The sequence below is a fragment of the Anaplasma phagocytophilum str. Webster genome (assembly GCF_000964685.1).
Classification (GTDB): domain Bacteria; phylum Pseudomonadota; class Alphaproteobacteria; order Rickettsiales; family Anaplasmataceae; genus Anaplasma; species Anaplasma phagocytophilum.
Map to the genome: position 1 here is coordinate 922,745 of NZ_LANS01000001.1, position 57,671 is coordinate 980,415.

Sequence of the window (57,671 nt, forward strand, 5' to 3'; positions counted from 1 at the left end):
ATCCAGCTATGCCGCGTGAGTGAGGAAGGCCTTAGGGTTGTAAAACTCTTTCAGTAGGGAAGATAATGACGGTACCTACAGAAGAAGTCCCGGCAAACTCCGTGCCAGCAGCCGCGGTAATACGGAGGGGGCAAGCGTTGTTCGGAATTATTGGGCGTAAAGGGCATGTAGGCGGTTCGGTAAGTTAAAGGTGAAATGCCAGGGCTTAACCCTGGAGCTGCTTTTAATACTGCCAGACTAGAGTCCGGGAGAGGATAGCGGAATTCCTAGTGTAGAGGTGAAATTCGTAGATATTAGGAGGAACACCAGTGGCGAAGGCGGCTATCTGGTCCGGTACTGACGCTGAGGTGCGAAAGCGTGGGGAGCAAACAGGATTAGATACCCTGGTAGTCCACGCTGTAAACGATGAGTGCTGAATGTGGGGATTTTTTATCTCTGTGTTGTAGCTAACGCGTTAAGCACTCCGCCTGGGGACTACGGTCGCAAGACTAAAACTCAAAGGAATTGACGGGGACCCGCACAAGCGGTGGAGCATGTGGTTTAATTCGATGCAACGCGAAAAACCTTACCACTCCTTGACATGGAGATTAGATCCTTCTTAACGGAAGGGCGCAGTTCGGCTGGATCTCGCACAGGTGCTGCATGGCTGTCGTCAGCTCGTGTCGTGAGATGTTGGGTTAAGTCCCGCAACGAGCGTAACCCTCATCCTTAGTTGCCAGCGGGTTAAGCCGGGCACTTTAAGGAAACTGCCAGTGGTAAACTGGAGGAAGGTGGGGATGATGTCAAGTCAGCACGGCCCTTATGGGGTGGGCTACACACGTGCTACAATGGTGACTACAATAGGTTGCAATGTCGCAAGGCTGAGCTAATCCGTAAAAGTCATCTCAGTTCGGATTGTCCTCTGCAACTCGAGGGCATGAAGTCGGAATCGCTAGTAATCGTGGATCAGCATGCCACGGTGAATACGTTCTCGGGTCTTGTACACACTGCCCGTCACGCCATGGGAATTGGCTTAACTCGAAGCTGGTGCGCCAACCGAAAGGAGGCAGCCATTTAAGGTTGGGTCAGTGACTAGGGTGAAGTCGTAACAAGGTAGCTGTAGGTGAACCTGCGGCTGGATTACCTCCTTTAGGCTTTTTACTGAGTATTCTATCTTATGGTAGTTTGTCGGTAAATGTGCCGCCGTCTTTATTTCTATTGTGAATTAACCGGAGGCTACTATAGTGTCGAGGTCTAGGCCTCTGTCTCCGCATCTTAGTGTCTATAAGCTGCCGATAACGGCGTGGCTATCGATTACGCACAGAATCACTGGTGTCCTGCTATTGATGGGGCTGACTCTCTTTACATGGTTATTGATTTCTTTACATTGGACATCTGGTCAGCTGTGGGGTTTGTTAGACTCCTGGATAGGTGTACTGTTGGTAAAGGTGATAATAGGGGGCTGTATTGCTGCGCTGTGTTACCACTATTATAACGGGATTCGGCATTTATTCTGGGATTGCGGAATTGGCTTTGGTAAATCTGAGGCTACTTTCAGTGGTTGGTTGATGTTAGGTTTTGCGGTGACCTCGTTGATCGGGCTGGGTTTTATAGGTTTCTTCAGTTAATATATGTCAGGAAAGAGTATTTTACACTGGTGGATGCAGCGGATGACTGCGGTGGTAATGCTGCCGGTTCCAATATTCCTTGTGAAGGCGTTATTAGTTTCTGATTTTGCTACGGGGCTTCTAGATTTAACGCATGGGTACAAGGGGGCATTGACTGCTTTATTTTTGATGCCGGCTTTTTATCATGGTGTTTTGGGTGTGCAGGTTGTCTTGGAGGATTATGTGCGCTCTGATGCGCTACGAGCTTTTCTGATTACTTTCATAAAATTATTTGCTGTACTAACAGTTTGTGTATTTTCTTTGGTGGTGTTGCTGCGTACGCTAGGTATGTAGGTCAAGCTGCCTTTATTATGGCGTAAGGCGCCTTTGGTATGTTATATCAAAAAAGATAGTTGGATCTTTCCTTCGCCATAGTGGCTCTTGGGGTGTTATGAGCTTGTGTTGCGCTATAGCTGCATGTATTATTTTCTCTCTAGCAAGGAATTAATATTTTTCCTATAGCATATCAAAATTATAAATGGTGAGAATCAATGTACGGGGATGAGAGTAAAAGAGGTAGATTAGCTGGTTTTTTTTCTGGGATCGGAGATCGCATAAGGGGCAGGAATTATAGTAGGTTGGTGGATGGTGCTAAGAGCACGTTTGGTTTTATAGCGAATCCGTTGAAGAAGTTTGCGCAATTGGATCCTGAAGGCTTTGGGCGCCCTAGGTTAATAAAGGTACCGATGGTTGTTTCGCAGGTTGTTGACAGGCAACAGCCTTGTGTGTTTTTGCCTACTAGCTCTATCAAGCAGGAAGGTATGTGGGTTAACAAGGGTTTGCTTGTTGTAGACGGGCATACTTTTCCGATAATGCCAATTGCTGACACGGGCGTGGAGCGTGTCACTACTCATGATAACAAGCAGCTCTATGCGATCAATACGAATCAAACAGAAGACGCATTCAAGATCTTGGGTTTAAATCCTAGTCGTTATAAGAACAAAAGATTAGTAATCGCATGCGAGGGTTATAGAGTTGTTCCTATAGGCAGCAGTGATAAGGACCCTAGATTGATGCGCGTGGTATGTAATCCTGAAGTAAATCCAGAGACAAGGCGTATTAAGAATGAGGTCACTGGTGATACCATGTGGTTACCTACATTGCTTATTGCGCTTCCTTTTAACCTCTGTGCTGGGCTGTTAGAAGTGGCTGCTATGATTGTTCACAGCTCGCTAAATGTTGTTGTGAAGGGTTTAAATAAGGGAGCGTCGTATTTTGAAGAGAAGGCTAGGCATTTATCTATTGCAAGGGATAGGGGGACTGTAACGGGTGCTTCAAGAGTATCTGCGCTATTTTGTGTATTTTTAGGAAGTGTGTTACGGGGATTTGAGAGATTAGCATCAGCATTATCGTGTTTCTTAGGTTGTGTAAGAACGGTTGTAAGAACATCGTTGAAGGCCGTGCCGCTGGCGGTAAACGCAATGTTAAACCCAAGTAGCGGTCAAAGTACGATTTTAAAGCACTACGTAATGAGCGCTTTTTCCGAGTGTTCAGAGAAGGCTTCGAAGTTTCGTGCAGAAACTGCGGCATCAGCGAGGCTTTATGGAAGCTTAATCAAGGGGAAAGCTTCAGATATATCAGAATCTCATGCAGAACACACTGTTGATACAGGGGCAGACAAGGAGGATATCCATGCTAATGCCAAGAGTCGGGAAGTGCAGCGTGGTCCTCAGAACTTGGATAATAAGAGAGATTCTGTATCTGCTGCTATGGGAGAAGATGATTTGAAAAAGATACGAGCTGTAGGGAAAGATCTTACTGAATTAGGTGTGGTTGTGGGATATGGACCTGCTGATAGTGTGCTATTTAATTTCATGAATGGCGGTAGGCTGGAAAAAGAAGCTGGAGTGCGTAAATAACGACAATTTAGAGAAAATTGCCAATCCCGCTAAGCTATAAGCTAACCTTACATCACATCAAAGAGGACTGTTTTTTGAGATATGACAATCCTTCCGGGTATAGGTGACTTATTTTCTTTTATATCGCTTTCACAGGTTACTATGAGCGATATTTGTTGGGTAAGGGTCATAGCTGGTGATATCATTGGTTTCTTGTATGCTTCTTTCTATACGGGTTCTGTCAGCAATCGTCAAAATTCTGGGGAGGGGATTGGCAAGTTTCTTGCATGTGTGTTACGCACACATGCATTTTCGTCAACGGCCTTATTAGCTCCGTATATCCAATATGCTAGATAGCGTAGTGCATTTTGCAATGCTTTGGGCCATGAACTGAAGATTATTCGAGTTGTTTAAGGCAATTGCATGCTTGATTCTTTGACCTCAAAGTTATATCTCCCGTTGTGTGGCCGTGAAGCTTTATAAGCTGATAAATTATTCTTATGGTTGGCTCAAGAATTCTGCAAAGAAAGCTGATAACACGGCATGTGTAGTATCCAGATCTCAAGTACTATGCTGTTAGTGTAAAGAGAAGAATTTTATTCTTTCTGCCGTTTCAGTATCTTTCATTACGGATATACGCTCGGTATGGACTTCGCTATCAACTGTAAGCTTGTATAATGTTTCTCGATAGTACCATAGATTTAGCATTATGCTGCATGTTGCATGAGACATGACGTAGCCTAACTGATTGTGCGCGAGGAATGTTTTTTATTAAAGTACAGAATAAATAATTCTGCTGCTGAGGTGTGGGTATTCAATACTTATGGTCACCGATTATTGATCATCTCAGGACTCACTATATTTGCTAAGGTCTCGTTCTTCATTTCCCCGTCATCTAGAAGTACAAATACTTTTTCTTCTGCAGTATCCTTAACAACTCTTCAATGGAAGAAAAGGCAGCTGCAATTGGCTAGACTCAACACCTAAATGAACTCATGAAAAAGGCTATATTTCTACATGGTTTTAATATTTTTAGCCTTTGTAGTATTAACAAGAATATTACTTAGTTCGCAAATTTTATGAGTAAAACCTTATCTTCACTACTCTAGCAGCGGTTATTCCTTTCAAAATTATTGAATTCTTGACTCAAGGTGCATACCATCTCCACCATTACGTGTTATACGCTACGTAGGAAGGGACTTAGCTGAGATAGTGGGTGGAGTGAAGTACATAAATCTTCTTTTAGTCGCGCTAGCTGTTGTGGGTATTGGGTTATTCTTACGGCCGGTGCTATACGCTTGTATTTATGCCTTGTTTATAGCGTACCTTTTGAATCCTATCGTGACAAAATTAGTGTTGATAGGCATGTCACGCGCTGTAGCATCATTTGTGATAATATGTGCCTCTGCGGGCGTAATAGGAACTCTCATTGTTATGTTGATGCCTGTACTATACTCTCAGGCATTGGGTGTAATAAAGCTTTTAATAGATAGAGTGCCATTCTTAAATCTTGAAGACATTAAGGATATACTTAGTTCAAGTGGGTTACCTTCCTACCAAGAAATAAAAAGTGCAACCGAGAATCCATTGAACTTATTAACAAGTGACTTATTTCGTGGAGATGGTGCAGAATTTCTAAAGCTATTTAAAGATGCTCCAAGTTACTTCGTGAAGGCTGTAGCTGGTATTGCGCATTCTAGCTTAGGCATAGGTTCTTCTATTGTAACTATACTAACTTCGCTATTGTTATCATTTTACATTTTGGCTAATTGGCCGAGCATTACTAAAATTGCTTTAGAATTAATCCCTCGGTCTTATGTGCGTGATTTCGCTCTGTGTTTTCATAAAATTGATGAAGTAATATCTTCGTACCTCAGGGGGCAGACTTTGGTTTGCCTCGTGCTAGCATGCTACTATAGCTTTTGCTTTGTTGTGATAAGGCTTGAGTATTCCCTTGTTATGGGTTTTGTTTCTGGGTTGCTGACATTTTTACCTTACATAGGACCATCGCTGTGTTGCATTTTAAGTGTTTGCATTGCAATTTCACAGGGATTTGGGATAACTAAAGTTGTACTAGTGGCTTTGATGTTTTTAGTGGGGCAAATGATTGAATCCTATGTGGTAACTCCTGGGATCGTGGGGAAAAGGTTAGCATTGAATCAAGCCTGGTTAGTTATAGGTGTTGTGGTTTTCAGCTCGCATGCTGGTTTTTGGGGTGCACTTTTGTCGGTTCCGTTTACTGCGATACTCAGTGTTTTGATACAGTTTGCTGTTAAAAAGTATAAGACAAGCAATTTCTATTTGAGCGAGTAATACTATGTACACACAACTGAAGTTGTTTGACGTTAAAGAGATGCACTCTTACCAATGTTCAGATTATGTTGTCTTAGATAGTAATAGGCACACATATAATCTTTTGATGAACAGTGATTTGTGGAGCAGTTTTGTGCTTTACGGCGTAAAAGGTTCAGGTAAAACGCATCTGGCGCATCTATGGGGGAAGCTAAAGCAGGCGAGCTTTTTGACTTACGGAAAAATTAGCGATGCGATTCAAGTGATCAAGGAAAGCAATGCTGTAATAGCTGAGGATATCGATAGCATTCCGGATGAGGAATGGCTACTACACTGCTATAACTACTCTAAGGAAAATCGCAAGCCTTTTCTCATGACCGCTTCTGTTCCACCGAATTTATTGAATCACAGTCTAAAAGACTTGAGATCTAGGATAATCTCAACAATGTCTGCTAAGCTTGTAGAGCCTAATGAGGAACTTTTACGGATAATGTTGGTGAAACTTTTTACCGAGAGGCAACTGCATATAGATATAAAAACCATAAATTACATACTCAACAATGTGGAAAGGTCTTTCAAGAAGTTGAGTGATATTGTGCGTCTCATAGACATTGAATTGACAAGCTCGGCAGGCGGAGTTACAGTCCCGTTTGTGCGTTCGATAATACGTAGAGTAGAGCTTGTATAAAGGTAATGTGCTTAGCATAGCTGGGTCTGATTCCGGTGGAGGAGCTGGTATTCAAGCTGACATAAAAACCATTACGATGTTGGGGTGCTACGCAGCTACATGCATTACCGCTATAACGGCGCAGAATACTCAAGAAGTTAGGGGAGTGTGGGAGCTAGCTCCTGAAGTAGTAAAGGGGCAATTGGAAGCGGTACTGGATGACCTCAAGGTAGATGCTATAAAAATAGGTATGCTGCCGGTTGGTTTGATAGGGGTGGTTGCTGAAAGTCTACCCTGCGAGATACCTGTGATACTGGATCCTGTGATGGTATCGACGTCAGGTTTTGAATTAACAGACCCTATGGGATATACTGAAAGTATAAGACCGCTTGCACAGAATGCTGCTTTGGTTACACCCAATATTAAGGAGACCGAAGCGCTCTCAGGCATGAAAAATATCCGCACGCGGGAGGAAATGGTTACTGCAGGTAACAAGATAATTCAATTTCTAGGCATAAAGGCGGTTCTGGTTAAGGGTTGTATCTGGGAAGAGGAAGAGTTTGTAGAAAGCGTATTGATATACGATGGCAAGACTGTTTTCTTTAGAAATGAAAGAGCTCCTGGCGAGCTCCATGGCACAGGATGCACTTTAACATCAGCCATAGCGTGTTTCATAGCACGAGGGCTTTCACTGGAGGAGAGTACAAGGCTTGCATTTGACTATGTCTCGTGTACCATAAGAAACGCACCCATAGTAGGGCAGGGTTTAAGGCCTCTTTTTCACAACTATTTTATAGTAGGCGATTGTTAAAGTTTGAATCCTTGTTATAGGCTTGGTTCCCTTGCTGGCCAGGATAGGTGTTTAATAACACACGTCATGTTGTTACCTGTACGCCCATCTATAACACAGAAAAGTTGAATCGCTCTGTATTTTCACGACGGAAAATATGTGCTTTCTCTCATGGCTTTAGAGAACGTAACATGGAGAAGCTTATGATTGCTCTAGAGTTGAAAGGGCTTGATGTGTGACGTGGTTTCTTAAACCAGTGGGGTGTCGTTGTGATAGCCTGCGCGTAGCGTTGCTACCTTTAAATATCTCTCTATAGTACAGAAATGTCGTGCTGCCCTGTCTTTTTTACCATTGAAACTGGGAGCGTTCTCTCATGGTTTTAGGGAACGTCACATGGAGAATCTTATGATTGCTTTAGAGTTGAATAGGCTTGATGTGTGACGGGGTTTCTCAAAGCCGGAGGGTGGCTGTGTTGATCCATGCGTAGCGTCGCTACCTTTAAACATCTCTCTATAGTGCAGAAATGTCGTGCTGCCCTGTCTTTTTTACCATTGAAACTAGGAGCTTTCTCCCTTAGCTTTAGGGAACGCAACATGAAGAAGCCAATGATTTCAAGTACGTTTCTTATCTCATAACGTAAATCATAAAAAGTCACTTTCAGGTTTACGGGAAGCCTTCTTCTATTTCTGATAACACGCCGACTTATGAGCAAGGTCTAGGTGGAATTTTAAGCAGTCGGCAAAAAAGATGTTAGCACTTCTTTTTTCAATCGCTGTCTAAAGTATAAAGAATTACTGTGTCTTCAGGTGTTGTTCAAGAGTATCATGGTGTTGCAGGAGATACGAAAGATACATGTAGAGAAAACTCTGAAGATGAGCATCTGGCACAAGCAGCATCAACCAGGCATAGCGCTGATGAAGAAGAGTAAAGAGGGAGTTTTATACAGGGGATTATGGTGCATCAGTAGAAACTCATTCCACTGAATGATAGGTAGATCTAGGGCAATAGCTTCAGGGGAAGAGTATTAGAAACAGCGGATATCCATGTAGAGCAGGAAAAAGGGTAGTAGTGATACCGATGCTCAAGGGCTCTCCGAAGAGGATGGTGTAGGCTAGGAAGCCTTTGATTCTGAGATTAAACGTGATGATATGGATAGCCGTAGCGTGATTCATGACCTTAGCATTCAGGTTCTGATCTGGAAGATCATGGTGTTGCAGGAGATATAAAAGAGGAAGTTGGTGACGCATCTCACGAAGAGAAGTATCTCGACTGATAGTATATCAGGTATAGACCTAACAGCTTCGAGAGGAGTAGTCAAGAGGAGAAGCTAGAGTTGTTGTACGGATGATGGAGTCCCAGAGAAACGACATCATATAGGGATAATACTAATGCAAAGGTAGCATCTGCCAGGAAAATAATAAAAACCCCACTGGGACAAGAACCCAATGCCATAAATCAGGCCATAACATGAATACGGGACACCTAAAAAGTTATCCTCCGCTTAGAAGACTCTATAATAAAGGAATAGAAGAGGGCGTAGTATACGAAGCTAGTGATAAAGGTTGTTGGTAGGTGTGTTCATCAGAGCAATCTCCTGCATGATCGTGTGGGTTTTGCTCTGAATTAAACACGGAAACTATTTATCAGCATTACCATGGTCAGCATAATAGCTCCAGTGGTTACAGCAGCATAAAACACCCTCGGTAAGCAGCTATCCACAGTAGCAACCGCTTTTTTTAGAAGCTTCTAATTGCCTGTCAGCACAACCATAGCTGCGTTAGCATAATTAACCACCGTAAATCATATTGCTGCGAATTTACGCGCTCTACCAACGGGTCAGTTAACTCAACAGCTGACATTTCAGGCTTCAAGTCATATGTACTAACGTCAGGAGATGGCATTATGCTATCTCCAATAATGCATACGAAAAGTGTTTTCGGGACGGACGTAATGCTATAGAACCAGAGAATTATGATTCTGAGATTAAACGTTGCGATCCGAATAACTATCGGAGTGCATCATAATCTGAGCATGTAGATCCTCATTCAGGTAATCAAGATGCATGTAGAAGAACCCCCCCGAAGATGAGTACCTGAGCACAAACAGCGTTAACCGAAGATAAGATAGATGTAACCAACAACTAGGATAACACCTACAAGAAAAAGGTACATGACCCCGAAATCTTGCAAAGAGAACTCAAAACGACAAACCAAGCCGTAACGCTAGCTTAAGCAACACCATTATACCTCAAGGGTACAAAGCCCATGCACAGAACACGCGATGGAAAAATACAAAATCGCAAAAGTCCATGGTGCCCATGGGGAGACTTGAACTCCCACGACCCAAAGGTCAACGGATTTTAAGTCCGCAGCGTCTACCATTCCGCCACATGGACAGAGCTTAACGTTATCCAGAATAGAATTCTACAACCAGATTCACTTCCATGTTAGCAGGGTAAGGAACATCTGAATACTTAGGAACAGCAAGATACTTCACGGAGAGCTTCTCGGTGTTAACATCTAAGTGATCAGGAACACGCCTTTCTTGAGACTGTATCGCAGCCAACACCATAGGAAGCTGTGATGCCCTCTTTCTAACCTCTACAATATCACCGGGTTTTACAGAGAAACTAGGTATATTTACCACCCTACCATTCACAGTCACATGCTTGTGTGAAACAAGTTGACGTGCAGAGAACATAGTAGGGACAAGACCAGCACTATAAACCACAGAAGCAAGCCTAGATTCTAGAGCTCCCACCAAATTGTCACCGGTATCTCCTTTTTTACGGTACGCTTTTAAGAACACATTCCTCAGCTGTCTACTAGAAACAACATAGTAGCACTTGAACTTTTGATGGGCGACAAACTGCCTACCAAAGCTTGAAAGCTTTTTGTAACCCATAGCACCGTGCTGACCAGGAGGGTAATTCCTAGTGTTGAACGGGTCCTTAGACCTACCCCACAAGTTAACCCCTAGCCTACGGCTAGCCCTGTATTTTCTATTAACAACCGCTACCATACTACCTACACAAAAACAAAAAACAAACCCCTCAGCACAGCCACACGGACAGCTGCCATAACAGCGTAATATCTACGTCCCGGTGGGAAAGTATGATCATTTAAAGGAAGCGTGTCAACCAATTTTGTTAGGAGGAACGGGAACATTTAGTGTGTTCAAACCAGCGATATATACTCCATTTTGTATTATGCATATCATATAAATTTGTTAATTAGAAGGCCAATACACGCAGGAAAATGTGTGTAATTATTACGGTAAAAGTATCTACAGACTCTATAGATAAAATAAAAATTTTCACCTAGGTTAAAAAAACAACGCTGTCACACCCCATAGGCAAACTGCAGGGTTACGTAATGCAAATTCATGCCACAGCCAGCTACCGTACACTGACCTTACATATCTATGTATTGCTGACTGGATCGGTTTTGACGTAAGAAAAACGCAGTTGCAAAACTAAAACATGCGCTAGCGTATCTCTATCAGGTCGGCTTGTTGCATAATCATAATAGGTGAGATAATAACGTCTATTGCGGAGTTTACACCATGCACTAAACACAGCACGTTCTTTCCTTAGGGCACACAAATGAAGCAGGCCATCCATCCTATTGATAAATCTTGCTCACTATTGCAAAGCGAGAAAAGTGCCATGCGTGTTTTGCTTAAACTCCCTAAGTTGACAGTGCACCATGTGAGGTAGGAGACTCTACCAAGGAATTCCATATCTCATGCTCCTAAAATGTTTTTATACCCGGAGTAAAAGCATTTCTATTGGTCGTATTTTTGCTCCACTGTGAGGTGTTTCGTCTTGCAGATTTTGACAATCTTGTGGCTTTATTCCTGCAGCGAGATTGCATTTTGGTATTACAAATTATTGCGATGTGCAAATATAGCAATACCAAACCCTCTTCTTAGCCTTTGGATATTAGCTCTGGTGCATACCTGACAGTAACCTCATGCATTCTGTTGAACATCAGGCGTTTTATCACTAATGCGGAGATTTAAAAGTCAGAGGCTTGCAGAGTGCGAGAGTGGCCATAAGTGGTATACGGCAGAGTGACGTGCTCCAAATAGTGTTGCGGATTTAAATCTTTAGATCCATGTAACTGAGTGCACTTTTGTAAAGTGTCCTTATTATAGAAAGCAGTACTGTGTATTTCTATGCTAGTTTAACAATTTATCACTATATGATATAGCGTGAAGATAACGCTGCACGAAGCGTTCCCTCATCTAGATAGTCTATCTCACCACCTAGAGGAATACCGCATGCGAGCCTCGTAACCTTAACTCCTGTACTCTTTATTGATTGCGCAATGTAGTGACACGTTACCTGACCATCCATATCACTGCCGGTAGCAACTATCACTTCTTTTACACCGTGTAACCTGACTCTCTCGGGTATGCTGCTCATATTTAAGTCTTCAGGGCCCACACCAGACAACGCTGATAGAACACCACCGAGCACGTGGTACATACCTTGATATATTCTTCCTTTTTCAAAAGCCCACAAATCACCCAATTCCTCGACGATGCAAAGCAAACTCTTGTCACGTCTGCTATCGGTGCATATGCTACATGGAGAAGTCACATCCAAATTAAAACAGATTTCGCATTCTTTTGTACTTTCTTCCAATTCCCTGATGCCATTGGCTAGGGGTGTCATAACGTCATGTCTGTGTCGAAGAAGGTGTAGAACAATCCTGCGTGAAGAAGCAGGCCCTAAACCAGGAAGCTTAGAGAATAAACTAATTAATCTACTTATGTCCATCACACCTTCTTACAACACATACTCTCTCTTCAGCAAAACTATGAAAAGCTTTGACCAGTAAAAGGACTATCCCAGCTAATGATTTAACTCGTCCTTGGTAGGAACAAGTCTACCATCCTTTAATTCGCGTCTCAGGTTTTTCATACCCTTGCCCAAATCCCCCATAACTTGAGGAAGTTTACCAGCGCCAAACAGCACCAAAATTATCAGCAGTACCAAAAAAACCTGCCATGGACCCAAAGTCATATGCGTACCTCATAAACATCAGAGTCTAAAAAGCAAAGCCTTACTCGAGTCTAAAGATACACGTATTACATCACCTACCTCAGGCAAAACTGCACCCAAAAACAACATCCAGTAAGCACTATTGCCAACAGATATGTATATCATATTATTAAAAAATCTCACAAGCTTTACCACAGCAAGAGTATCGCTGGAGTCATGAAGGAGGATGGCGTCGGGCCTAATACATACAGCAACCCTAGAACCATCGAGGAAGCCGTCAGCATTTATGGAGCCTATAGTGAGGGATACCTTACCATCACGCACTAGAGACTCAAAATAATTAAGCCTGCCAAAGAACCGAGCAAGATGAGCATCTTTGGGTGCGTTGTATATTTGGTAAGGAGTACCACACTGGACTATTTTGCCTTCTCGCACCACATATATCTTGTCAGCTATCTCCAAAGCCTCTTCAGGATCATGAGTAACTAACAGCACGGTGATATTCTCAGCCTTAATTACAGATAACACAGCTGCGCGTATCGACTCCCTTAGGATGGTATCAAGGTTAGAAAAAGGCTCATCAAGTAGGACAATTTCAGGATCCTGAGCCATGGTTCTCGCAATGGTAGCAAGTTGTTGCTGACCACCCGAAAGCATATGAGGATAGGCGTCTTTGTGAGCAGAAATTCCCAGCTTTTTCAATACCTTCAAAGCATGCTTCGTTCTCTTATCCCTGCTTTGCGCTTTTACTGCGAATGCTACATTCTCAACTATAGTTTGGTGTTGAAACAGTGCCGGGTGCTGGAAAATTAGCCCTACATTGCGGGATTCTGTTGGTATATAAACGCCACCTCGGGCATCATTTACTGTTTTGCCATTAATCCTTATCACCCCTGCAAAAGGCCTTTCTAGTCCTGCTATTAACTTTAATATTGTGGATTTTCCACACCCTGATGGCCCTAATAAACATATTATTTCGCCCCTTTTGGCAGAAAGTTCTTCCACTTCCAAAAGAAAATCACTCTTTCTATACCTGTACGATATGTCTTTAAGCTCAAGTCCTTCCACTGTAACGCCACCAATTGTTTAAGATTACATGGGAGATATGGTAACACTCACCACACCCCTCTACAAGTCATCTAGCATAGAAGCAAGCCATCTTCAGTAGAATCAAGTCTGCTACTATATCTCCAGGTAACCGATAGGTAAATTTGACGACAAAGGACGTAGTTTTATGGTCGCGTAATGCAACTACTTGCACACTTAAATTGGCTTCCCTTAAGGTAAATGCTGTCATAAAGGCAACGTGTCGTACGCCTGTAGAAAACAGCAAGTAGCTTTCTTATGATCAGGGCCGAGAGCGGTAATGCCGCATATGAACAGATTTACAGTCTACTTTTATTCGCAAGCTGTAGTATTGCTATGCATTACTACAGCATTAAGGTTAGCTCTTTAGCCTTATGATGATTCTCCCACTATTCAGGCTTTCTTATATCAGTAACAAATTCCTTATAAAATTGTATATAGGCTATAGTTGTGCAAGTTGACCAATCACAAGGTTGCAAAACTTGCGAAAAAACAGTAGGAATTACACAGCTAATAGTCAGGAGGAGAACGTCTTGAGAATAGCTAAGTGCATGGGAGCCGTTTTGTGCAAAATTTTCCTTTTGTGGTCCTTAAGTTCTGTTGTTTTTGCGAGTGCTAGCTGCTCAGAAATAAGCGACTCTCTATACGATAATCATGTGAATGTTAAAGTGCTTGTTGGTGCTGTTACCCGCAACAAAGTAAGTATTGCTGTGTTATGCGAGGTTCAGCCAGGGTGGCACATATATGCAAAGGATCCTGGTGATACGGGGATGCCTACGCGATTTTGGATAGAAGGCAATGATACAAAGAATTTGAGTGTTCATTGGCCAAAATTCTCTAAAGTATCTGAGGCAATTCCCAGCAGAGTCTTGGAGAGCAATGTATACGAAGGTACGGTGGTCTTTCCTATTACGTTCAGTGTGCTAAAAGGCTCTGAATCATCATTGCTATATTTACATGTGGGTTTTGCCGTGTGCGGTGAGGTATGCATACCTCAGGAGCGAAGGCTTGAGATCGCTTTACCATCTGATGCCAAGTTCGAAGATTCTGAGGTTATGGAGCTTATAAAACAATGGAAACGCCGTTGAAGATGACGGAAGCTGAGATTAAGCGTAGCTGACGACAGTGGGTTTGCGGAAAGTTACGAGAAGACGCACCGTGCTCTGTAAAGGCGCTAGGAGTACGGCCTCTTAGGGTGCTAATTGTTAGTGAGATAATTAGGGGATATTTTGTATGATACACACTAATACATAAAGTATTACTTAAAAAGAATAATCAGTGTCAGAAACGCGATAACTAGAGTTAAACAAAACGTTGATTTGGTAATGCCACCACTCTTGCGCGCATTCGCTGCTTGCCCGTGTGAGATAACTATATCGAGGCTTCTGTCAATCTTAGAAACGAGTAACCCAATATTCATCATCGATCTATATGCCTTGCACTGCTTAAGTCTTTCTACATATCCTATATTCTCATAATGATCTTTGACCCACAGTTCTGCAATTTTCCAAAAGTTCATTTCAGGAACTAGTTGTCTACAAATACCTTCTACCAGAACCATAGACTTCTGTAATAATAACAGCTTAGGTTGTACGCACATGTCAAAATCTGCGGTAATTTTGAAGAGCTGTGCAAGTAAAGAAGCTGTAGAAAAATTCTTAGTATCATCTACATCAGCTATAGGCTCCCATATTGAACGGCAAGCTGTAACGAATTGATCAAACCTTTCAGGAACATACCCTGCGTCAAAGTGTGCGGCAGCTACTCTGCGGTAGTCTCGATTGATAAACCCCACAAGTATTTCAGTTATATAGAAGCATGTTTCTTCATCAAGCCTCCCCATAATCCCGAAATCTACCACAATTATTCTGCTGTTTGCATCAACCATGAGATTGCCAGGATGCATATCTGCATGGAAAAATCCGTCTCTGTATACTTGATTACAGAAGGCTATTATCAGATTTTTAGCCAACAATTCTTTGTTCTGAAGCTCATCTACTCTGTATATAGGGGTTCCTTCTACCCATTGTAATGTTAGCACCCTTCTGCTTGTGTGTTTCCAGTCTACTTTGGGTACGTAGAAGTCTGAAGACTCAGCCCGTAAATTTTCCCTTAGTTCATCAGCACTTGCGGCTTCAAAGCGAAGATCCAACTCTAGCTTACAGATATCTGAGAACATCTCCACTAGCTGAGGCAATTTGAATCTACTGAGTATACCCAGAGCACTTGAAATATCTGCGATCTTACGCATCAGAGCTATATCTGCGCGAAATGATGCTTCTATACCCGGCCGAAGCACTTTGACAGCTTTCAGCTCTCCGTCCAATGTCCGTGCTCTATGCACCTGAGCTATTGACGCTGCAGCAACTGGTTCTTCATCAAACTCCAAGAAAATCTCATCCATTTTCTTGTGAAACTGGCTTTCTATTATAGAAACTACTTGGCTATAGGGGAATGGTGTGAGCTTGTCGCACAACGTGAGTAAGTTTCCCGCGACTTCTTCCCCCACTATATCTGCTCTAGAAGCTAGAAATTGTCCAAATTTTATAAACGTAGGACCCAGGCTGCGGAGGCATAAATGCACTCTTTCTCCATAGTTCTTTTTATGCTTTCTGTTTGAAAATATGCCAGCATTAGGAATAATTCCATATCGCAGTAGTGTGGCCCCTATCTTGCATAGTCTAGCTAGCCCGCTGATAGAACTAAACATTCTCTGGAAATACGCTCATAAATTTTGCACTCTCAGTGATCTCCTCAGGAGTTCCTTCACAGCGTATGGAGCGATTTATGCAGATTACACGATCTGAGCAAGCCATAACGCAGTGCAGATCATGAGATGTCATGATGATACTTATATTATACTTAGATACCAACTTACCTATCAACCGATAGAAATTGTTCTTTGCCTCAACGTCCATACAACTGACCGGTTCATCAAGCACGATCAGATCAGGTTTCATAACCATACACCTTGCAAGGAGTACTAACTGTATCTCTCCGGCTGAGAGCTCTGATATCTGTCTAGTAAGCAGTTTTGAGATGTCTACATACTGTATAACCGCCCGTAGGTCTAGGGATATTCCTCTGCCCCAACATGCACTTAGCAACAGGTACTCTACCGTCATAGGCATGAAACTGTTAACTTTAAAATTCTGCGGCATATATGCGATGATAGGTCTTTTGGTATAGTGAATGGTACCTATATAGTCTTGATTAATGCCTACTAGTACTCTCACCAAAGATGTTTTTCCTCCGCCATTAGGACCGAGGATTGTGATAATTTCACCGGGACGTATAGAGAAGCTGACATTATCTATTACCTTCCTATTTCCATAGAACAAGGTTATACTGTCAACAACAAGCATGGGTAGAACACTCTTCTGAAGCCCCGCGACGCGTGTGACAGGTTCCTTGATATGCTGACCAGAATACATATTATTTCGCTATTGGTGGCACTTCTCCTGCCTACAGCAGGATATACCGTTCCCAAAGTGGCTGCAACCATAAATCCAATACACTTCTTAGTAAGTGACGTAGGCCGCGGTGTAGTGAAGCCTTCGTTACCATCTATAGGTATGTCATGCGTGCATGACTATGTGCTGAAGCCTTCGGATGTGGCAAGCCTGAATGCAGCTGATATTGTCTTCTATGTAGATGAGAGTATGGAGCCTTATATTCAGAAGTTGGCAGACGGGCCTCAAAAAAAGCTTATTAGGCTCTCAGACGAAGTAGAACTACTATCGAATAGGGGGTACCACGGGAGTTATGAGGGGCAAAACACAAAGGATTTCCATATATGGTTAAATCCTGAGAATGCTAAAAAAATAATTGGCAAAATATGCTCAACTTTATCTGAAGCAGATCCAGAAAATGCGGAGATTTATAAGAAGAATGCTGAAAATGCTTTGGAGAAAATCTCTGCTATGACAGAGGATATCCATGAGATGCTAGCATCAGTAAAGAGTGTACCTTACATAGTTGCACATGATGCATATCAATATTTTGATCGCTATTTTGGGCTGCACTGTGTTGCTTCGTTATCATCGGGGCATATAACAGCAAAAGAGCTATTTTTGGCGCGAGCTGCAGCGAAGAAGCATGGAGTGAAATGCATTTTTACGGATATGTATAGCAACAAACAACGATATAAATTTATAAGTAAGAAGATAAAGATCCAAGCTGTAGATCCGATTGGCAGCTCAATTACTGTAGATGAGGATGGGTACTATCAACTGATGCAAACTCTGGCAGAAGGATTCAAAAAGTGTCTAGAATAACACGTTTAATTGAGCGGCTAGTTGTGTGAGATTTATATAAGATTTTCTGATCTTGAAGATGATAGGATGCATGTTTGGTCTGTAATATTACAGCTTCTAATTGCGAACGATCATGTAAGTCACCAGTAATTTTGCAGACTGTGGGTGTAAATAAGTGCAGGGAAAGTTTCTATATGCTGCACAGGGATGAGAGAGATATTAGTTCTTTGTAGTGAAACTAAGTTTCAGTAAGCAATATCAGTTATGTATGTGGCTGCATTAGTAAGTAACATGGTTGAGATGCAAGCGAGGGGATAATTTACAGATCGGATACTGTACAGTGAGTGCTTGACTTCTGCAGTTTGTATTGGAGCAGATTTTTAGAAACCTATTACGTTAAGGCTGCAACAGATTGGGGATATTGTAGCAAGGGAAGATGCGGCTGATACAGCATATCTACCGGCAAGGAGTTAGCTTCGTATTTTGTCATGTATCTTGTTTACGGAAGAGTTTAATTTGGAGAGGAGACTAAGGAACTGCGCTCCTCACTTTATCTGAGCGGTCTTTAGGTATATTTAGTGACTTTCGGATTTAATATCAGGGTTATAATAGAGTTCTGCGTCGGATTTACCTTGAGTACTATAATAGTGAAGCAAGGGGTTTTATATCTGAAATCTCTTGATACTGCGTTCACCTTGAGTTCCATTATCAGGTATAGGATTTTGCGTTTGGGTTCCTATTATCATAGCCATTCATAGAGTTATTATCAGTGCACGCACCAGGGGCAGGGGCGCATAGTCTTAGGTAACGGACTGAACATGAGGTGTATCGATCGTCTACATACTAAAGCTAACACAAATTTTTCAATTCAATGATTTCAGCTATATATCTCCGGAACATACTGAATTGTGGCAGTATTATTAGAGAGGATGAAACAGTATATCTACTAGCTAAGGAGTTAGCTTATGATGTTGTTACTGGGCAGACTGATAAGCTTACTGCTGCTCTTGCCAAAACCTCCGGTAAAGACATCGTTCAGTTTGCTAAGGCGGTTGGGGTTTCTCATCCCAGTATTGATGGGAAGGTTTGTAAGACGAAGTCGGCAGGTAAAGATAGTAGTCAAAAGAGTCAGTACGCAATGTACAAGGAAAGTACTGATATAAAGAGCACTACACTTGGTGGAACCGCATTATGTGGTGATAAAGGGTTCACCACGGGCAGCAATAATATTAGCAATGGACATAGTGAGACACCACAGTTTCTTGGACACTTTGTAGCAAAAACTCTAAAAGATGGAAACCTGAATTGGCCTACATCAAGTGGAGATGGAAAGAAGGATAACGACAACGCCGAAGCCGTAGCTAAAGACCTAGTAGAGAAACTCTCCCCTGACGAAAAAACCATAGTAGCAGGGCTACTTGCTAAAACTATTGAAGGGGGCGAGGTTGTTGAAATTAGGGCCGTTTCTTCTACCTTTGTAAGCATCTGATACGGCTTGCTATCGCTTCTGTTCAGGTTATCTTTGGGTACAGAGTAGTAGTGGTACTACCAGACCTCAACAGTTTTTACGTGACTTTGTTAAGGCCATGATACTAGAAGATGGTAGTAAGAATTGGCCTACTTCTAGGGAGGATACACGAAATACGCACACTAGGTCGGAAACTAACGACAACGCCAAAGCCGTAACCAAAGACCTAACAAAGCTCACCCCTGAAGAAAAAACCATAGTAGCTGGGTTACTTGCTAAAACTATTAAAGGGGGTGGGGGAGTTATTGAGATTAAGGCCATTTCTTCGGCTTCAGTTGTAATGAATGTTTGCTCAGATATTTTGGTAAGTAATATCGTGATGCCGTATGCTTGTGTTGGTTCAGGGATGAGCTTTATGGCGTAGTAGATGGGCATACTACAGCAAAATTTGCATATAGGTTAAAGGCAGGCCTTAGCTATAAACTTTCGAAAGAAGTTACAGCTTTTGCAGGTGGTTTTTACCATCATGTTGTAGGAGATGGTGTTTATGAAGATCTGCCGTTACGGCACTTAGCTGATGATATTAGCCTTGCAGAACATGCTAAGGATACTGCTATAGCTAGCTTTGATATGAGTTATGTTGGCGGTGAGTTTGGTGTTAGGCTAGCTTTTTGAGGTAAGAACAAATATAGGCAAAAATTCAATAGTCTTTCTTTGAGTTGTAATATCTGTCTTTTTTAAGGTCTCTCCCGTGAGAAGTTGGGTTCTGGTTAGCTTTATTGTAAGGTGCTGCCACCATTTGTAGGTTACGACGTACCTCTCCCCATGCTACGAAGGGTAGTATATTACGAGGCAGATCGTAACCAATACGAGGCTATAGCTAACTTTGATATGAGTTATATGGGTACTGAGTTTGGCGTTAGGTTCGCTTTTTGAGGTGGAGCAGGGTAACTTCTCTTGTGCCCTGTTTCTATTCCCGAATGGGGGTAGAGATGTGTAAGAGTGAAGCTACTATAGGACCCGCCAGTTTCCTGCCTCTGTAAGTACAACGCACGCTTTCAATGCATTACACAGTCTATGTACGTCTATTAGCTTGTGTGCAGCAGTAAATGTTAACCTCAGTCTCGGAGTTGGGGCTGTCGGAGGACGAATTGCTGATACTAAAATGCCCCGTTCAGCTAGGGCTTGCTCAGCAAGTATCACGCTTCTGACATCTTCCATAATCAAAGGCACTATGTGACTTTGCGGTTCAGGTAGTTCCATAATTTTGCAAAATTCTTTTGCAAGACGCATCGGAATTTCTGCGTAAGATTTGAAAAGGTCTATAGACGCACTTGCAGCTGCTATAATTGCCGGTGGTAAAGCAGTTGTATAAATAAAACTGCGTGACTTATTTAATAAGTACTCAATCGTAATTTTTGATGAGCACACAAATCCACCCAGTGCCCCCATTGCCTTGGAAAGTGTACCCACATATATGTCTGCTTGTAAGGAACTGAGCATACCAAAGCCATGAGCAGTATCTACAATGACCCAAGCATTCCACTCTTTTGCTAGTTGGATAAACTCGTCTACGGGAGCTAAGTCACCATCTACCCCGTATATGTTTTCTAGCAGAATTAGGCAGTTATCGTGTAGTTCCCTATACTTACTAATTAGTTGCATGCAGTGATCTACGTTATTGTGCGTAAACCTGTATATTGTAGCTCCGGATAATCTTGCTCCATCAAGAGAAGAAGCGTGTATGAACTTATCTGCCAAGATCATATCATGGCGACCTACCAATGCTGAGATGCTTCCTATATTTGCTGTATATCCGCTGCTAAATACCAACGCAGCTTCTGTTCCGTATAGTGATGCAAGTTTTGCTTCTATTTCTGCGTACTTTATTAGTAAGGTTTTTCATACCATTGCCAGTTTCCAAATGTGAAGTGGTGATTCTTGCACTCTGGGTATGAAAAAATGCCGAGATTGTATCTCTGGAGTAAGAATTAAAGTTGAATGTGTATTTCAAGCTAAGCATTTGATGTTCCCTAAAAACTCCCCATTGGAGGTCATTTTGTACGTTTTTATGAGGCATATTTCGGCTTATGTGCATGTCGAATTTCATGAATTGTTGTAGCTGTGAGATAACTACTCATACTGGTAGAGTTGCAGCCCAAGCTCTTGTGTATCCAACTTAGCAAACAAGATCTATTCTGGAATCTGATAGGCATGTTTCTAGGATTATTGCACGGGCAGTATGTATACCGATATCGCAGGGGAAGTACTGGCTCAGAAGTTTATGGCATTTGTCAGTACTCTTAGATATAGCAGTATGTTTGTGTTTAAGATCTACCAGCTAAAAAGCAAGGTTTATGTTTTATAGCATAGATAATTATTATATATTCGAGTTGTTTCCGTAAGTGGGTTCTGGCTGTGAAGTGGAATGATACTGAAGATATCGTATGCTTATTAGAGGAGCTGTATCCTGAGCAAGATATCTTTGCCCTGAGGTTTACTGAGCTTAGGGATATGGTTATTGCGTTGCCTGGGTTTTCTGATGATGGTGGTTGCAACGAGGGTGTTTTGGAGGCTATACAGATGTGTTGGGTATCTGAAAGGGAGGAGGAATAGTAACTCCTTTCTTTATCTAATGTAGATGGTTACTTGCCACGCATTGAGGAAAATTACTCAGGATTAGTTCTTAGACTGTTTTAGCTGATTGTGACTGTACAGAAAGAGAAGCTCTTGTCTGTGGTTTGGGACAACTGAGATCTCCAGCACTCCGCTTTTGAGAGTCAGGGTGTCGTGATATGGTTCTGAGAGCTTACCGAAGAGTTCGTACTGCTGCTTTTTAAGTAACTCAAATGCTTTATCGTCTATGAACTTACGACTTTCATATATTTTGCGTATTATGTCAGAATAGGTGGCACCCTTGTCGGTGCGTAAGTGCTCAAGTTGCCAGAACTTACTGAAATGGCCATTAAAAAACAGTAGTCTACCATCACTTCCGTATATCGCCGCAGCGCAAGGCAAACTGCGTAGGATATTCTTCTGCATTTGAGTATATCCCTTTATTTCCTCCATCAGCTGCCAGCTCTGAGTTATATCTTGCCCGTACCCAATAAAATCTCCTCTTTCTGTTGATATTTCAGTCAACGAATATAAACGTCTTTCGTTGTCTACTATCATGAAGATCTTCTCCTTCAGAGCAGTATTTTCCGAATCTCTGTGTGTAGCAGTCGCATGTTGTCTGGTAAAGATATCGCCATTCTTATTGTCTTTCATTAACTTGACATAAAATGGGTTGTGTATCTCCACATCAGAGCTAGGACTTCTCTTCCAAATGGGATAAGGCAGAGCATTTACCATGTCGCTATAATCGGCTAAACTTCGCGACAGTCTTGCGTTTTCCTTCTTCAAATTCGATATTAGAGACCTGCCACCTGTAACGTTCTGGATCCACAATAAAACCCCTACAATTCTGTCTTGGTCATCGACGATACTTTGTCCATGACAAAAACAATAGATTTCTGAATCTCTTCCCTTGAGATCTATTGCGAAAGACTTGTTTATCCTCCGGGCTTCGGAGAAGTTTTTTCTTAGTTGATCAGATTCTTCGAAAAAGTTTGCAAGCTCGTTAAAAGAGCAAAAAACACTGTTTAGCAGTATATGTAGGTTAGGAGAGAAACGCTCAACCCTCTTCTTTTCGTCCCAGAGATAAAATCCATCACCTAATGACAGTATTAAACTCGCAAGTAAGTTATTGTTATGTTTTAAGTCATTCATGCTTAAACTAGCATAAAAAGAGAAAATAGCAAAGACCGCTAGGACAAAAACTAAAATATAAGGGGCTATATACGTAAACATTCCCTAACTTTCCTTCACAATCTCTCCATATTCACTTTTACAAGTTCACATCCTATGCCGCAGGGGAAGGATAAAGGTACATGTTACCAGTAGCTTTAAAGCCCAGTCTTTCATATAAACTTACTGATTGTGCTACGCACTGAGCTACAGCATGTTCGCACCCAAAAAGTTCTACAGCAATTTGCATTCTGCGCTGCACCATCTCGCTTGCAATTCCCATATTTCTATACTCAGGCAATACGCCGTCGCTATACATTCCAACAACATTCTCGTGGACATACATGCCACATAGCCCAACTACTTTGTTAAACAACTTGGCTATGAAGAATCTCAGGCGCGACGGTTCTTTTTTCGTCATTCCCCTCAACAGTATTATCAGATCATCCGCCTTGCAACAGAAAATTTTTGCTGCTAGGTGATCCAACTCTACTAAGGCCTCCTGCGTGTTGACGAGATCTAGTACGAGGTTAGGGTGTTTTCTAACAAAGCTAGAGACTTTTGGAATCTTTTTGTAAACCTTCCGGGTAGAAGTAGGATTGAAAAGCCTTAATTTATCCGCAAGACCTCTCCAAGTCTTCATGTATGAATCCATGACCCAAGTAGCGTCGATTCCATCTTTATGCAGGTAGTTCAAGACTTCCTTTGCTGAACGTTCTGACTCTTCTAAGCTCCCGTCCCGACAGAAAACATAATTAAATAAAGAGTCGGCGCGGCCATTGATCGCCAGCACCAAGTTGCCTACCTCCATTGACGACCATTCAGACATTTTGACCGCATATAACATGTATTCTTTCAGATTCTCTGATGCTAAAGAAGAAAGGTGCATTTAATTATTCCCCCTACTTAACTATACGTGAGTGCTACATCACAACCACGCTCATTACGGCAAGAGTAACAACAGCAGCGTGCATTGCAGCAGCTGCATCATCTAACATTACTCCTAACGCCCCCTTTATGTTCTTGTCAACAAAACAGATAGGCCATGGTTTCACAATATCAAAAATGCGAAATGTGACAAATCCCGTTAGTGACAGAAACCACAATGACCCATCAGTAGATCTCAAACATATAGAGCCACTCTGCATTAAAGCGGCAATGATTACAAAGACCAAGAGCTGTCCACATACCTCATCCACCACAACTTCTTTAGGGTCACTAATTCCAGGATGGCATTTAAGATACTGTGCTACAGCAAATGTTCCCAGAACCATAAGAGCAGAAAAAAGCACAAAACCCACCGCGAAGCTTGTAATGGCAAGAGGAAAAAACAATAGCGCAGCAGCGCTGCCCACAGTACCAGGAGCTATAGGTGATCTTCCACACCCAAACCACGTGGCGACAATCTCACAACATGCCCGCAAGAGAAACTCCAAATTACATATCAAAAAAGTGCAAGCTGCACCCCAGCCTGCACTGCCTACGAACATTCCTAGGCAGCACAAACTTATGGAATACTATCTGAGCAACCATTTATTTACTGGATGACGTTCGCATTCATGCCCACTTCCTGCTCTAACGCAAGGACTCCGTATTCTTCGTTCCTCTTTCGAGAACAATCCTCCGCATCCCTGCAGCACAAGTACTACCGCAAACAAAAACAAAACCTTATAGAATCTCATGACGACCACTCCTAAAAAAGCAAAAGCTATAGGCAGAACTCAATGGCTAGTTGAAACAAAGCCAGACGCCAAGACAACCGAGACAAAGCGGTCCGCATTATAAACAAATCAGTTTCATAGTCAAGAAATAAGCCTGATAGTCAAACTTGTGGTACTAGCAATCTCAAGTTTAGGTGCTAGCGATCTTATTATTGACATATCAAATGTATAGTAGTATCAACAGGGGTTGAAACGGCGCGATGCTCAAGTTGTCTAACGGTGATTCGCGTCTGAGGTGGTGGTTCCGTAGCTCAGTGGTAGAGCGCCTGACTCTTAATCAGTGTGTCGCGTGTTCGAATCACGCCGGAACCACTTAGTGCTTTTACTAAGTGTGCTTAGTGGCGGAGGTTGCCTTAAGCGCGGCTGTTTTTTTTCATAGGTTCTGCAGGGTTTTGTTTGTTTCGGAACGGAGCCATACTATCTATGTTTTGTGTTTGGCTGTGTGCCTTGGTTGCTTGTGCGGATATGGCGGAATTGGTAGACGTGCTAGGTTTAGGTCCTAGTGAGTTATGCTCGTGGGGGTTCAAGTCCCTCTATCCGCACTCCTGTGTGCTTGGAGTGTAAGAGGAGTGTTTTTATGCAGCAGTTCTATTGTGTCAAAGAGGTTCTCAACGAGCGGCTTAAGCGTGGGTATGAGTTTGCTGTCAAAAACGAGTACATAGAAGAGAAGGTAACTGAGAAGCTTCAGGGGATTGCGGCTACAGCACGTATGGATGGTTTTAGGAAGGGTAAGGTTTCTCCGGAGTTTGTGCGCAGAATGTATGGAGAGAGTATAGCGGGCGAAGTAGTAGCGCAGGTTATTGATGATATTTCTTCTAAGTTTCTGAAGGAGGGTGACTTCGGAGGTATAGTGACTTCAGGTGTGGAAATCAAGGCTTATCCCAAGGTTTGTTCGAATAGTGAGGGCGATGGGGGTTTGGTTTATGAGCTGAAGTTTGAGGTAATGCCGGAGGTTCCAGTTGTTGATATTGATGGTATTACTCTGAAGGAGATTGAGGTAAATATCTCGCAAGAGGATGTTGATGAGTTTCTAGAAGATCTTAAGGCAAACTACCCGAGCTTTGTTGATGTTGATGATGAATCTCGTGGGGTTTCAGATGGTGATCGGGTGACGATAAGTTATCGTAGCGCGTTTAAGGGAAAGGCGCTGAGAGGAGGAAGTGCGCAGGGGTTTACATTTGTTTTGGGAAAGGGGCAATTGCTAGAGCAGTTTGAGAGGCAAATTGTTGGAATGAAGAAGGGTGAATCTAAGGAATTTAAGTTGGAGTTCCCTCTCGATTATATGGCTAAGCACTTTGCTGGAAAGGAAGTAGACATGCATGTGACGGTAGAGAGACTTAGCGTAAAGGATGAGATAAGTGACAGGGAGACATTGGCGAGCAAGTGTGGCTTTGGGAGCGTAGAAGATATGGTGAAGTTTGCCACGGATGGTCTCAATCGTCGTTTTGCGGATATGGGTAGTGTAGTGGCTAAGAGAGAGCTGCTTGAACATTTGGATGCGTCGTACAGTGTGGATGTTCCTGAATATATAGTTGCTCAAGAGCTTGGAAGGATGCGTCGTGAGCTAGAAGAAGGGGATTTGAATGATGCTGAGGCTCTGACTAAGGAAGCTGAGCAGCGTGTAAAGCTTGGTATGTTGCTCATGAAGGTGGCAACTGATGCTGGGGTTGCTGTGGAGGTCAATGATATTTTGTCCTTTATCAGGGTGAATTACTCTGCCTACGGAAGGAGCATGGAAGATGTGCTTAAGCTTTTTAAGAACAGAGAGGATTTTAGGGAACACGTGAAGGGAAAAGTCCTTGAAGATAAGGTGGTCAGGTATATAATTTCCAGGGCTAAAAAGGATAAGCAAAGCATGTCTGCGGGGGAGCTTAAATCGCTTTTTGAGAGTGTGTAGGTAATAGTTTTAAGCTTGTCTTGAGGGTTTGTGTATGGGATTTGGGGGGTAGTCTATGAACTTGGTTCCGATGGTAGTTGAGCAGACTGGTAGGGGTGAGCGGGCGTATGATATCTATTCTAGATTGCTGAAAGAGAGGATTATATTCGTTACGGGGCCTATCGAAGATGAGATGGCAAGTCTCATAGTTGCGCAGTTAGTATTTCTGGAAGCTGAAGATCCTGAGAAGGATATATCCATGTATATAAATTCGCCAGGTGGTGTGGTGACGGCTGGGCTATCTATATACGACACTATGCAGTATATAAAGCCGAATGTTGCTACGCTTTGTTTGGGGCAAGCGGCATCTATGGGGTCTCTTTTGTTGTGTGCAGGGGCGCCTGGGATGCGTTGTGCACTTCCGAATTCTAGAGTTATGATTCATCAGCCATCTGGTGGTTTTCGTGGACAGGCTACTGATATAGAGATACACGCTAGAGAGATATTGGAGATAAAACGTAGGCTAAATGAGATTTTCGTTCGGCATACTGGTAAATCTTTGGAAGAGATAGAGAGTAGCATGGAAAGGGATAATTTCATGATTGCCGAGAAGGCGCGGGATTTCGGTATTATAGATAAGGTGATAGAAAAGCGTATTGAGGAAAAGTAGTAGGAAGGTAAATGTCTGAGACGAAGAAAGGCGCTTATAGTTGTTCATTTTGCGGTAAGTTGCATAGTGAAGTAAAGAAGCTGATAGCCGGTCCTGAGGCATACATTTGTAATGAGTGTGTTGAATTATGTGGTGGTATATTGCAGGAGGAGAATCTACCTGCTAAGCAGGGTAGGTTTGATCTGAAGCCGCGGGAGATAAAAGAGGTTCTGGACGAGTATGTGATAGGTCAGGAGCATTCTAAGAAGGTTTTGTCTGTTGCTGTATATAATCACTACAAACGTTTGAGGAACTCTGGGGTTATTAGTGAAGTTGAGATATCGAAATCGAATGTTTTGCTTATAGGTCCCACTGGGTCGGGGAAGACTCTACTTGCGCGGACTTTGGCGAGGGTATTGCAGGTGCCTTTCGCTATGGCTGACGCTACTACACTTACAGAAGCTGGGTATGTTGGGGAAGATGTAGAGAACATCTTGCTTAAGCTATTGCAGGCAGCAAATTTTAATGTTGAGGCTGCGCAGCGTGGTATAATTTACATAGATGAAGTTGATAAGATATCTAGGAAGTCTGAGAATGCGTCGATTACCAGAGATGTATCGGGAGAGGGGGTACAGCAAGCTCTATTGAAGGTAATAGAGGGGACGGTATCGTCTGTTCCTCCGCAGGGTGGTAGGAAGCATCCTCATCAGGAGTTTATACAAATCAGCACTGATAATATCTTGTTTATTTTTGGTGGTGCGTTTGATGGGCTTGAGAAAATTATAGAGGCTCGTAATCGTGGAAGCTCCATGGGGTTTGAGGCGAACGTGCAAAGCATGGTGAGTCCGACGAAAGATGTTTTATCCTATGCAGAGCCTGAAGATTTGGTTAAATTTGGACTTATTCCGGAGTTTATAGGTAGGATTCCTGTTATTACTTCATTGGGTAAGTTGGATGAGAATACGCTTTTTCGGGTATTAGTGGAGCCGAAGAATTCTTTGGTGAAGCAGTACGCTAAATTATTTGAGATGGATAATTTAGAGTTGAAGTTTGATGATGACGCGTTGATGGCTATCGCGAGGAAGGCTGTTGACCGCAATACTGGGGCTCGTGGTCTCAGGGCAATAATGGAGTCATTGTTGCTTGACTTTATGTTTGATCCGCAGGGATGTGCGCATGAGGGGAAAGTCTCGATAAGTAAGGAGATGGTGGAGAACTTGGTTCTAGGCAAGAACTGTTTTGAAGATGCTAGGAAGGGGAATCTTTATGGAAGAGGGTAAAGTTGTGTTACTTCCCGTCTTGATGCTGAGAGACACGGTTGTATTCCCTAGGGTTGTTGTGCCTCTCTCGGTTGGGCGCGGAAAGTCCGTTAATGCGCTCGAGTATACTGCGAAGACGGAGGGATGTAAGATTCTGCTGTTGACGCAGATTGATGGTTCTGTTGATAACCCGGGCAATGATGATTTGTATACTGTGGGTGTAGTAGCTGATGTTGTGCAATTGTTACGGTTGCCTGATGGTGTATTGAAAGTTTTAATAAAGGGTGAGAGTAGGGCTAAGGTTCTAAATCTAGTAGATGAGGGAGATTTTTTAAGCGCAAGCGTTGAAATTATTGAGGATGATGAAGACGTTGAGATAGATAGTAGGGTGGAAGCGCTAAGGAGATCGGTTCTGCGTGAATTTGATGTATGGAACAAGCTTAGCAAGAAGATGCAGCCGGAGGTTGTTGCCTCTACGTACGAGATCAAGAAATTAGGGCATCTATCTGATGTTGTGGCTTCTCATCTTGCGGTTAGTATAGAAGATAAGCAGAAGGTTATTGAGGAGTTTTGTGTAGTCAAGCGTCTCGACCTGGTCTTCGGCATGATAAAGCTGGAGATAGGGGTTTTGAATGCTCAGAAAAAGATAGATGATAGGGTGCGGTCTCAGGTAGAGGCTACTCATAAAGTGTATTACTTGAATGAGCAATTAAAGGCTATTCAGCGTGAATTGGAAGAGAGTGATGGTTCGTGCTGTGATAGTGATTCTGCTAGTGAATTTGAGAAAAGGATAAATGCCACTCCGCTATCGGAGGAGGCTAGGGAACGTGCTTTGAGTGATTTGAAGCGCTACAGGAAAATGAATTTGATGTCTCCCGAGGCTAATATCATTTCTGGTTATATGCAATGGTTGCTTGATTTGCCATGGGGGAAGTTTAAGAGCGGCAAGATAGATATGACCAGCTCTGCGAAAATCCTTAACAACAACCACTTTGGCATGGATAAGGTTAAGGAGAGGGTGCTGGAATTTTTAGCTGTTTTGAAGAGGGTGAAGAAGCCTAAGGGTTCAGTTTTATGTTTCGTTGGTCCTCCTGGTGTGGGAAAAACTTCACTGGCTAAGTCTATAGCAGAGGCTACGGGGCGCGAGTTTGTGCGCGTATCATTAGGTGGTGTGCATGATGAGTCTGAGATACGTGGGCACCGGCGCACTTATGTAGGTGCAATGCCTGGGAAGATAATAAAGCAGATGAAGCGTGCTAAGACTTGTAATCCGTTATTCTTGTTGGATGAAATAGATAAGGTGGGGTCGGATTATAGGGGTGATCCGGTTGCGGCTCTATTAGAAGTGTTGGACCCTGAGCACAACAAGCATTTCGTCGATAATTACCTCGAGGTGGAGTTTGACCTTTCGAATGTTATGTTTGTTGCGACTGCAAACAATCTCAATTTTCAGAAGCCTTTGCTAGATAGGATGGAGATAATTCAGCTTTCTGGGTACACGGAGGAGGAGAAGCTGCAGATTGCCAAGGTTCATCTTATTCCTGGTTTGCGTAAGGAGCATGGTTTACGTGAGAAGGAGTGGGATATTTCTGCTGAAGCGATTTGTGATTTAATTAGGTTTTACACTAGGGAGAGTGGTGTTAGAGGCTTAAGGAGAGAATTGTCTTCGTTGATGCGGGGGGCTGTGAAGGAAATTCTCACTAATAAAGATGTAAAAAGCGTATTTGTAACGCCTGAGAATGTGGATAAGTATGTAGGTGTGCGCAAGTACGACTATGGTATTAAAGAGAAAAGCAGCATGGTGGGAGTTGTTACTGGGCTTGCGTATACGGAGACTGGTGGTGATCTCTTAACCATAGAATCGGTGATGATGCCTGGTAGGGGTGGTATAAAATGCACTGGTAAGCTTGGGGAGGTTATGCAAGAGTCTGTGAAGGCTGCATATAGCTATGTGCGTTCTCGGTGTTTTGAGTTTGGGATTAAATCTAAGGATTTTCAGAGCAAGGATATACACGTGCATGTTCCCGAGGGAGCGATACCGAAAGATGGTCCATCGGCGGGTATAGCTATGTGCATTTCTATTGTGTCGCTGATGACTGGTATTCCTGTGAAAAACTCGGTGGCAATGACTGGGGAGGTTACTCTTCGGGGTAGAGTGCTGCCTATAGGTGGATTGAAGGAGAAGTTGTTGGCTGCAATGCGTGGTGGTGTGACGACTGTTATTCTTCCTATTAAGAATAAAAAGGATTTTGCAGAACTTCCTGAGAGTGTTAAGCAATCCCTGGAGCTGGTGCTGGTTTCTAGTGTAGATGAAGTTATAGCTTGCGCGCTAGAGTCACCAGTTGTACCTTTGAGCGAGGATGAGGTATTTGTCAATCAGATGTCAGGTGTTGGTGATTGTTCTTTTCTGAATTAAGTTGAGTAGTTGCTTGGGTTCTGATTGTGTTTCCCTTTTCGTTTTGGGGCGAGGGGTAGTTAGGATGTGGTACTTTTACCGCTAGGTGTGGTGGGTGTTTTTGTTAGTTGGAGAATTGGCAGTATGGGTTGGGACTTTAAGAGCTGTTGATAGTGTATTGGTGATAGGTTTTCTTAAGTTTTTGTAATATTGCTCAGGGGTATACGGTAGGTTGCTTAGGGTTCTTGAATTTGCAGTGTAGGTGTTGCTGTATGCGTTCAAGTTGCTGTTAGCATTCTGTGTATACTGATGAGTAAAACTCGTTGTAAATTATTCGTCTGTGTAATACAATGAGGTTTGAGGGGCTGTAGCTCAGTGGTTAGAGCGACTCGCTCATAACGAGTGGGCCGTAGGTTCAAATCCTACCAGCCCCACGTTTTGTCTGGCGTGTTTGTCATGTCGACAATTTCTTAGTATGTGGGGGGAGATATCCTTTTAGTGGTTTGGCAGGGTAAGTGATAGAACGTTTTATTGGGGGGTGCCATGAAGGTAGTGTTTATGGGGTCTTCGGAGTTCTCACTTCCAGCTTTTGAGGCTTTAGTCTCTGCTGATTCCTATGATGTTGTTGCCGTATATACAAAAGCGCCTAAGCCTGCGGGGCGTGGGTACGCGTTAACTAAGACTCCTGTTCATATTTGTGCTGAGGGGAAGGGTATTCCCGTAAGAAGTCCTGTATCACTTAGGGCTGAAGGAGAAGAAAGCATAATGGCTGAGTATGCACCCGACGTTATAGTGGTGGTTTCGTACGGGCTTATGTTACCCAAGTGGACATTGACTGCATCTCGAATGGGGTGTGTAAATATACATCCTTCATTGTTACCCAGATGGCGTGGAGCTGCGCCTATGCAGCATGCTATTTTATCAGGGGATACGGTCACTGGGGTGACTATTATGCAGATTAATGAATTTATGGATGCGGGAGATATATATCTTCAGGAAGTTACAGAAATAGGTGAAAAGGAGAATATATTGGATCTTAGTAGAAGGCTTTCTGTAATGGGTAGTAGGATGCTCCTGAAAGTCTTGGATAGTATAGGGAGTATTCAACCTATTAAGCAGGACGAATCAGGGGTTACAATTGCTAATAAGTTAGAAGAATTTCGAATAGATTTTGAGGAAGCGGCAGATGTGATATGCCGCAGGATTCGGGCTTTATATCCTAAAATGTATTTTATGCTTGATGGTTCTAGGGTTAGGGTTTTGGAAGCTGAGAGCTATGAATTTGCAGAAATGAATATAGGGGATGTAATAAATAACGAGCTACACATAAGGTGTGGGGGGAATACAGCATTGGTTCCTCTGGTTGTACAGCAAGAGTCAAAAAAGCCATGTGATATTAAGAGCTTTTTGTGCAGGTTTAGAGGCAAGTCTATGCCTGTTGTATCATAAGTTGGCGATTATCTTTCAATTCGATAATTTTTCTTGAATCTGTTGTAGGGAGGGGGTATGTGACCTCTGGTCTCTCTGGTCTCTCTGGTCTCTCTGGTCTCTCTGGTCTCTCTGGTCTCTCTGGTCTCTCTGGTCTCTCTGGTCTCTCTGGTCTCTCTGGTCTCTCTGGTCTCTCTGGTCTCTCTGGTCTCTCTGGTCTCTCTGGTCTCTCTGGTCTCTCTGGTCTCTCTGGTCTCTCTGGTCTCTCTGGTCTCTCTGGTCTCTCTGGTCTCTCTGGTCTCTCTGGTCTCTCTGGTCTCTCTGGTCTCTCTGGTCTCTCTGGTCTCTCTGGTCTCTCTGGTCTCTCTGGTCTCTCTGGTCTCTCTGGTCTCTCTGGTCTCTCTGGTCTCTCTGGTCTCTCTGGTCTCTCTGGTCTCTCTGGTCTCTCTGGTCTCTCTGGTCTCTCTGGTCTCTCTGGTCTCTCTGGTCTCTCTGGTCTCTCTGGTAGTCTAAAGATATTTTAAGTTGTAGAGATCACATAGATCTATGAATTGCTAGTGTTATATTAGTTACATGTTCATGAGAAGTTTTAGGGCCCCTGAGTTTTAGTATGCGCACAATGATAGGGGGCTTGCTTATTGTCCTAGAAAAATAAAAGGTAAACTTGCTCTTCTCCAGGTAATATTGAGGAATAATATTCCGCGTGTTGGGAAGGGGCTGCTGTTTATATGGTTGTGCTCTGCGTAGGGCTAAAAAGTATGGGCGGTTTTTGACAACATGTAAGGCAGATTTATGCTTTTACGGTTTTTTACTATTACATATACGTGGAATAGGCATTCCTAGAAATGTACGTGTATTGCTGCATGGTGAGAAATTGACAATGTTTTCCTTCTAGAATAGCATAGGGCCATGGGTAGAAATTTAGATATGCTTATGTCTATGGGCTTTGTGGTGGCGGCTTTTTACCGTTTTGTCCACTTGCATAATTACTATGACATGCGGTCTGTGATACTGGAATTTTGTCAGGAGCATGGCATAAAGGGAACGGTAATATTGGCAGAACAAGGTATAAATGCGACTATTTCTGGGGAGCGGGACGCTATAAATAAGTTTTTCTCTTTTTTAGATTTGGACCATAGATTAGCCGATATGAAATACCACGAAAGCTATTCTAGTAGGCTGCCTTTTTCTAAAATGAAGGTACGTTTGAAAAAAGAAGTTGTTAGACTTGGCATCGACGATTTTGACTGTTCTTCGATGAGGGGGGAGTATGTGGACCCTAAAGCGTGGAATGATCTCATAACTAAGCCTGGTATGCATGTTATTGATACCAGGAATGACTATGAGATAAAGTTTGGTAGATTTAAGCACTCTATAAATCCAGGGACTACTTCTTTTAGGGAGTTTCCTGATTGGGCTAGAAAGTGGGCTGAAGGCAAAGATAAGGATGTAGGTGTGGCTATGTACTGCACTGGTGGGATAAGATGTGAGAAGTCCACTGCGTTTCTTAAGAGCTTAGGGTTTGAGAATGTGTATCACCTTAAGGGAGGCATCTTGAATTATCTGCAGTCTGTCAAAGGGGCTGATAGCTTATGGGAGGGGGACTGCTTTGTTTTTGATGAGCGTGTTGCAGTAGATAATAACATTGCTCCCAGCGAGGATATTAAGTGCGTAAAGTGTTTTGGCAAGGTAGATGAAGCTGATTTGCGATCTGTTTCCAAGGGACATATTGTATGTGGTGCTTGTAAATCTGCAGACGTATCGTAAGAGAAGATATAGATTTTAACTGTATTATTTGTGGAATGGTTTGCCTTTTTAGGGTAGGGTGAATTGCCAGAGCGTAGGGGCTTAGCCATGTTAGCACCTATTCGGGTGCATTTTGATATCTGTTTAGTTTTTAAGTAAGAGTATTTCATGGGTGAGAAGGCTATTCTTGATCTTCACCTTGTTTCGGATTCCACGTGTGAGACAGTTGTGTCTGTTGCAAGGGCGGCAGTTGAGCATTTTAAGTCTTTAGAAGTAAACGAGTTTGTTTGGTCTTTGGTTGGCAGCAAGAGTCATGTAGATAGAATAATCTCTAGTATTGATCGCAAGAGAAATAACCTAATAATGTATACTGTGCTTGATGATGACCTGAGGGAATATCTCAAGAAAAAGGCTGAAGCTTATAATATTAGGTGTATCCCTATACTATCGCATATAATCAGGGAGATTTCTTGTTATTTAAGCGTTGCTAAGGACCCAAACGCTCATCCGCATCGGCTTAGTGATGAGTATTTTAACAGAATAGAAGCGATAAATTATACTATTGCGCATGATGATGGGCAGAGTCTTTGGGATATTGACGGTGCTGATATAATTATAGTAGGGGTTTCAAGAACTTCGAAGTCACCCACAAGCATCTATCTTGCTTATAGGGGCTATAAAGTAGTCAATATTCCATTTGTGCATTCTATTACTCTGCCAATAGATTCTGCAGCCCTAGCTGATAAACTGGTCGTTGGTTTGACTATAGACATAGACCGTTTAATACAGATACGTCGTAATCGTCTTATTTCCATGAAAAATCAGAGCAACTGCAATTACATAAGCTACGAGCAGGTTGAGCAGGAGATAAGCGAAGTCAACAGAATTTGTATGAAGAACCAGTGGCCACTAATAGATGTGACACAGAAGTCTATAGAAGAGACGGCTGCAACAATAATTCAGTTCTTCAATAGGAAGAATAATAAAATTGGGGGAGATGCATTTTGCTAATCGGGCATACACCATGGAATTTGTTATGTGATCATGGGATGATGTGCCAATCTTGGAAACCGATAGACATACTAAGCCTACCGTAATGTTGTGGTGTAGCTGTACGCATATATGAAATACGGAAAAGGGTGTTACTTTAGGGTTATGCGCCGAGCCTAGAATGGCATATAGTAAAGTTTTATAGGTGTTACGAGCGCGTTATGTACGTAGTTGATGGACAAAAACTAGCAGCACATGGCAGATCCATAGGAGAGGCGCTTCGGGACATTTATGCTAGAGAGTTACAGGACGTGTATGCATTAAGCGTTACGCGAACGGGAGGGGTTTGCGTAGATTATTATTTTGATGGCATAGAAGAACTGCAGTTTCAGTATAGATGTGATAAGGACTCAGAAGTAGAAGCATTTGTTGATGCATACCATCATGTTATTAGTAATGTACGAGCAGGGACACGCTGTGTAGACGAGAGAGATAGACATTTGGACTGTCTGGTGCATGCTAGAATATATGCTACAAGAGAGCTCAATGGTCTAACACCGCTAGATAGTAGAAGTGCAGATATACGAGAGCATTGCCCGCATATATCTTCTAGTAAGGATGAAATCGGTGAGTTTTGCTTTCAAGGTATGGATGATATTGGTTTTTACCTAATAGTTCCTGATGCACATTGGTTTGAATTTGCTGCGAGCTGTGGTGTAAGAACTATACAGCTTAGGGCAAAGGATAAGCCTGTAAGCGAAGTGGAAAACATGGTGAAGCGTTGTTCTGAAATTGCAGTACGCTACGGTGTAAGATTTATAGTGAATGATTATTGGGAGCTAGCGCTAAAATACAATGCATACGGAATACATCTTGGGCAAGAAGATATAAAAACTGCTGACCTGTATAGGATATCATCCTCTGGAATACGACTAGGAATTAGTACACACTGTTACCATGAGTTTGCACGTGCAAGCTTCTATAAGCCATCATATATTGCACTTGGACCTATATATGACACCACATCTAAGAGCATGCAGTTTCATGCGCAGGGGTTGGAGCTTCTAAAGCAATGGGTGAAGAGCAGTTCTTGTCCTGTGGTGGCTATTGGCGGCATTACGCTAGCTAACATAGATGATGTTGTGCGGTGCAACGCTGGTGGAGTAGCTGTTATCTCTGCTGTGACTGAGGCTGCTGATCCAAAAGATGCTATACGTCGATTTCTCGATAAATGTAGTGTGGGTGTATAAGTAAGGAAAAGGCAGCATTATCTTTATTTAACAGCCAACATCTTATCAGATAGAAGGGTTGAAAGGACCTTTAGCAAAAATTGCATGTTTTCAAATTATAGAACCCTGGTTTTATTTTTGTAGGTGCATAACATAGAGAAACAGGTTTAAAGAGCATAGAATTTGTATATGCGATTGTGAACTAGCCCATGTTGAAATACTTTCTGTACTGTAAACTGCTATGAAAACATCTTAGGTGCCTTGACTTTCAAATTCGTGATGCTGCTCTATAGCTAAAGTTCTATTTCCGCAGCTAGCCAATACTTTAGGCCTAATCAGTAGGTTTTCCATAGCGGGTTTACAACACTTTAAGGGCTATATATGTTGGGTTTCCTATAGAGGTGGCTTCATGAGTTATAGAACAAACATAAGCCGAGCTATCTATTCTCAGCAAGCATGTACCTGAAAATGCTGTTTATAACGTCGCGCGCAGTAGCAGAGAATCCTCATCATGTTATTAGGTCTCTTAGTGCAACTTCACGGCTAAGCTCGAGTATTTTTTTCTTTCTTCGTCAGTCACAGAGTTACCCCACTTTCTTCACGGATGTTAGTGTTTCACACCATAGGATTTCTCTCCCTCAACACTGAGAGGCCATTTTAGAATCAGAGTAGGTATCTTAAGTCTCAGGTTTTTTGATAACAGACGTCTTTTAGGGTAAGCAGTCTGACATAACATCTATGCAGGAAAGGAATTCAGTACGTTGCTATCATTAGGTACAATTTTTGAAGTTTTGTAGTGCAACTTTACGGCTAAGCTTGGGTATCTTTATTTCTTCAGTCACAGCAGTGAGCCTGCTGCTTTTTACGGGTCTCTGCACGGAACACCATAATATTCTTGTTCATTAGCACTGAGGAGAGGTAGAGTATGTTTGCATTAGATGGGTCGAAATAGCGTTATTTTTTCATAGTGAGCATAAGTAGTCTTATACGATAGCTTACATCACGTACTTCTTTGATAATTAAGGGAGCATTCCACTGTTTTCTTATTATAGCTCCTACCTAGTTCTATCAGTATAAGTTACAAGGATTATCCAGCTTTTTCACGGTTGGTGGCATTTTTTGGCGCATTATTTAGGCGTGGGGACACCGCACCCACTACAGCTCCAGTGACATGGTATGGTGTATAAAAAACATGAGAAGAACTAATAACATGCAGTGCACTGTAGATAGAGTCTACATGGAGAAGGGAAACTAGGTGGTGCAAATAAATTTTGAATTAAAACGTGTTGTTCTTTTTGACTACGTAGATGTTCAGTTTTTGGATTTTAGCAGCATACGGAGCTTTTGTGAGAAGATATACCGTATATGACTGCATTCTATCATAGATTAGGACGCAAAGGTAATACGCTGAGAGTTAGTAGAGCTGATTTCGGCCTCTGTGAGTATATTTCAGCCCTGTGGCTGTTGAGCGTCGGAGCTTTTGTGAGAAGTAGTAACGCTTAGTAAGGAAATTGTGTTTCCGTTTTTTTTCAGGATTTTAAACAAAAACCCATGTAGATGGAACATCTCGCCCTCTTCAGGTATACGCTCCACGTCATGCAGAATTAACCCAGCTAAAGTTGAAGCTTCTTCAGGTAAATTCCAGCGAAGTTGTCTATTTACGTCTCTAATAGGGGCACCACCACCAATATGGAACTCATTTTCGCTAATAGAGGTAATTAAGCTTTCTGGAACTACGTCGTGCTCATCAGAGATATCACCGACTATTTCTTCAAGAATATCTTCCAGTGTCACAGCACCTTGCAAGGTTCCATATTCATCTACTACTAGAGCAAGATGCCTACGCTTGTAGCGAAAATTGTGTAATTGCACACTAAGAGGCGTAGTATCAGGCACGAACCAAGGCTTGTTTATTATGCTATATATGTCGCTCTTAGTTACGTTATTACTCTTCTCTCGTACAAGATCAGTAACATCCCTTACGTGGATGACTCCGATTATTGATTCTTCACGCTCCTTCCAGATCGGAATCCTACTATGGCTGCTCTGAAGAATTTGCTTTATCAAGACGCCTACTTCTTCGTCTATATTGAGAGCAAACAAATTTTTCCTATGCGTCATTACCTGAGATATTTCAGTCTCTGCTAAGTCTAGGACACTGCTCAGCATGTCTAGATCTTGTTGAAACATTGTTCCCTTACTTTCATGCAGCAATATGAGGTTTCTCATTGCATCTACAGCGGAAATCATTTCTCTTTCTCCCCGCATTCCGAGTATTTTTACTACAAAGTCTACAATGTACCTGATAGAAACTGCTATAGGAGAGAGCAGTAAAAAGCATGCGTGCACAATGACTGAGGTACGCAGCGAGATCTTTTCCGGATTTTGAAGAGCATACGTCTTGGGGAGTACCTCTGAAAATAACAGAATCAGGCACGTGACAGTGACAGTAGAAACCACCAATCCCTCAGAGCCCAGTAACCCCACTAACCAAGCTGTAGCAACAGAAGACGCAGCTACGTTGGCAACGGTATTTCCAATTAGCAGTGTGCTGATTACGAGTTCCTTCCTAGCAGTAAGAGCATCCACAACTTTAGCTCTCCTATTACCACTTACCACTAACTTGTGAATGGACGAAGGGCTCACAGAAGTAAAAGCTGTTTCCGCTGCAGAAAAGAAAGCGGAAGCGAGCAATGACAAAGCGACAATAATCAACACTAGAAAACGGCATCGATCCTAGGAGCATTCTATACGATAATCGCAATATCTTCAAGTTGAAATATTAGTTAATTTCCCAAGCACACAAACAAAAAAGGCAAATTCCATTTTTAATTAATGTGTATTCTTGTATAATGGCATGCTCTGCCACAGAAGAGGTGATGGATAAATTATGCATCCGCTAGCTTACCTAATCGATACATTGTTGAGTGCATATAATTTCGCGCTTATCGCATATGTGCTACTGGGGTGGCTAATCGCTATGAGGGTAGTAAATAGGGATAATGAATTCGTGTATAGGGCGTATGCGGCGTTATCAAGATTATCCAGGCCAGCTATTGCTTTGATTCAGAGGTACATTCCAAGCGTTGCAGGTCTGGATTTGTCACCAATGATACTTTTGATTTCTATCAGCTTTTTTAGGTATGCATTGCGTTACTACTTTGGGTAAGTGGATGGGATATTCGAATGAAGTACATAGCAGGATTATTCCGCTTCTGTGTGGTGCTGTCCTTAGTTGTTTTTCTTGAAGCTTCAGTTATTACGTATAACGCGTGTGACTCTGCATTAAACTCTACAGGATGTATTGGCACTGCTGCTGGAGAGGTAAGCAATTTGATGGGAACTGCAGGAGCATATCTCGCTGACGTTCTCGTGCAACTTTTTGGGATGGCAGGCGTTGTACCTGGGATTTTAACGTTGGCGTGGTTACAAAAACTGCCTAAATTCGTGCGTAGAATATACATACCAGCTCTATGTCTTGTTACTTTTAGCATTGCGGGAATACTGGCAAAGTTTTCATTTAAAGCTACAAGCGTGTTCCATTATGGGGGTTTTGTAGGGCAAAAATTTGAAAGTTTTTCTTTAATTACGTTGATTGTATCGGCTTCTATAGGCATTTTTAGCTCTATAGGGTGGCAAGTGCCTGTATTTTTCGCTAGGATTCTGGTCAAATTGCTATCTCGCTTGAGATTGAGGGTGAGTGCAGGCAGACTTAAAGAAAATGAAAGCAATAATGTTTCAGAGATTACCGTGCCGACGAGCTATGTCATACATGGTGTAAACACTGCCGGGGAGGGGACATCTCCGCTGAAGGATCATGCGTTGAATATTGTTCAAGATGATGATGTACGAGAGCATATCGCAGTAGAACATGGGCAACATAGGGAGTACGCGAATACGAAGATCATTAACACATTTGCTCCTTCTGGGCATTATGGATACGAGGAGAAGTTCCATGGTGTTCCTGAGCAGGAAGATAGTGTCATCGAAGAGCAATATGAGAAAGATCAGGATGAGTTTTTTGATGAGGAAGAGGAATTTGATGATTGTGAGTTAGATGACTCTTTTGAAGAAGACTGTGAAGATGATATGGAAGATAGTCCACTTCATGATGAACCTAGATACGAAGCATCCTCAACGCGTTGTGGTGATGTAGATATTGCAGGAGAGGACGAAGAGGATGTTGCTCTCTGCCAAGATGAAGAAGAATACGACGAGGACGATTGGGATATAGATGATAAAGAAGAGGATGAGGAGTGTGAGATAGAGGAAGGTTCTTCTTCTCTTAATGCTTTGGAACCAGATGAGGATGATGCTCTAGAAGAAGAGTATGAGGAAGAAGAGGGGTATGAAGAAGATGATGATGCATCGTACAACCAGGAGGAGGTACGAAATTTCACCTTGCCTCATGTAGAGCTATTGGAGGATAGGCGAGAGCATGCGCAGGATGACGTGGATGATAGCGCATATAAAAATGAATCTGAGGAGTTGTACGAGGTTCTCAAAGATTTTGGCGTATATGGCAAGATCATAGATGTTCGCTATGGACCAGTAGTGACTCTATACGAGTTTGAGCCTTCAGCAGGAACGAAGTCTTCGCGAATTATAGGCTTATCAGATGATATAGCGCGGTCTATGAGTGCGCTATCGACCAGGATTTCAGTTGTCCCTGGTAGAAATGTTATGGGCATTGAATTGCCGAATCGCAATAGAAAGATGGTGGTGCTTCGTGATCTGATAGAAAGCAAGGAATATTTGGACCGTGCTCTGAAGTTACCTATCATTTTAGGTAAAGGTATAGATGGCGAGCCTGTAGTAGGTGATTTGACGAAAATGCCCCATCTGTTAATCGCAGGTACAACGGGTTCAGGAAAGTCGGTTGGTATAAATACCATGATTCTGTCATTATTGTATAGGCTCACGCCTGATCAGTGTAGAATGATAATGATAGACCCAAAAGTATTGGAGTTGTCAGTTTACGATAATATTCCGCACTTATTGACTCCTGTGGTGACTGAAGCGAAAAAAGCAGTAGCAGTGCTAAAGTGGGTGGTAGCGGAGATGGAAGAGCGCTACAGGTTGATGTCGGCAGTAGGTGTGAGGAACATCACGGGGTATAATGAGAAGATTGCTGAGGCGGCATGCTGTGGTGAAGTTTTTAAGCGTACTGTGCAGACGGGTTACGATAAGGATTCAGGAGAACCTATTTTTGAGCAGGAAAAGATCAAAAATATCACTCTTCCATACATTGTAGTTATTGTCGACGAAATGGCAGACTTGATGATAGTTTCCGGCAAGGAGATAGAGTCATCAATTCAGAGATTGTCTCAAATGGCTAGGGCTGCGGGTATACACATTATTATGGCGACGCAGAGGCCTTCTGTAGATGTTATTACAGGTGTTATAAAGGCTAATTTTCCCACTAGGATAAGCTTTTCTGTAACTTCTCGAGTTGATAGTAGAACAATTTTGGGAGAACAAGGCGCGGAGCAACTGCTCGGGATGGGGGATATGCTATACATGGTTGCAGGGGGTAAAATACGTCGCATTCACGGTGCTTTTGTTAGTGATAATGAAGTTCAAGATGTTGTGAATCATTTGCGTATGCAGTGCAAGCCCAGATATGTAGAAGGTATTGCTAGGGCCTTAGATAGCAGTGTAGGGGATGAAATATCTACAGAAAATTTCGATGGTAAAGATGATGCCTTATATGAAAAAGCAGTTTCTGTTGTGCTAAGAGATAGAAAGACGTCGGTTAGTTATGTGCAGCGACAATTGCGCATCGGGTATAACAGAGCTGCGAATATAGTGGAAAGAATGGAGCGTGAAGGCATAATAACTGAGGTAGGGCACCTAGGCAAAAGAGAGATAGTGGATTAGTATGAACATCTGCCATAAAAATGGTAATAGACGGCTATAGCTGCTCAGTCTAAGCCCAATAGCATTATGCGTTCTAGCCCACTAAAGCATGGTGCACGGGACTCATGTGCATGTATGAGTAACGTTTATACCTTCTTATCACAGAAGAGAGGGGGTCTGCACCTCAGAGCAAGCCCTATGATGTATAGTGGAGTTGTACTTATAGGGAAAAGCATGGGGTTCGGGTATTGTGTGTGCTATAACAAAAGCTAGAGAGGGTTTGCTGTTACGCTATAGTCGCATGAATTCCGCGGGAAGTCTTATAGGGGAGAGTATTTCTGCTGATTGTTCTTCTTTGGTTTGTGTGGAAGTGAGCTTGTTTGTATACAGCAGTTTTTCATGAGCATTTCAGAAGAGTAAAGTCTCGTATATCCTCGAGAAAGAGCTAAGCAGAGTGGTGCCCGGGACAGCACTGTATTTATAGCTGATTGCTATTGTTAGGACTTAGAAGCTCTTGTGTACTACTTTGTGGAGGTAGTTAGCAGTTGTTTGAGTAATTCCTTCGGATTAGGTGGTGTAAATGCGTCTCTGATCCTTTAGTAAGGTTTAAGATTGACTGGAAGTTAGCGCTCCGTGGTCATAATAGGGAATGAATTGCCATAGGTATAATCCTAATAGCTGGTATAGAATTGAGGATTTGTATCTGGTAGTGTCCTTATGTTTGGAAGGCATGGCGCACGTTACTCATGTGCATGTATGAGTAACGTTTATACCTTCTTGTCGCAGAAGAGAAAGGGTCTGCACCTCAGAGCAAGCCCTATGATGTATAGTGGAGTTGTACTTATAGGGAAAAGCATGGGGTTCGGGTATTGTGTGTGCTATAACAAAAGCTAGAGAGGGTTTGCTGTTACGCTATAGTCGCATGAATTCCGCGGGAAGTCTTATAGGGGAGAGTATTTCTGCTGATTGTTCTTCTTTGGTTTGTGTGGAAGTGAGCTTGTTTGTATACAGCAGTTTTTCATGAGCATTTCAGAAGAGTAGAGTCTCTTTTGTATGAGCATATGTATGATGCTCTTGCATAAGATAGTTTTTAGATCCTGGTTTTGTAATATACGTGTGTTGTTGAATATCATCATGTGAGTCCTTTCGTAATACTGCATATGGTCTTCTAATGCTTCTTTATAGGCATGTTTCATGTAATCTCTTTCGGTGATGGCGTTGTATTTATGTACTAGATTTCAGGTGAGAGCATTTTAGAGATTAACTTATATACTCTTCAAGCATAAGGGAATTCACTATTTAAGTAGTAAGGTGGATGCTGAAAGATAAAGTCTAAAGTGGTCATCAGATAAAAAGATTTCACGGTGATAAGAAGGAATGAATATAGTCAATGAGGTTAGACGCTATAAGTTAGAAAGTTGTATAGCCATGAACCTCCAGTTGATCAACTTTCTATATGTCCCCGTAAATCTTGGAAGATATAAGAAATGCCTTAAAAACAGGCAGATAAAAATAGTACAAAATCAGGAAGAGAACTTTATTATTATTACTCCTCTTTAATGTGTATTATCTCCGCAGCCAAGCTAGTGAGCAGTTCGCTATATAGTATATGCCGTAAAGGTCAATCGGTGTTCTTTTTTAGATCTCTTTTCATAGTTCGTAGATATATATCAACCTCATTCTTCCTTACTTCTACTATCCCTTATATCCTTGGTCTTGCCTTTTAATAATAAGATTTATTATGTAGGGTCTTAGAATACCTGGTGATCTAGATGAGGGTAGAAGAAACCTCTCTAATCTCAACAACTACTGTTAATGGAATTCCGCACAGCCTGATGATAGGCCTCTAGATAAAGTGCGCCCTAATTTCAATGCAACCTGTCACTTCTCTCATATCTGAAATGACATTCTAAATAGCTTATCTTGGCACAAACCAAGCGCCTGATAATAGCACCAAAAATCTCAGATTGCTGTAACGCACCACCCCTACAGCACTGACTCTATGCACAATCTTCTATCCCCAAGTTAACAAGGGCAGAAGTGATAGTAACTCGTCTCTGATCCTTATGAAGGTAGAAGAAACCTCCCTGAGATCAACAGCCTCACCACCTTCAATAGTTTTCGCTAGTAACCCAGCTATTATGGTTTTTTCATCACGATTAAGAGCTACTAGATCTTTGGCTACGGCTTTGGCGTTGTCGTTAGTTTCAGATTCTGGCACAACACCACTTGTACCCCTAGAAGTAGGTCAGTTCTTACCATCTTTTAGAGTTTCAGCTATAAAGTTCTAAAACCTGCGGTGCTTCATAACCGCTGCTCATGTCTCCGCTCGTGGCCAGCATTACAACATAAAGATGTATCACCACCCGTTCTACTCCTAGCTCCCGGTTTTAGCGCGTATTGCCAATGAGTTCCCTCACCTCTACGAAGTGCCACGTCGTTTTCGTTGCCAGACGTGACCTTCGTTTCCGCAGTATACTTACCATAGGTTGAACCGGGGGTTTCGCTGTTGCCAGGCTTCGTCTTACAAATCTGCTTATTAATATTAGGATGAGAAATCTCAAGAGGTGAGTGATGTCTTTACCTTATAGATCTGACAATAAAATCCTGTATAGCAAATCTAAAAAATGCAAAACCCTTACCCCTATCTCAAGTTAACCATACCGAGTATGGAGATACTCATATCTCAACAATTCCCCCCCTTCAATAGTTTTCGCAAGTAACCCAGCTACTATTGTTTTTTCTTCAAGGGTGAGTTTTTGAGTGAGATCGTCAGCTACAGCTTTTGCGTTGTCGTTAGTTACATGTCCCTGGTTCCTTCTGGTATCAGTTTCCACTGCTGTTGATGTAGACTAATTACTACTTCCATCTTCTAGTGTTTTGGATGTAAAGGCTCTTATACTTCCACAGCGGTGACACCATTGCTATTCACGCTGCTACCCTTCGCCCTGTACCCCACTAACAGCTACCTTGCTTCACTGCTATCAGTATTCGCGTTGTTCGTGATCGAAGCATACTTTCCGTACATCTACCGCCACTCACTTTCTTCTTTATCACACAAACCTTGTCACTGACGTTAGAGTGAGAGATCTCAACAACCTTAGTAATGTCTCCCTACGATATATTCTAATAATAGATTCCTGGATAACCAGTCTTCAAGATACAAAACCACTCTCGAGTAACCATGCCTGAAACGAAGAGATAACTAATATCTCAACAACCTCGACACCTTCTTCAATAGTATTAGTTGCCACTATAGATATCCCGTACTCTCTGTATGCTTGTGTTATGGCATATAAGCTCTGCTCTTTTATATGGAGCACCCTCTTGCAGTTTCAGCATCCCTGATCTAGCAGAGTGCAAACTTTAAAGCAAAACCATTTGTGTTGCTTTTTATGTAGAGCACATCCCGCTATAAATTACCGCCTGTCACATCAATACTTTAATGCTATGGTTGTGGTTATCGTATCCCATACCCGTAAATATGCTCTAGCTCTCAACAAAAGTTAAAATAGCATGGCACCACTGCAACATACGTAGGTAGCTATCTTTTTAATTACATAGAGCTTCGAGATTTATATGTTATGCGCTATATGGGACGCACAGATGTTAAAAAAGATATGAGAGTCAATACGGGACAGAGGCTGAGTAACAGCACTACACTGGCAAGAGAGAAGAAGCGCGGTGAGAATAGCCTCTTCTCTCTTTATTCTCTACATTGCACTACACGCAAAGTAGCAACAAAGGTCCACTAAGCTGTTCTTTGTTGCTTATCTTTACTACTGTCAAATATCTGCCGAACAAAAAGTTCTTTATACTCCGGAGTGCAATCCAACCCTGTGCTAGGTTTCTCACTACCCATGTCAGTTCCCCCAGGTATCGCGTCGAGCATCGACTTTGTGGTACGTTTACCTTGATCACCACAACAACCTTTCTCTGTGTTACTAGTGTCTTCAGCCCCGATATTATCGTTTACATAACCGCGTACACCTTCTCCTCCCTTATCGGTAGGTTTTGTATCTCCTTGGTGGTCCACAAATGGCTGATCTTTTTCCTCACCCACGATCTTTTCGTAAAAGTAGAAGATAACGAACGCTACCGCTAGAACTGCTTGTGTTGTCAGTAAAGCCATATCTGTTATGTAGAACAGCTTGTGCGTTTCTCCCACTAGAAGATATGCTTCATAGAAGTGACATATACAATGGAAAGCCTCAAACAACGCTATCGTCAAGAAGACAAACGACTTCACCCACACACCGGTTTTCGATGCTGCTTTATCCCCACCTTCGGAGTTGATCTTTTGTTTATGCTCATATATTACCTCATATGCTCGGATGGATGCCGATATTGCACCGAGCAAGGGAGCTAGTATAGAGACTACAAGAGCAATAATCTGTATGGCCTTGCTTTCAATACCAACTTCCATGATGAGAGATAATACACACAGCATTACCCAGTACACACTTGATGCGATTGTAGTGCTGTCCTTCGAGTGCCTTATTTTATACTCCTTCCCTGTTATCTTGCCTTCCTCAAGGTCTTTACGATGCTTCAATACAGCCGCGTAGGAATCTAAAAGAAGCACCACAGCGAGTAGCGCGTATACCGTAAAATAAGCAAGAGTTACGCGGTGTACTATAGAGGGCTTTATAGAATAGTGGATAACTGCTAATGTAAAAAACGTAGAGAAAGTCTCTGCAAGCATCATTAGAAACGACGCCACTAGGAAAACTGTCTCTGGTACGTTGCTTTCGCTGGTACTTTCAGACTCTTTTTCTTTATCTTTCCTAAGTTGTTCCTCTCCAACGATCAGGGGGCGTGTCTCTTCGTCATCTGACGACTCTACCAAAACGCTATTTTCGGTATAAATACCCCCACCCTCTTCTAATACTTTTTTTACCATATCCACCCGCTTTGACTACAAAAGAACCCTCAAAATAGTATTAATCACTTTGTGCCAAGTCAACTAAAAATAGTAATATCTTATATATGCGAAAAATTTAATATCGGCTATAGAAGAGCTAAAGACTGCTGCACATGCAATTATCATTACATGGTTTAATGTGAGTTATGCAACTGCGCCTAATTCATTTTTTCGCTATAAAGTGGGTTGCATAAACATAAATATATAAATTATGCTGATTAAGGTTTTTAATCACTTTTTGAGGAGCTGCTTTTATGTTCAATGTGCTATAGTTCGAGTAGTGTAGAGGATGTGTAATTTATGGTAAAATGGCATATACATCGTTAAAAAAGAACGGATAGTGAAATATCCTAATGCAAAGTTTTTGTAGACAATGCGTATACTGGGCACCATTAGTGTAACGCTGCAAATTATCTGGAAGGGCAAAAAGTATTAGTAACTTGTGCTCTTACCTGAGCTTAGTGCTGTATTAGGTGTTGAATAGTAGGGAAAATTAAGGCTTTAGCTATACGCGGCTGTGAGGTCTAGGTTACGTAGATTATGTGTGAAAAATCGTAATGAGAGGTTTGTGAGGGAAGGGCGCCTGGCAGGCATGAAAAGATTTTGGAGTCATGGTATGGAAATACTACTTAATCTTGAGTTCAGTATGTGCGGTGGTTGCGTTTATTATAAAAAGGTATAGCGTGTCGCAAGACCTGTACTTGGGAAAGGGTATTTGAGGCGTGGAAGTGGTATGCAGAGATTGCTGAGTGTTTTGCCTTCGTAGGATGAGGGATTTATCAATATGCTTATCACCCTTAGTGCTATGTCTGGACGTCTGTATACGAACTGCATATTGAAAATGCCGTATAGCAGACTTTCTAAAATGATGCATTATTGTGGCAAAAACACACAGGTCCTCGTTAGGTAGTAGCAATGGGGAGAGCTGCGCTGCAGTCTGGTGAAGATGCCCAAATTCATGACGTGAAATGGAAGTCTCATAAAGTTTGTATGCTCTTCAATCTGTAGTGGGTAAGCGCTTTTTACTATTTAATCTTGGAGAAAGAAAAGCGATATTTTGTGACAAAATAGCAGAACATTGTTTTCGTTTGGGGTATTCAATCTATCACGGAGTTACGAAGAAAGTGCATATGCATTCTAAACACTACGTCTGTAAAACCAAGCTAGTAAGTGAGAGAAAAGTTACTTTAGTGAGTTGATAGCGGAGATTTGTAGGAGCTTAATTAGACCTATCTTAGAAATGGAGAAAAAGTTAGCGAGTAGCAAGTTGACTATGTTCTGCTTTGAGCAGTATTTCCAAGATTACATGTTGAGAGAGTGAAAGTGTGAGATCCTGATACAGGGGAATAAATGCTGCTATGCCCGATTCTGACAAATGCAAGAAATCAGACACTCTTGGTGGAACTACAGCCGGAATATAAGATAGCAAATATTAGAACAGCAGTCACTTTCCCTGTCCAAAGAGTTTTCTACATGCAAACAAAGCGCGCTGTTCGCACGAATTGGAGGTAAGAAACCTGCAAGGGCTTCCGCGTTGTGGTATTAGCAAAACTAATGAGCTTGTGGATAGTGTGTAAACGCCCTCGATACTAAATAATAGTACACAACTGTTATGACTACGTAGCGTGTTGTTTCCTAACAGTAAAATTTCTGGAAAGTATTTATCTTATTTAGGTCGCTTCGGCGATTAGTTGCAACTGACACGACGGTGCATACGAAAATTCTGACCAAAAAAACTTACTAGAACAAAACCTTAAGCGCTGCGTAACGTCAGTATACATCTACCCTAAGCCCACCTATTGTGCAGAGCAACCTAGCGCATCCCTTACATCACAACCACAAGCATGCAGCCCGAGTCTCACTAACTAAACGAACGCAGAAAGCCTTCAAATATCTGCAAAAACTCATCTATCTCTTGTCTTGAGACAATTAATGGAGGAACCATTCTCAACACATTCCCAGATGCTGGGGCAATCAGTATACCATGGGATATAAGTTGTTCAGCCATGCTGTGAGCACTTGCTGTATCATTAATTTCTACACCGATCAAGAGGCCTATTCCTCTAACATTCTTTATTATAGGAAACCTCGTAGCCATTTGACTCAGCTGCTCGATGAAATAAGCACCATTTTGTTCTACGTTTGCCAAAAAGCCTGGCTTGGTTATTTCACGAACGATCGCGCGAGCAACAGCAGTAGCCAAAGGATTACCACCACAAGTCGAGCCATGCATGCGCTCAGTAACAAATTGCCCTGCTTTTTTCGTTATGAGGCATCCACCTATAGGGAACCCACCCCCTAAACCCTTTGCAAGCGAGCATATGTCTGGTGTTACGGAAAAATGCTCATAAGCAAAGAATTTTCCTGTCCTCCCGGAGCCACATTGTACACAGTCAAAGAATAGCAATATGCCGTGTTGATCACACAATGCTCGCAAATCTCTCAACAGTTCACCGCTCAGCACATGAATGCCACCTTCGCCCTGCACTGGTTCTACTAGTATGGCACCTATGTTTCCTTTTTCTACCTCACTACGTATAGCCTCTATGGATGGAGTAACACTCACAAACCAATCGACATACGGGTATAAAAGGGGAAGAAAACCTGTCGGCTCACTAGCAGAGCACGTTGCATAAGTTCTTCCATGGAACGCACGCCTCAACGTCAGTACTTTATACCTTTCAGGACGTCCTATACCATTTTGGTATGACCGAGCAACCTTAAATCCGCACTCAACAGCTTCTGCGCCAGAATTCACAAAAAATGCCATATCGGCGAAACTTAAGCCTACAAGTTCTGCAGCCAAGCTTTCAGATTCCTGAATTCTATACATGTTAGACACATGCCATAGCGCTTTGGATTGCTCACACAATGCCTGTACCATAGCTGGATGGCAGTGACCAAGCGCGCTCGTAGCCCTTCCAGAACCGAAGTCTATATAACGCTTCCCGCTACTATCATACAAGTACACCCCTTCTCCCCGAACGAAACTGATGTCGAACGGTTTGTAAAAAGGAATCATAAAGTCACAAACCACAACTATCCCATAATACTGACTGGTCAACGCTCAGGATAACTCCTCTATTTCAAATAGGTCAACAGAAAAGTACCTTGGAAGCCAAATGATCATTAAGGATTGATGCTCTCAGAGTATGCTATATATTTTTAGGACAGTTCGAGAGCGGTGTATCTATGCTTAGATGGGTCTTCAGATTTCTGATAAGGGCGACATTGGTTGTGCTGTTTGTTGGGTCAATGTGGTTTACTTATGCATATGTATCTGACAGAACGCTAAGCAAAGCAGCTATAACAATAAACACAGAGCTGAATAATGTATTTGAGCATTCGATTTTAAGAAAATACATAGTCTTGTTGCGTGGAGCGCCTGTACATGTTGGTACTAACCCTTATCATATCAATCTCATAATTAAAATGCAGGCAGAGTTCATGCATGCCCTCCATATGCTTAAAGACGTTGAGTTGGTTTTATATAACGCTAACGGGAATGTCATGTTCACTGTAAGCGATGATATGGATACGGAAGTCAGTGATGCAAGTATTGTGCTATCTCCTGAAGAGCTTTCTCTTCTTTCCAAGGGGGAAATCGTGCATGGAACAAGTGCGTACGGCATATACTCTTCCGTATTCCCCCTTATGGATGAATCAGGAGAGCCTATAGTATTTTTGCGAGTCACAAGGGACTGCAGCGAGATGGCGGTTTTCTTCTCTAACTCGAATTTTGTATTTGTAATACTGGTCGGTATTGCTGCAGCAATATGTATAGTGTTGACCCTTGTCATATACAGAAAAAATGTAAAGTTGCTTAATAGCCAATACGATGCAAACCTTGAGTTACAAGAAAAGAAGGAAAACGCAGAAAAAGAGAGCGTAAGTAAGTCACAATTTCTTGCTAATGTCAGTCATGAGTTACGCACTCCTCTAAACTCCATTATAGGTTTTTCAGAAATAGTTCAGAGAGAGTCTTTGGGACCACTTGGAAATGCGCAGTACAAGGAGTATATCAAGGAGATAAACCATGCTGGGGTACACTTATTAAGTCTGATAAATGACATATTGGATTTTTCTAAGGCAGAAGCAAATAAACTCAGTGTAGAGCTCGTAAAATGCGATCTACGTAAGATAGTGGATTCCTGTTTTAACATGATGTTACCCAAGGCTCAGGAAGCCAAGGTCGAATTAAAGCGTGATATGCCAGAATCACAAATAGTGCTGATGGTTGATGCCAGAAGAATGAAGCAGGTTATACTCAACATACTAACTAATTCTATGAAATTCACACCAGAGAAAGGGTTTGTAAGGTTGTCTGTTGAGAAAAAGCAGGAAGAGGTTGTAATAGAAATATGTGACAATGGCATAGGTATTGCACAACAGGATCTGTACAAAGTAATGTCAGTATTTGGGCAGGCAGATAGTACACATTCTCGCAAATATGAAGGAACAGGATTGGGTTTGCCTCTGAGTAAAAAGTTGGTAGAGCTGATGAATGGTACTTTCAGTATTAAAGGTGAAGCAAATCTTGGAACAGTTGTAACTCTCTCATTTCCATGCGTTGAAGAAAGCCCTGAGAGCGAAAAGGCCTTTTAATTTTTGCTATACGGTAATTCACAGCCTATAAGCCGATAAGGAAAATAGACACATCAGTGCCCAAATATGAGTAGTATTCTCCTGCTTTGCTTCCAGATAGCAGCAATAACCTAGTGGAAAATATATCCTATATTTCGTGATGAAGGAGTATTTGTGCGGTTTACAGCATTTATACCAGTGATTTTTACCGAATCATGCCTATTAAAAGCCGCCTATGACTCACACTCTGTTTTGTCCAGCGTGCGGAATGCCTGTAGATGTAGTACAAAGCCTGGGGAACTAGCTATAAGCGATTGGGTATTTATTGAGGCATTTTACACACTGGTATCTGTCCAGGTATTTCAAGATGGGAATAATGAGGTGAAAAGATATCCTATATTTTGTGATTAGGGAGTATTTGTGCGGTTTACAGCATTTATACCAGTGATTTTTACCGAATCATGCCTATTAAAAGCCGCCTATGACTCACACTCTGTTTTGTCCAGCGTGCGGAATGCCCGTAGATGTAGTACAAAGCATGGGGAACTAGCTATAAGCGATTGGGTATTTATTGAGGCATTTTACACACTGGTATCTGTCCAGGTATTTCAAGATGGGAATAATGAGGTGAAAAGATATCCTATATTTCGTGATGAGGGAGTATTTGTGCGGTTTACAGCATTTATACCAGTGATTTTTACCGAATCATGCCTATTAAAAGCCGCCTATGACTCACACTCTGTTTTGTCCAGCGTGCGGAATGCCTGTAGATGTAGTACAAAGCCTGGGGAACTAGCTATAAGCGATTGGGTATTTATTGAGGCATTTTACACACTGGTATCTGTCCAGGTATTTCAAGATGGGAATGAGGTAACATTAATGCGTTTATGGAGGATTTGCAGATAAAACGCCAAGAATATTGTCCACCCAAGTATCACGATACAATACTCCTTATAGTGTATGAATCTGTAGCGTGGTAGCGCATGTATACTGAGAAACGTGGTATCTATCGTTCTTAAAACGTGTTGATATGCTGGATTGAAGCATAATATATTTATTTTAGCCCGTATTGACAGAGTCAAAGAAGTAATGGGTGTTTCTCGATTTTGGACTTTCAATACACACCTATTATTCAAGGTCTCTATACGCCCTAAGATTTGTTTTTTTGGGTTCTGGACTTGTTAGAGGTGTTGACTGGCCTACACATAGTGTTAAGTATCACAGCAAGCCAGTGATAGTGGGAATAGAGCGTAGTTACGGATAAGGCAGTAGCTTTTAAACTAAGACAGCAGAACTTGCGTAACTGGTATTCAAGTATTAGCTATCTCTCAGGAGGTTTAGTGCTTCTTTTACCTCATGCCTCAAAGTAGCCGCCAAGGTTACATTAACTGCTGATAACCTTCTATACTCAACCCTGCAGCAGGGCGCTATCTGCAAGAGCTCGGTAAAGTGGATCACGGTCATATAGATTGGTATCAGAGATGGAAGCAGTGGTGACTTTACCACTAGGGTCCAGGGCCAACTTGATTACGTCACTACACTCCTGCGCAACCCGTTACTTTAGAACATAAGCGATAGGCGAATACCTATGAAACTTGCTGGGGATTGAACGTCAACACAATTTCATTCCAGATACTATAGTCAGTTCCCCGTAGTTCTGTTATAGGGTTGCACTTATGTACTGCACGAAGGGCGCTATCTGCAAGAGCTCGGTACAGCGGATCATTATCATATAGATTGGTATCAGAGATGGTAGCAGTGGTAACTTTACCGCTAGGGTCCATGGCCAACTTAATCTTCACTACTGCGTTGCTATCATCATCTATGCCAGCAGGTATAGTCCAACACTTTGCAAACTGTTCTGATAAGGAGTCTACCACCTCCTCAGGAGCATGATTATTAAGAACGTTTTGGAATATAGACTTAGAATACCCAAAGAACCCCTTTTTATGTGGATTGGTGTATCTCGCTCCAGATTGCTGCTCGTATTCATACACGGGCTGCACTACCATCAAGTCTTCCTGAGATGCCAGAGTATTAACGGCAATATCAGACCTTGCCAAAGACATCCTCGCGGGTTTCTTACTAGTTTGGCTTGGGGGTTGAATGCCTGGCTTTGTAAAGAGCCCTGAGCGCTGTACGTCCTCAGTACTATTCACCAAATTAGCAACTTGTGACCCAGCAGATGTTATGTAATCTACATCTGCAGTGCGAGCTTGTGATTTGATTGCAACACCATCACAGTTTGGACAACACGAAGCAGTAGAGACCCCGTACGACTCAGGTGGCGAGGTACGCACAACTAGAAAAACCCCCATCACCAAATGCACAAGCAAAGAAGAGATTATATGAATATTCTTCCCCAGCGCTCCACGTATGCCACCTCTGACGGACAACACAGGCCGCCTCCACATTAACCGAGACACCACTTATCTCCTATACAAGCCTAAGCAACTCACCACAAACAACAATAACCAAGAAGAAGTAAGCTAGACCATGACCTTACACCGAAGGTTATAGTAGATGCAGAAAATACCAAACTGACCAGTTGAAAACTAACCGTATAAGTACATAGTACTGTTTTATAAAGTGGTCAAGACAACAGGGTATAGAAGATGTACTTCCCGTACATCGATTGTTTGTAATATATTTAACAATATTAAGAAAAATATGAAAAAATACACTCTACCCTTTGTATCACCCACAATGACTTCAGCTATCTCTGCTCTCAAAAGAGGAATCAGAAGCGCATTCTTCGTTTGTTACGAATGCACTCAACTCGTAAACCAAATTACCTAGTCTATGTGATAACTTCGTCACGTATGCCGAAAAACCATTGTAAAATAGTTGGGCGGGAATTGCCACCAACAGCCCAAGGGCCAACGTATACAAAGCCTCTGCCATATAAGGATACAATACAGACGCTATTTGTTGCGATTCACCAATCGAGACCGCTCTAAAGCTCTCTATCACCTTCCAAAGTGTACCAAGAAGCCCAATATAAGGAGCAGAAGACCCAATCGCAGAGAGAAGACCTAGTTGCTCTTCCAGCTTATCGACTGCCCTAGTGAGTTCAGAATTAATGGCCCTATGAAACCCCTCTTTTTTGTTATGAAGCTGTTGTGCGTGTTTTATCCCATGCTGCAATATTTTAGCTACAACACCGCTACCGCATTCTACAATTTCCCTTATACCTAAAGCCGTACCGCGGGAATTGAAGACAACTTCAACATCGTGCAGCTCCCGTTTATGTCTGTTGATTACAAAACACTTTTTAAAGATTATGGCCCACGATACTAAGGAAAAAGCAAGCAACACGAGCATAACTAAACGCACCACAATACTAGCTTCGGCGAATACATCAAATGCCGAAACTCCATTCTGGATGTGCACTGCCGATTCAGCTATCTCTTCCATAAAAAAGCCACCGAATTACTGTCAATCTCTATACCTTTAATTCCTTGTGGTCAATAACAAAAGCCCTGATAATAAATCAGGGTGTCCCAAACACAAGTTAGCAGAATTGTGTATAGAGTGGCATGAACCATTATGCATGCTATAGGAGCCTACAACGTATAGATGTGGTTAATCTATAGTAGTAATGCTGGTGTGCTTTAGACATAAGCACTTAGGGCATGGTGTTGTTCATCAACTTCGCGGCAACCGTGAAAATTGTTATTATGTGGTAATATTGTGCCGATAGTAGTTTTAAGTGCGCAGACGATCAATAAAATTGCCGCAGGTGAGGTAATAGATTGTCCAGCGAGCGTAGTAAAAGAGCTGGTAGAGAATTCCATAGATGCGGGAGCCAAAACCATAAATGTGCATGTTGACAAAGGAGGTCGCAACTTAATTTCAGTGAGTGATGATGGTTGCGGAATCGCATGTGAAGAAATGGAAAAAGCGTTTATCGGTCATGCTACATCCAAGCTCATTGATGGGGATCTTGCAAATGTGAAAACCATGGGCTTCAGAGGAGAAGGTCTTACAGCAGTTGCATCGGTAGCCAGGGTGAAGATGGTTTCTAAACATGTGGATGCAGAGAGAGCCTGGTCTATCACATTCGAAGGAGGAGAAAAAACCAGAGATTTAACACCGGGGGTTTTGTCTTGTGGTACACATGTGGAAGTGAGAGACTTGTTTTTCGCGACTCCTACGAGGCTGAAGTTTTTACGGACAGAAAAAGCTGAGATGCAAAATATTGTGGATTTGCTCAACAGGCTAGCCATGATAAACTATACCATAGCGTTTTCTCTTACCATAGTTGAACGCCAGATCTTTAAATACTCAGCGCAGGAAAGCCTTATCGAGAGATTGAAGGAAATGAGAGCGTTTGGCGAAGTTTTCTGTGAACAATCACTGGAGATAAATCACTCTATAGACCACGTAAGAGTATATGGGCACATAGGTCTGCCGACGTTTAATAAGTCTAAGCCGGGGATGGTACACACTTTTGTGAATGGTCGGCCAATTTACAGTACTCTACTACTCGGAGCAGTGAAGTCTGCTTATCATGGGTTAATCCCAAAGGATAGGCATCCTGTTGTTGTTTTAGCTCTGGATGTTATGCCTGCTTACGTTGATGTTAACGTGCATCCTAGCAAAATGGAGGTCAGATTCCAGGACAAGCGCCTTGTATATAAGGCAGTGCTTGATGCACTAGGTGAGGCTTTGTCTAGTAACGTATATGCCAGGTTTTCACCTGCCGCAACTACTTCGGAAGGACATGATCACTTCGCTATGGATAGTATTGAAAAGACCTACGGAAAGTTTTTCTCCGAAGATACAGAAGCAGCTTCAACTATACAACTGCAACCAGAGGTGTTAAATCATAACATACCGCTGCTGTTTGGCAGTAGTCACGTTGATGATTCCAAAGGAACGCATGATACGAGGTTTTGTGCCGATCACACTCATCATAATGATACAAAAGGCTCGGTGCATACGAAAAGTTTTTCAGCAAGATCATCCTCTTCTGCAGAAAGTAAGATGGAGCAGGGATGCATGCTGGAAGAGCCTCCTTTAGGTTATGCAGTTTGCCAACTATTTGAGAGATATATCATTTCCAGAGCGGGAGATTACGTCATAATAGTTGATCAGCATGCTGCTCATGAGAGGCTTGTATGTGAATATATAAAGAAGGTTACAGAACAAGAAGGAATAAAAAGACAGGTTCTGCTGATGCCAGAGTTTATAGAGCTTGGAAACGAGTACGAGCTGGAATTGCTGACTGAGTATCGGGAAAAATTAAGAGATCTAGGGCTTATAGTAGAGCCTATGGGTGACCTTACAGTGGTAGTTAGAGAAGTTCCTGCTATCTTTGGTGTTGTAGATGCTAAGGCGCTAATTTCCAAGATATTAGAAAGCATAATGGCAAAAGGTGACGAACTTTTTGTGAAAGGTAAGCTGAGCCATATTTGTGGTACAGTTGCATGCTATAGCTCCATAAGAAGTGGCAGGATTATGAAATTGGAGGAAATGAACAGCCTACTCAGGCACATGGAGAGCACTCCGCATTCTGGTCAGTGTAACCACGGTAGGCCCACGTATGTGAAGCTTAAATTGTCAGAAATAGACAAGTTATTTGAACGTACGTAAAGTGAACCGCATACATGGCTCAAAAAGATGTACAGTGCTTTTGATGCGTTGGTAGAACAACTGGTGGTGGGTTTTTCTGTGTAAATCAGGATCATGTCATTACAGTGAGATGACATCTGTAGGAGCTGCTGCACTCATAAAGATCTGTACATACGTAAAGCAGAGAGACATGCTAGATAGCAGAAAAGTACTGAATACTGGCGGTGGTTTGTACCATGTTGTTAATAAGCAGTATGGAAACGTTGGGCACTACAAGAAAATCGACACTATAAAAACTGTTTATGGTACCAAAGAGGCATGTACATACAGTGGGCATCATATCCCTTGGAAATGTGATGGTAGAGACCCCAGCAAAAGCCGAGATTTCAGGAGAGAGCTGATAACTCAAACCAACCTTTAATCTGTAAGCAAGCTTAGGAGTGATGTGCTCATCAACAACGCCCTCTAAGTTCCCACCCAAGCCAACACAAGTATACGGAACAACCCCTAAGCTTTTTTCCTGATTTATCTCATAATACATTCCTATAAAATAAACATGATACTTGGTGATGAAAACTCACTAGGTAAACA

Annotated in this window: 47 protein-coding genes, 4 tRNA genes, 1 rRNA gene and 3 pseudogenes (1 of these 55 cut by a window edge); 33 read left to right on the forward strand and 22 right to left on the reverse strand. The window is 42.3% G+C overall.

The window, feature by feature from the left end; all coding sequences use genetic code 11:
- The 9 genes from APHWEB_RS03875 to APHWEB_RS07015 form a co-directional block, all read left to right on the forward strand.
- Positions 1–1,130 (forward strand): 16S ribosomal RNA (locus APHWEB_RS03875) (it extends 376 nt beyond the left edge of the window).
- Between the two features lie 93 nt (positions 1,131–1,223).
- Positions 1,224–1,607: a succinate dehydrogenase, cytochrome b556 subunit gene (gene sdhC, locus APHWEB_RS03880; RefSeq protein WP_011451074.1), complete on the forward strand. Its 384-nt coding sequence runs from the start codon at positions 1,224–1,226 to the stop codon at positions 1,605–1,607.
- A gap of 3 nt (positions 1,608–1,610) precedes the next feature.
- Entirely contained in the window at positions 1,611–1,940 is a 330-nt protein-coding gene (gene sdhD, locus APHWEB_RS03885; RefSeq protein WP_011451073.1) for a succinate dehydrogenase, hydrophobic membrane anchor protein, read from the forward strand.
- 197 nt (positions 1,941–2,137) lie between these two features.
- Positions 2,138–3,505, forward strand: a complete 1,368-nt coding sequence (locus APHWEB_RS03890; protein ID WP_011451072.1) for a hypothetical protein — start codon at positions 2,138–2,140, stop codon at positions 3,503–3,505.
- A gap of 141 nt (positions 3,506–3,646) precedes the next feature.
- A complete protein-coding gene (locus APHWEB_RS03895) occupies positions 3,647–3,841 on the forward strand; it encodes a hypothetical protein (RefSeq protein WP_133121367.1) in 195 nt (64 codons plus the stop codon).
- An 855-nt stretch (positions 3,842–4,696) separates the two neighbouring features.
- The gene (locus tag APHWEB_RS03900; protein ID WP_020849034.1) at positions 4,697–5,797 is read left to right on the forward strand and encodes an AI-2E family transporter; all 1,101 of its coding nucleotides are present in this window, start codon (positions 4,697–4,699) and stop codon (positions 5,795–5,797) included.
- A 4-nt stretch (positions 5,798–5,801) separates the two neighbouring features.
- Positions 5,802–6,464: a P-loop NTPase family protein gene (locus APHWEB_RS03905; protein ID WP_011451069.1), complete on the forward strand. Its 663-nt coding sequence runs from the start codon at positions 5,802–5,804 to the stop codon at positions 6,462–6,464.
- A gap of 7 nt (positions 6,465–6,471) precedes the next feature.
- A complete protein-coding gene (thiD, locus tag APHWEB_RS03910; RefSeq protein ID WP_044104291.1) occupies positions 6,472–7,254 on the forward strand; it encodes a bifunctional hydroxymethylpyrimidine kinase/phosphomethylpyrimidine kinase in 783 nt (260 codons plus the stop codon).
- Positions 7,255–8,029: 775 nt separating this feature from the next.
- Positions 8,030–8,161: a hypothetical protein gene (locus tag APHWEB_RS07015; RefSeq protein ID WP_011451067.1), complete on the forward strand. Its 132-nt coding sequence runs from the start codon at positions 8,030–8,032 to the stop codon at positions 8,159–8,161.
- Positions 8,162–8,990: 829 nt separating this feature from the next.
- Here APHWEB_RS07015 and APHWEB_RS06930 read toward each other — a convergent pair.
- The 6 genes from APHWEB_RS06930 to APHWEB_RS03935 all read right to left on the reverse strand — a co-directional run bounded on the left by APHWEB_RS06930 (position 8,991) and on the right by APHWEB_RS03935 (position 13,312).
- Positions 8,991–9,134, reverse strand: a complete 144-nt coding sequence (locus tag APHWEB_RS06930; RefSeq protein ID WP_230597237.1) for a hypothetical protein — start codon at positions 9,132–9,134, stop codon at positions 8,991–8,993.
- A gap of 408 nt (positions 9,135–9,542) precedes the next feature.
- Positions 9,543–9,628: transfer RNA gene (locus tag APHWEB_RS03915), tRNA-Leu, on the reverse strand.
- A gap of 11 nt (positions 9,629–9,639) precedes the next feature.
- Positions 9,640–10,254 (reverse strand): 30S ribosomal protein S4, encoded by a 615-nt coding sequence (gene rpsD / locus APHWEB_RS03920; RefSeq protein ID WP_011451065.1) that lies wholly within the window; start codon positions 10,252–10,254, stop codon positions 9,640–9,642.
- Positions 10,255–11,434: 1,180 nt separating this feature from the next.
- Positions 11,435–12,019, reverse strand: a complete 585-nt coding sequence (gene recR, locus APHWEB_RS03925) for a recombination mediator RecR (RefSeq protein WP_011451064.1) — start codon at positions 12,017–12,019, stop codon at positions 11,435–11,437.
- A 75-nt stretch (positions 12,020–12,094) separates the two neighbouring features.
- Positions 12,095–12,265 carry a twin-arginine translocase TatA gene (gene tatA / locus APHWEB_RS03930; protein WP_011451063.1) on the reverse strand — a complete coding sequence of 57 codons (171 nt, stop codon included), beginning with the start codon at positions 12,263–12,265 and terminating at the stop codon, positions 12,095–12,097.
- A gap of 18 nt (positions 12,266–12,283) precedes the next feature.
- Positions 12,284–13,312 carry an ABC transporter ATP-binding protein gene (locus APHWEB_RS03935; protein ID WP_011451062.1) on the reverse strand — a complete coding sequence of 343 codons (1,029 nt, stop codon included), beginning with the start codon at positions 13,310–13,312 and terminating at the stop codon, positions 12,284–12,286.
- A gap of 551 nt (positions 13,313–13,863) precedes the next feature.
- On the opposite strand from APHWEB_RS03935, the gene APHWEB_RS03940 reads away from it, so the two are divergent.
- Complete coding sequence (locus APHWEB_RS03940) at positions 13,864–14,418, forward strand: protein-disulfide reductase DsbD domain-containing protein (RefSeq protein WP_155237145.1); 555 nt, start codon at positions 13,864–13,866, stop codon at positions 14,416–14,418.
- Between the two features lie 170 nt (positions 14,419–14,588).
- On the opposite strand, the gene ubiB is transcribed toward APHWEB_RS03940, so the two are convergent.
- On the reverse strand, positions 14,589–16,040 hold the full coding sequence (gene ubiB, locus APHWEB_RS03945; protein ID WP_011451060.1) for a 2-polyprenylphenol 6-hydroxylase: 1,452 nt from the start codon (positions 16,038–16,040) through the stop codon (positions 14,589–14,591).
- On the reverse strand, positions 16,033–16,695 hold the full coding sequence (locus tag APHWEB_RS03950; RefSeq protein WP_011451059.1) for a metal ABC transporter ATP-binding protein: 663 nt from the start codon (positions 16,693–16,695) through the stop codon (positions 16,033–16,035). Before APHWEB_RS03950 ends, ubiB begins: the two co-directional genes overlap by 8 nt.
- A 51-nt stretch (positions 16,696–16,746) precedes the next feature.
- Between APHWEB_RS03950 and APHWEB_RS03955 the strand changes: the two genes are divergently transcribed.
- The 4 genes and pseudogenes from APHWEB_RS03955 (at position 16,747) to APHWEB_RS06800 (ending at position 19,990) form a co-directional block, all read left to right on the forward strand.
- Positions 16,747–17,607, forward strand: a complete 861-nt coding sequence (locus tag APHWEB_RS03955) for a zinc ABC transporter substrate-binding protein (RefSeq protein WP_011451058.1) — start codon at positions 16,747–16,749, stop codon at positions 17,605–17,607.
- A gap of 871 nt (positions 17,608–18,478) precedes the next feature.
- Positions 18,479–19,072, forward strand: a pseudogene (locus tag APHWEB_RS03960) (P44/Msp2 family outer membrane protein); the annotation flags it as partial.
- Positions 19,073–19,118: 46 nt separating this feature from the next.
- A pseudogene (locus tag APHWEB_RS06065) lies at positions 19,119–19,729 on the forward strand (P44/Msp2 family outer membrane protein); the annotation flags it as partial.
- A gap of 150 nt (positions 19,730–19,879) precedes the next feature.
- Positions 19,880–19,990 carry a P44/Msp2 family outer membrane protein gene (locus tag APHWEB_RS06800; protein WP_020849030.1) on the forward strand — a complete coding sequence of 37 codons (111 nt, stop codon included), beginning with the start codon at positions 19,880–19,882 and terminating at the stop codon, positions 19,988–19,990.
- Between the two features lie 75 nt (positions 19,991–20,065).
- Here APHWEB_RS06800 and APHWEB_RS03970 read toward each other — a convergent pair whose 3' ends face one another.
- Positions 20,066–20,944, reverse strand: a complete 879-nt coding sequence (locus APHWEB_RS03970) for an aminotransferase class I/II-fold pyridoxal phosphate-dependent enzyme (protein ID WP_080651077.1) — start codon at positions 20,942–20,944, stop codon at positions 20,066–20,068.
- Between the two features lie 528 nt (positions 20,945–21,472).
- On the opposite strand from APHWEB_RS03970, the gene iscX reads away from it, so the two are divergent.
- Positions 21,473–21,670 (forward strand): Fe-S cluster assembly protein IscX, encoded by a 198-nt coding sequence (gene iscX, locus APHWEB_RS03975; protein WP_011451055.1) that lies wholly within the window; start codon positions 21,473–21,475, stop codon positions 21,668–21,670.
- Between the two features lie 63 nt (positions 21,671–21,733).
- Here the strand turns inward: iscX and APHWEB_RS03980 are convergent, their stop codons facing one another.
- The 4 genes from APHWEB_RS03980 to APHWEB_RS06705 all read right to left on the reverse strand — a co-directional run bounded on the left by APHWEB_RS03980 (position 21,734) and on the right by APHWEB_RS06705 (position 24,525).
- Entirely contained in the window at positions 21,734–22,906 is a 1,173-nt protein-coding gene (locus tag APHWEB_RS03980; RefSeq protein WP_011451054.1) for a hypothetical protein, read from the reverse strand.
- Positions 22,907–22,958: 52 nt separating this feature from the next.
- Positions 22,959–23,654: a GNAT family N-acetyltransferase gene (locus tag APHWEB_RS03985; protein ID WP_226988808.1), complete on the reverse strand. Its 696-nt coding sequence runs from the start codon at positions 23,652–23,654 to the stop codon at positions 22,959–22,961.
- Between the two features lie 112 nt (positions 23,655–23,766).
- A complete protein-coding gene (locus APHWEB_RS03990; protein ID WP_020849029.1) occupies positions 23,767–24,333 on the reverse strand; it encodes a phosphatidylglycerophosphatase A family protein in 567 nt (188 codons plus the stop codon).
- A gap of 27 nt (positions 24,334–24,360) precedes the next feature.
- A complete protein-coding gene (locus APHWEB_RS06705) occupies positions 24,361–24,525 on the reverse strand; it encodes a hypothetical protein (protein ID WP_155238385.1) in 165 nt (54 codons plus the stop codon).
- Positions 24,526–24,804: 279 nt separating this feature from the next.
- Here APHWEB_RS06705 and APHWEB_RS03995 point away from each other — a divergent pair.
- The 12 genes from APHWEB_RS03995 (at position 24,805) to thiE (ending at position 36,157) form a co-directional block, all read left to right on the forward strand.
- A tRNA-Lys gene (locus tag APHWEB_RS03995) sits at positions 24,805–24,876 on the forward strand.
- A 147-nt stretch (positions 24,877–25,023) separates the two neighbouring features.
- Positions 25,024–25,106 (forward strand) — tRNA-Leu (locus APHWEB_RS04000).
- Positions 25,107–25,141: 35 nt separating this feature from the next.
- Positions 25,142–26,461, forward strand: coding sequence for a trigger factor (gene tig, locus APHWEB_RS04005; protein ID WP_021799081.1), 1,320 nt, complete (start codon positions 25,142–25,144; stop codon positions 26,459–26,461).
- Positions 26,462–26,516: 55 nt separating this feature from the next.
- A complete protein-coding gene (clpP, locus tag APHWEB_RS04010) occupies positions 26,517–27,110 on the forward strand; it encodes an ATP-dependent Clp endopeptidase proteolytic subunit ClpP (protein WP_011451050.1) in 594 nt (197 codons plus the stop codon).
- Between the two features lie 11 nt (positions 27,111–27,121).
- Complete coding sequence (gene clpX / locus APHWEB_RS04015) at positions 27,122–28,369, forward strand: ATP-dependent Clp protease ATP-binding subunit ClpX (RefSeq protein WP_011451049.1); 1,248 nt, start codon at positions 27,122–27,124, stop codon at positions 28,367–28,369.
- Complete coding sequence (lon, locus tag APHWEB_RS04020) at positions 28,356–30,764, forward strand: endopeptidase La (RefSeq protein ID WP_011451048.1); 2,409 nt, start codon at positions 28,356–28,358, stop codon at positions 30,762–30,764. Before clpX ends, lon begins: the two co-directional genes overlap by 14 nt.
- 340 nt (positions 30,765–31,104) lie before the next feature.
- Positions 31,105–31,177, forward strand: a tRNA-Ile gene (locus APHWEB_RS04025).
- A 109-nt stretch (positions 31,178–31,286) separates the two neighbouring features.
- Positions 31,287–32,192 (forward strand): methionyl-tRNA formyltransferase, encoded by a 906-nt coding sequence (gene fmt / locus APHWEB_RS04030; protein WP_011451046.1) that lies wholly within the window; start codon positions 31,287–31,289, stop codon positions 32,190–32,192.
- Between the two features lie 59 nt (positions 32,193–32,251).
- Positions 32,252–32,695: a hypothetical protein gene (locus tag APHWEB_RS04035; RefSeq protein WP_162183401.1), complete on the forward strand. Its 444-nt coding sequence runs from the start codon at positions 32,252–32,254 to the stop codon at positions 32,693–32,695.
- Between the two features lie 415 nt (positions 32,696–33,110).
- Complete coding sequence (trhO, locus tag APHWEB_RS04045; RefSeq protein WP_044104284.1) at positions 33,111–33,938, forward strand: oxygen-dependent tRNA uridine(34) hydroxylase TrhO; 828 nt, start codon at positions 33,111–33,113, stop codon at positions 33,936–33,938.
- Between the two features lie 147 nt (positions 33,939–34,085).
- Positions 34,086–34,928: a pyruvate, water dikinase regulatory protein gene (locus APHWEB_RS04050; protein WP_011451042.1), complete on the forward strand. Its 843-nt coding sequence runs from the start codon at positions 34,086–34,088 to the stop codon at positions 34,926–34,928.
- 200 nt (positions 34,929–35,128) lie between these two features.
- The gene (thiE, locus tag APHWEB_RS04055; RefSeq protein ID WP_020849027.1) at positions 35,129–36,157 is read left to right on the forward strand and encodes a thiamine phosphate synthase; all 1,029 of its coding nucleotides are present in this window, start codon (positions 35,129–35,131) and stop codon (positions 36,155–36,157) included.
- A gap of 1,428 nt (positions 36,158–37,585) precedes the next feature.
- On the opposite strand, the gene APHWEB_RS04060 is transcribed toward thiE, so the two are convergent.
- On the reverse strand, positions 37,586–38,854 hold the full coding sequence (locus tag APHWEB_RS04060; protein WP_011451038.1) for an HlyC/CorC family transporter: 1,269 nt from the start codon (positions 38,852–38,854) through the stop codon (positions 37,586–37,588).
- Positions 38,855–39,026: 172 nt separating this feature from the next.
- On the opposite strand from APHWEB_RS04060, the gene APHWEB_RS04065 reads away from it, so the two are divergent.
- Entirely contained in the window at positions 39,027–39,305 is a 279-nt protein-coding gene (locus APHWEB_RS04065; protein ID WP_011451037.1) for a YggT family protein, read from the forward strand.
- Between the two features lie 50 nt (positions 39,306–39,355).
- On the forward strand, positions 39,356–42,016 hold the full coding sequence (locus tag APHWEB_RS04070) for an FtsK/SpoIIIE family DNA translocase (RefSeq protein ID WP_230473088.1): 2,661 nt from the start codon (positions 39,356–39,358) through the stop codon (positions 42,014–42,016).
- Between the two features lie 1,993 nt (positions 42,017–44,009).
- On the opposite strand, the gene APHWEB_RS04080 is transcribed toward APHWEB_RS04070, so the two are convergent.
- The 5 genes and pseudogenes from APHWEB_RS04080 to APHWEB_RS04095 all read right to left on the reverse strand — a co-directional run bounded on the left by APHWEB_RS04080 (position 44,010) and on the right by APHWEB_RS04095 (position 49,941).
- Entirely contained in the window at positions 44,010–44,216 is a 207-nt protein-coding gene (locus tag APHWEB_RS04080; protein ID WP_020849399.1) for a hypothetical protein, read from the reverse strand.
- Positions 44,217–44,682: 466 nt separating this feature from the next.
- Positions 44,683–44,796, reverse strand: a pseudogene (locus APHWEB_RS06440) (P44/Msp2 family outer membrane protein); the annotation flags it as partial.
- Positions 44,797–45,150: 354 nt separating this feature from the next.
- Positions 45,151–45,318 carry a hypothetical protein gene (locus tag APHWEB_RS06445; protein WP_011451033.1) on the reverse strand — a complete coding sequence of 56 codons (168 nt, stop codon included), beginning with the start codon at positions 45,316–45,318 and terminating at the stop codon, positions 45,151–45,153.
- Positions 45,319–45,746: 428 nt separating this feature from the next.
- The gene (locus APHWEB_RS04090) at positions 45,747–46,898 is read right to left on the reverse strand and encodes a hypothetical protein (protein ID WP_020849398.1); all 1,152 of its coding nucleotides are present in this window, start codon (positions 46,896–46,898) and stop codon (positions 45,747–45,749) included.
- A 1,882-nt stretch (positions 46,899–48,780) separates the two neighbouring features.
- Positions 48,781–49,941, reverse strand: a complete 1,161-nt coding sequence (locus tag APHWEB_RS04095) for an aspartate aminotransferase family protein (RefSeq protein WP_045895593.1) — start codon at positions 49,939–49,941, stop codon at positions 48,781–48,783.
- Positions 49,942–50,111: 170 nt separating this feature from the next.
- Here APHWEB_RS04095 and APHWEB_RS04100 point away from each other — a divergent pair, with 170 nt between their 5' ends.
- The 3 genes from APHWEB_RS04100 (at position 50,112) to APHWEB_RS04110 (ending at position 52,409) form a co-directional block, all read left to right on the forward strand.
- Positions 50,112–51,524, forward strand: coding sequence for a sensor histidine kinase (locus APHWEB_RS04100; RefSeq protein WP_011451027.1), 1,413 nt, complete (start codon positions 50,112–50,114; stop codon positions 51,522–51,524).
- A 153-nt stretch (positions 51,525–51,677) separates the two neighbouring features.
- Entirely contained in the window at positions 51,678–51,914 is a 237-nt protein-coding gene (locus APHWEB_RS04105) for a hypothetical protein (protein ID WP_020849396.1), read from the forward strand.
- A 9-nt stretch (positions 51,915–51,923) separates the two neighbouring features.
- Entirely contained in the window at positions 51,924–52,409 is a 486-nt protein-coding gene (locus tag APHWEB_RS04110) for a hypothetical protein (RefSeq protein WP_020849395.1), read from the forward strand.
- Between the two features lie 680 nt (positions 52,410–53,089).
- Here the strand turns inward: APHWEB_RS04110 and APHWEB_RS05805 are convergent.
- Positions 53,090–53,902 carry a cell envelope integrity protein TolA gene (locus APHWEB_RS05805; RefSeq protein ID WP_133121393.1) on the reverse strand — a complete coding sequence of 271 codons (813 nt, stop codon included), beginning with the start codon at positions 53,900–53,902 and terminating at the stop codon, positions 53,090–53,092.
- 313 nt (positions 53,903–54,215) lie between these two features.
- Positions 54,216–54,920 (reverse strand): MotA/TolQ/ExbB proton channel family protein, encoded by a 705-nt coding sequence (locus APHWEB_RS04120; RefSeq protein WP_011451023.1) that lies wholly within the window; start codon positions 54,918–54,920, stop codon positions 54,216–54,218.
- A gap of 276 nt (positions 54,921–55,196) precedes the next feature.
- Between APHWEB_RS04120 and mutL the strand changes: the two genes are divergently transcribed.
- The gene (gene mutL / locus APHWEB_RS04125) at positions 55,197–57,101 is read left to right on the forward strand and encodes a DNA mismatch repair endonuclease MutL (protein ID WP_020849394.1); all 1,905 of its coding nucleotides are present in this window, start codon (positions 55,197–55,199) and stop codon (positions 57,099–57,101) included.
- 172 nt (positions 57,102–57,273) lie between these two features.
- Here the strand turns inward: mutL and APHWEB_RS04130 are convergent, their stop codons facing one another.
- Complete coding sequence (locus tag APHWEB_RS04130) at positions 57,274–57,651, reverse strand: P44/Msp2 family outer membrane protein (protein ID WP_410517941.1); 378 nt, start codon at positions 57,649–57,651, stop codon at positions 57,274–57,276.
- Positions 57,652–57,671: the final 20 nt, after the last annotated feature.

Excerpts from the sequence above, each read along its gene's own strand:
- lon (WP_011451048.1), top strand. The coding sequence starts at position 28,356 with ATGGAAGAGGGTAAAGTTGTGTTACTTCCCGTCTTGATGCTGAGAGAC.
- APHWEB_RS04120 (WP_011451023.1), bottom strand. The coding sequence starts at position 54,920 with ATGGAAGAGATAGCTGAATCGGCAGTGCACATCCAGAATGGAGTTTCG.
- APHWEB_RS06705 (WP_155238385.1), bottom strand. The coding sequence starts at position 24,525 with ATGAGATTCTATAAGGTTTTGTTTTTGTTTGCGGTAGTACTTGTGCTG.
- APHWEB_RS03955 (WP_011451058.1), top strand. The coding sequence starts at position 16,747 with ATGCTGACCAGAATACATATTATTTCGCTATTGGTGGCACTTCTCCTG.
- APHWEB_RS04100 (WP_011451027.1), top strand. The coding sequence starts at position 50,112 with ATGCTTAGATGGGTCTTCAGATTTCTGATAAGGGCGACATTGGTTGTG.
- APHWEB_RS03895 (WP_133121367.1), top strand. The coding sequence starts at position 3,647 with ATGAGCGATATTTGTTGGGTAAGGGTCATAGCTGGTGATATCATTGGT.
- APHWEB_RS03985 (WP_226988808.1), bottom strand. The coding sequence starts at position 23,654 with ATGGAGGTAGGCAACTTGGTGCTGGCGATCAATGGCCGCGCCGACTCT.
- tatA (WP_011451063.1), bottom strand. The coding sequence starts at position 12,265 with ATGACTTTGGGTCCATGGCAGGTTTTTTTGGTACTGCTGATAATTTTG.
- thiE (WP_020849027.1), top strand. The coding sequence starts at position 35,129 with ATGTACGTAGTTGATGGACAAAAACTAGCAGCACATGGCAGATCCATA.
- APHWEB_RS04095 (WP_045895593.1), bottom strand. The coding sequence starts at position 49,941 with ATGATTCCTTTTTACAAACCGTTCGACATCAGTTTCGTTCGGGGAGAA.
- recR (WP_011451064.1), bottom strand. The coding sequence starts at position 12,019 with ATGGACATAAGTAGATTAATTAGTTTATTCTCTAAGCTTCCTGGTTTA.
- rpsD (WP_011451065.1), bottom strand. The coding sequence starts at position 10,254 with ATGGTAGCGGTTGTTAATAGAAAATACAGGGCTAGCCGTAGGCTAGGG.
- APHWEB_RS03905 (WP_011451069.1), top strand. The coding sequence starts at position 5,802 with ATGTACACACAACTGAAGTTGTTTGACGTTAAAGAGATGCACTCTTAC.
- APHWEB_RS03950 (WP_011451059.1), bottom strand. The coding sequence starts at position 16,695 with ATGCTTGTTGTTGACAGTATAACCTTGTTCTATGGAAATAGGAAGGTA.
- APHWEB_RS06800 (WP_020849030.1), top strand. The coding sequence starts at position 19,880 with ATGCTACGAAGGGTAGTATATTACGAGGCAGATCGTAACCAATACGAG.
- APHWEB_RS03890 (WP_011451072.1), top strand. The coding sequence starts at position 2,138 with ATGTACGGGGATGAGAGTAAAAGAGGTAGATTAGCTGGTTTTTTTTCT.
- sdhD (WP_011451073.1), top strand. The coding sequence starts at position 1,611 with ATGTCAGGAAAGAGTATTTTACACTGGTGGATGCAGCGGATGACTGCG.
- clpP (WP_011451050.1), top strand. The coding sequence starts at position 26,517 with ATGAACTTGGTTCCGATGGTAGTTGAGCAGACTGGTAGGGGTGAGCGG.
- ubiB (WP_011451060.1), bottom strand. The coding sequence starts at position 16,040 with ATGTTTAGTTCTATCAGCGGGCTAGCTAGACTATGCAAGATAGGGGCC.
- clpX (WP_011451049.1), top strand. The coding sequence starts at position 27,122 with ATGTCTGAGACGAAGAAAGGCGCTTATAGTTGTTCATTTTGCGGTAAG.
- APHWEB_RS04050 (WP_011451042.1), top strand. The coding sequence starts at position 34,086 with ATGGGTGAGAAGGCTATTCTTGATCTTCACCTTGTTTCGGATTCCACG.
- tig (WP_021799081.1), top strand. The coding sequence starts at position 25,142 with ATGCAGCAGTTCTATTGTGTCAAAGAGGTTCTCAACGAGCGGCTTAAG.
- APHWEB_RS04090 (WP_020849398.1), bottom strand. The coding sequence starts at position 46,898 with ATGGTAAAAAAAGTATTAGAAGAGGGTGGGGGTATTTATACCGAAAAT.
- APHWEB_RS03990 (WP_020849029.1), bottom strand. The coding sequence starts at position 24,333 with ATGTTCGTAGGCAGTGCAGGCTGGGGTGCAGCTTGCACTTTTTTGATA.
- APHWEB_RS06930 (WP_230597237.1), bottom strand. The coding sequence starts at position 9,134 with ATGCCATCTCCTGACGTTAGTACATATGACTTGAAGCCTGAAATGTCA.
- trhO (WP_044104284.1), top strand. The coding sequence starts at position 33,111 with ATGGGCTTTGTGGTGGCGGCTTTTTACCGTTTTGTCCACTTGCATAAT.
- APHWEB_RS03980 (WP_011451054.1), bottom strand. The coding sequence starts at position 22,906 with ATGTTTACGTATATAGCCCCTTATATTTTAGTTTTTGTCCTAGCGGTC.
- fmt (WP_011451046.1), top strand. The coding sequence starts at position 31,287 with ATGAAGGTAGTGTTTATGGGGTCTTCGGAGTTCTCACTTCCAGCTTTT.
- APHWEB_RS04065 (WP_011451037.1), top strand. The coding sequence starts at position 39,027 with ATGCATCCGCTAGCTTACCTAATCGATACATTGTTGAGTGCATATAAT.